Consider the following 41,848-nt stretch of genomic DNA (forward strand, 5'->3'; position numbering starts at 1 on the left):
TCTCCTTCTAAAGGTTGCAGATTGACTTCCAAACCCAATCTTGGCACTTGATGCCGTTACCGGGAAGCGGGAAGTCCCTTCGTATTCGTGGAATATGCGCGAGCAGCTATTAAATTCGCATCAGCTTGGCAGTCAAATACCATCCCAAACCGCTTGCGCTTCCACTACCTCAATGAATCGTTGGGCGCTAAAGCCTTGCGGGTAAAGGCTTTGCGGCTCCGCACTGGCGGCTGAATCTATTTGCGCAAACAGTCCATCCGGGGTGTGCAGCAAATGGCGGTCGTCGTTCAACGCAATCAACAGTTCTTCCAGAGACACTTTCAGGAAGCCGCCAAACCGCTGGTGGTCGCATTCGATATCTGCCTGAGCATACCGGCCCTTGTGCGGGGCCTGGCGACCACTCATGAAGCCAATGATGAGGCAGAAGAGTTTGATTCCGCTCATGCATTGAACTCTACAATGCGCACATTTTCTTTGCAGCAATTAATTTGGGAGTTGAGCCTTTAGTCGCTGGCAATTGCGTCCAACTAGCCACTTGGTCACTGGGCAAAGTGAACTTTCGGAGCACACCATTCGCCCCAGTAATTTCACAAATCGAAACCTGCCAGCGTTCGCCAATTCTAAGCAGAACCGTTGCTTCCTTAAGTAGGCAGCCAACGACTTCGTCATCAGCTTTTTCCGCGCTCAATGACTTCGCAACGGGTATCCCACTAGCCCTAAGCGTTGCACATGCTTCGGGCTTCAGCGCGAGTTGCGCATCCGCCATGCGAACCGAAGTGCGACTCATCAACCAATCATGAAAACTCGGCGTCAATAATATTGCTGGCAACACCATCAAAGCAAGGAGACTGACAAAGATCAAGGTTATCGTCCACGGAGGTTCCTTCTTTTCTTTGGGATTCAACTGTATAGCCAAGTGAAATCCATAGAAGCACCACAGGACCAATCCAGCCAATGCGATGTATGCGAACTGAAGCAAAGGTTTGTCTAGCTCAAGGCCTGCAAATGATGGCCATAAAACGACCGGTAGCAACGCATAAATATTTGCTCCCGACCAAACTATCACACCAAGAATTCGGACACATGGGTCGCGCCATGGATGTTCTGGATCAACGCCGTTGAGAATGTAGCTAAGAATCACCAAAACATCAAAAAGAAATAAGTAGACTAGCCAAGGCGTATCGAACGTCAGCATATAGCTAGGGTCGCTAGCCGTTGAAGCAAAAAGCAACATCAACCAGCTTGCAGAACCAACACTAATCATCAGCGCCAAAACCTTTATCCCGCTGAGGTAGCGATGGTCATCGGTTTTGCTGGTCCCTACCAAGATTTTGAATTTTGTCGAAAGTAGGTTGCGGCGAAGCCACGATCGTTGAAGCAAAGTTGATGCTTCTTTTGGCATTCCCTCTTTATTACCGTCAGGACCAGTGGGGACAAAAAACCATGCTGCAAGTATCTCTTTCACTTCGCCATTCAGGCCCCAGTGGGTAATGCCAAATGGAACTGCAAGTAGTAAGATAAAAAACAACAGAAAAATGGCCGCGGTGAACGCAACGGCGGCGCCTAGGGTTGCGACACTCTGGAGCCCGTCTATCGGCAAGTATCCTATTCGTAGGCAATACAGGAGCGTGACCATCGAGCCAAGGGAAATGCTCACAGGTACTGCAGTCTTGATTGATTTCTTGACGAATTCAAGTGCATTCTTCAAATCACGCAGGCCGTTGGACTCGTTTGCCGGGACCTCAAGTGGTTCACCATTAGTATTCAAGTTCTTCTCACTCATATTTCTATCGTTGGCAATTTTGTTGCGGTATCAAGTTTTCGGAGTAACTTCAAAAATATCGTTGCCGCAGGTATATGCACCACTGACAGCCACCTTTGGTACCCCACTTGTTGAAATACTGGTAGCGCCTATATTGCCAAATACCTGTCAAGGACAGGAGGTGCATCAGAGACCGTACTTCTGCTTCCGGTTTTTGAATGCTGGTTCAGTGCCTTCAAGAATTTCTACCACTCTGGCTTTGATTAAGGGCGCCTCAATGCCCCCTGCGATGTAATTGAAAGTGTTAGTCGCCTTATCGCACGTCGCACAAATGATCTGTTCGGCGTCGCACACCACCGCAAGATTTGGGTTGTGGGTAACCATGATGACTTGGCGGCGTTGTTTGGCAGCCTTGATGCACTTGACGAGCACCTTGAAAATGGTCTGGTTGTCGAGGTTCTCTTCGGGTTGGTCGATGATGAGTGGGATGTCATCTTTGTCAACTAATAGGTAGAAAACAAGCAAGAGCAATCCACGCTCACCTGGGGAAAGTTGGCTAATTTCTTGTTGGTCGTACGTGAGCGAATACCGGGGTAAAAGGTAGCTCATGCCGAAGAGGTAGTCGAAAATCTCCTGTGGTTCGCCACCACGCCGGAGCTGGTCAGCAATCATGGTTTCACGACCGCCTCCGGATTCGCGGCGGTCGAAGTGAAGCATGTCGTCGAGGGTATCGAGAAATTTCAGCGTGGATTCCACATTCACGAAGTTAACTTCTTTCAACAACCCACGCATAAGTTGGTTGCTCTCGTCCACGCCGGAGAAGCTACCGCGAGACTGGCGATTTATGCGCGGGAGAAACTGCTCTTGGAAACCTGCTTCTTCGATGCGGACGTCGAAGTCCAAGGGCAAGTGCATGTCCATCTGGGCGGCGGACTTAACGAATTCCTGAACTGGTTCGTAGAGGCGGCGGTATTCCTCGACAGTCATGACGATTTGCGCGTGGACCTTCTTGACCAACTCCACGCGGCTAAGCCTCAACTCAGTAAGCTTTGCAGGAAGGGTTCCCAGTGATGCGATTTCTGCCTTGAACCATTCAATCGATTGGGTCTTGTCTTTGTTGCCTAAGATGTCTGCCTTGGAGCGTTCCCATTTTGCAACTTGTTCCTTGAAGATGATGAACAAGCGCTCCTTCTCCCCAAGCTTGCTCTTGATGTCGGCCACTGCCGCTTCCGCCGATTCGCGCCTCTTGTTTAGGCTGGAGGGTTCTTGGTTGGAGAGGGCGTTGTCGATGGTAGCAATTGAAGCCTTTGTCGCACTGCTAATTGCCTCGATTTTCGTCGTGTCCATCCTCAAGTCCATCAACTCAACTGCCTTCAAGCCTTCGTCTACCTCGGCCAACATGGGTGCCAACTCGGCAATGAACTGGTCGTAAGTTTTCTTGTGATTGGAAATCGCTTGGGTCACTCGGATGAGGACGGCCTGGCGTTTCACTTCAATAGCCTTCTTGTCTCGGAGCAGCTTTTCGTCGTTGCGCAGCTTTATGAGTTCGTCCTCGAGAGCTTGAATTTTCTCAGTAGCCGCTTTGGACTCTTCGACGGAGGTGTCCGATGCAGTGGGGTCGTCCACCTGAGTCGGCTTCGAACCTTCAAGCGACTTCAGCTCGGCACTTTTGGCGTCGAGCTGTTCTTGTAGGGACTGTTTGAACTTCGGCGTTAGGCGATTTTCGTTGTGCAATATTTCGGCGTTCGTCTTTGAGATCTCCTTTATCAATCGTTCACGCGCGCTGTCTATCTCGGCGACTTTGAAATTGAGTAACTCATCCATGGAGTCGTAGCCCAGTCGGGATTCTTCGGGAACGTGCGTGTAGATGATTTTTCGCAGCTCTGTATCAAACGTCGCGGAACCACCATCACCGAGCTCGTTGCACAGCGTTTCAAGATAGCTCTGTGGTAGATATTTAACACGCTCAACGCTCGTCTCGGTGGGGTCCTGGTCTAGTTGCCGCTCAGTTTCCGTGCTGTCGTGCCAGCCCAGCGCGCCGAGGAAATGCTGCGCGAGCTTGTTCCTGGGGTTTCTGAACCGCCTGTCGTTCAGAAACGAGAAACTCTTGAAATTCTTGGTGTCGCCTGCAAGCGCAGCAATGTCGGCCAGCGCGCTTTTTCCACTTCCTTTGTTGCCGATGATGGCGACTAAATCGTGACTTAGTGGCAGATCCACATCAAACCATGTGTCGGCCAAAGTGCTGCCAGGTTTGCGACTGACCCTAAGTTTCGACACGTATTTGGTACGGTTGCTCTCGACTAACAGTCGCTTTGGCGGCGCGTCGCCGATGAATACCCGGTCTTCGAATTCTGTGAGCGCTTGTAGCAAGCCCTCAAAAGTGGCGTCAGCCTTGATCCAAGTGAAGCAGTTGCCAATGCGGTCTTTGTCCGCCGAGCTGCTCAGTGCATGGGCATCCGAGCAATCGAGCAATGTGTTCTTGACGTTCGATTCAATGAGCCTTTTGCGGGCTGAGTCATAGGCGGCGGGATTTTCTGCGGCGGTGAAAACCAAGTTGGCCTTATTAAGGACATTTTTCTTCTCGGCGATGGATTGGTTGTCCCATTTGAGGTTGTCCCATTCTGTCTTCCCAACTGCGATCAAATACTTGCCTGCGAGGGCATGTTTGTTAAGGGCCTCCATGACCTTTTCCAAGCTTACGCATAAGTTGTTAAAGCCTTCCTCCAACGGAGAGGCGTAATCTGCTTTCTTGTCGGCTGGCACGGAGTCGATAATCATTTGACCAAGCTCTGTCAGACTATTTCGAGTGATGACGCTACTCCACTTTCCCTTCCAATTACTTGAGTCTGGGATCAGGTCGTAGCATGGGGCGAGAGATCCGAGGAACTGCTGGCGAATCACTTCTGGATCAAGCGCGTCGAACACGACATGCAGGTTTATTCGGGTCCAGCCCGATTGCGAATAAGTGCCGTCTTTTTCTTTTTTTACTACCCCTGCAAATTTGTCTAAACGCAGCTCGATCACTGGCAGCAGCAGATCAATGTTTTTGAGCCGCCCGTTTTCAGACTTCTCTTTGCGCACACGCTCATAGCCATCGATGAAAATGTAGTCATTGATACCGATGACTTTGAACTCGGGTGGCAGGGCTTCCAGATCGAGCAAGAATGCTTCCCAAGCTTCTTCATCAGTCCCAGGATAGTTATGAACAACTGATGATGGTGTGTGGACGTGTAGGTCCCATTTTTTCCATGTTGAGCCAGCTTGATCATTTTTCATTTCATCTTCTTTCTCTCAGTATTTTTTCTCATGCCGCAAGCGTCAGTTTGTAGGATTATCAAATCGGGGTTACAGATTTATTGATGAAGGTTTGACTGATGGCGCATTGCAAAAATAACTCAACAGGTCATCACAATTCCCACCCACCCCCATCACCAATCTCTACGTAGCCCTTGTCGCCGCCACATAAAACACCCGCGCCGCTTCCTTCTCGTCCTCCCCCGGCGCAGGCATGTGCCCCACGCCGGGTAGCGCCACCACGGGGAACTCCAGGCCTTTGCGCACATCACTCATCCTCACCCCCCTCCAACAACACCCCCCGCCGCGCAAGCCGTTCTCGCGCTTCGATCAAAGCCTGGTGTAGATGCTGCTCCAGCTCAGCCTTGGGCGGCAGCTCGGTCCAGTATTCGGCCACGGTGATGCCGTCTTTGTGCATTTGCAGCAGCTCCACTTGCTCGCGGCTGGATTCGGCGCACAGAATCAGGCCGATGGGGGACTCTTCACCCGCCTGGCGCTCGTGTTTGTCCAGCCATTTCAAATACAGCTCCATCTGGCCTTTGTGCGCGGCTTTGAAGCGGCCCAGTTTCAGCTCGATGGCTACCAAGCGGCGCAGGCGGCGGTGGTAGAAAAGCAGGTCCAGGTAGAAGTCTTCGCCGTCGATGACCATACGCTTTTGGCGCTCCACAAACGCAAAGCCCCGGCCCAGCTCCAGAATGAAGGCTTCTAGCTGGCGCAGGATGGCGGCTTCTAGGTCGGCCTCGTCGTGGCCTTGGCGCAGGCCCAAAAAGTCTAAGAAATACGGGTCTTTGAAGACTTGGGCGGGGCTGGTGGGGCTGGCCTCAGTAGGCTCAGCATGAACGGGGGCGGGGGCTTGCAGCGATGCGAGTTCGGTGCGCTCAAAGGCTTTGCGTTCGATCTGGTGGTGGAGTTCACGCACGCTCCAGCGTGATTCCACACATTGCTGCGCATAAAACCAGCGTGCCGCCTCGGTTTTGAGGGGAAGAAGTTGCAAAAAATGCGTCCAGCTCAAATGTCGCATCAGTGATGCGACTTTCTCCGTGTCCGGGAAAGCCAGTGCAAACTGCACCATGCGGCGCAAGTTTTTGGCCTCAAAGCCACGACCAAATTCTTGTGCCAATTGATCGCCCACACGCTTGATAAGCTGGTCGCCATACTTGGCGCGGTCAGCACCGCCCAGCACCTCGGTGTGCAGTGGCTTGCCCACACTCCAATACAGCCGTGTCAGCTCCACATTCACCGCACCCGCCAGCCGCTGGCGGCTGCTGGCAATCAGGCTGCGCAGTTCGGCGTGCAGGTTGTCGGCAGGCGTGGGCGATGCCCCTTGCGTGATGTCGTTCATGTGTGCAACCCTTTTGTCAGGTGATCCAAGGGGGTGGCGCTTAGCCGTTGTCCAAACCCGCTGTCGCCGCTGACTGTAACCAGCAGTCGCTGCGTAGCCCTTGTCGCCGCCACATAAAACACCCGCGCCGCTTTCTTCTCGTCCTCACCGGGCCCGGGCATGTGCCCCACGCCGGGTAGCGCCACCACGGGGAACTCCAGGCCTTTGCTGACCTTCATGGTCATCACCTTGATTTTGTTGCTGGTGGGGTCATAGTCGCCCGCGCCCAGGCGGTTCTCCACCGGCATCTTGCGTTGGGCCAGGGTGCGGGCGCAGAGGTCGCGGGTTTTGGCATCTGCACACAGCACCGCCATGTCGCCCCAGGCAAAGCCCTCCGTGTGGGCTTGGGCCAAGTGCTCGGCTATGGCCACGGCTTCGCCCTGCAAGGTGGGTAGTTTGATGATGATGGGTGCTTGCCCCTCGCGCCCGCAGCTCACGGGTTTGATTAGCGGAATGCCGTCGTCATCTTGGTCATCTGCCGTTAGCAGGTCTGCGGCAATCAGGTTGGCGGTTTGGAGAATTTGCCGGGTGTTGCGGTAGTTGATCTTCAAAATGGTAGTGCGGCCCTGCGCCTGAATGCCCACGCTTTTGAAGCTGAACTGTTTGCTTCGCGCCCGCTCGTAAATGCTTTGCGCATCGTCAAACAGCACCAGCAGGCTGTTGGTGGCGGGGTCCACCATTTGGGTCACCAGCTTGAGCCATTCGGGCGCGAAGTCGTGGCCTTCGTCAATCATCACCGCTTGGTATTGGCCGCCGGGTATCTGGTTGCGCTCCACCGCGCGGATGACGCGGTCCACCATGTCAATCATCTTGGTGCCCACAGGCATGTTTTGCTCGGGCAGGGCTTGCCCAAAGGCCGTGAGCTGGCGGTGGCACCAGCTATGAAAATGCCGCACATGCACCCGGTCGCCCAAGCCCTTGGCCTGCATCACGCTGTGAAGCTTCACGCCCAGCGGTTCGTTAAAGCAGAGGATGAGAATGGGTTTGCTGGTGGGCGTGCTGGCCTTGGCCAAGTATTCGGCGCGGTAGCCCAAGATCATGGTCTTGCCTGAGCCCGCCACGCCGTGGATGACGCGGTGGCCGTCGCCCAGGCTGCGCGCCAACTGCTCTTGCTGCAGGTCCATCACGCGCATGATGTCGGGCAGTTCGGCGTCCAGGTCGTTGTCGTCAAACAGCGCGCCCTGCGTCTGCACCCGCACCTCCGGGAACATGATCCAGCGCACGCGGTCCAGTTGCGGCAGGCTCATGACGCCGCCCATCATGTACGGGAACATGCCCCACAGGCGGCTTTGCAGGTCTTCGGCGTCCACCGACTCGGTCATTTCATCGCGGCAGACGACGCGGTTTGGCTCGATCACGCGGTGCAATTCACCATCTATAAACTGCTTGCGCGTGAGGTTGGGAAACACCACGCCGTAGCTCCACGGAAAGGCGAGTTGGCCTTGGTGTTTGCCATCGGCCTGCACCAGCTGCGGGTCGCGCTTGAGGGCGTCGACCACGGTGTGGGCATACTGACGGGCTTGCTCGATGGGACTGGCGACGGTTTTAGGCTGGCCGTGGTCCAGAATCACCCAGTTGAGCTTGTCGGCTTGGCGGATGGTGTCGGGCTTCCAGTCTTTCACTTCCAGAATCAGCAGGCCGCGCCGAGGGTGCATCACGACAAAGTCGGGGTGTGACTGATGGGGGCCCATCGGCACGTCGTACCAGAGCAGGTAGTCGTCGTCGAGCTTTTGTTCCAGCCGTTCGGCCAGGCGTCGCTCGCCTGAGGTCATGCGCGACACGCAGGCGCCAAGCGCCGGTATCAAGGTAGCCATTTTTCTTATCCCGTCCCTGAGATGGTTTGCGGCCCATTATGGGCGCAACCAAAGGGAGCCCCGGCGGGGATCGGGCTGGGTCAAACCCTTAACGCGGAGGGGCTTGCTGTTGGGTGCCGTGCGCTGCCGCACGGTCTTGAAGAATCACAAGTTCGTTGCGCGCACGCTCACGGACGCACGACGATCTCGTTCCTCACGGACTTCACCCCGTTCACACCACGCGCGATGCTCTCGGCCAAGGTTTTTTCCGTGGTGTTCTTGGCAAAGCCCGACAGCAACACGGTACCGTTGAGGGTTTCGACGCTGATGCTGGTCGCGGCGACCTGCGTGTTGTCAGCGTAGCGCGCCTTGATTTGGGTGGTAATCGTGGCGTCGTCAATGTAGGACCCGACGGTCTGCTGGCCACGGCCAACGGCACAGCCCGTGGTGGTGAGTAGCGCGGCGGCAGCAACAACGGCGGCAAGAAGAGTACGAATGATCATGGTGAACCTCCAGTAGAAATTGACACAGGCTTTACCTTGACGGATTGTCTGATGTGTTTTAGACGCCGCCAGCAGAAAAATAGTAAGGCGTGGTAACCCGGCTGGCAAGCCAAAAGCCCCCCGAAAAAATGCGGGGATTTGATGATTCGCAAGCGGTGCGACACCTGCGCAACAGCCGCTGATACATCCGGTTGCGTCTTGGCACCAGGGGGAGGTAGATAATTAAACTTATGGCTACACGAACAGAAAACGCGATGACAGCCTCCAGGCTTGCACCGCCGGCAGCATGAGCACGGCACGACGCACGCTGCTGGCAGTCGTCATCTGCGCGGTGATCATCGGCGCGGCAGTGCTCTGGTGGAACATGTCCCGGCCCGCGCCCCAGGCGCCTGTTGCTGCTGCACCTGCACCCGAACCTGCGGCACTGGCCGTCCCCGAATCGGCTGCGGCGCCCGCAGAGCCGGTGATCCAGTACCCGGTCGAAGCACCACCTGCCCAGGCGCTCCCCCTGAAAGCGGCTGATATGGGCACGGTGTTGACCGAGCTTCTGGGTCGCAAGGCGGTTCTTGAGTTCTTTGCGCTTGATGAATTTCCGCGCCGCTTGGTAGCCACTGTCGATAACCTCGGACGCTCCCACGCGCCGCCCATGCTGTGGCCCATCAAGCCGACGCCTGGCCGGTTCATGGTTGAAGAACGCGCGGATGGCAGCGTCATCAACGCCGACAACAGCCAGCGCTACACGCCGCTGGTGCTGCTGGCCGAATCGGTAGACGCGGGCAAGGCCGTCGATTTGTACATTCGCATGTACCCGTTGCTGCAACAGGCGTATGAAGAATTGGGTTACCCCAAGGCTTACTTCAACGACCGGCTGATTGCGGTGATTGACCAACTGCTCGCCACACCGGCTGCCGTGGAGCCCATCGAGGTTCAGCTGACCGAGGTCAAAGGGTCAATTCCGTCGCTGCAACCCTGGGTGCGCTACGAGTTTGCCAATCCTGCCTTCGAGTCGCTGTCAGCCGGCCAAAAAATCATGCTGCGCGTCGGGTCGGTCAACGAACGCCGGCTGAAGGCGAAACTCACCGCGATCCGCCAGCAACTCATCAAACGCGTGGCGCCCCGTTAGAGAGCGGCCTTGCGCCAGCAGCGTCCGTTATCTGGCGCAGCCGCTTTTCGTTAAAATCAGGCCCGCGACAAGGTCCGCCGGCCCACCGGTGCCGGCTTTGTCACTCTGCCCCCACCCACATTGATCTTTTCCCATGCCCCAACTGACCCTGCCAGCATCCTCCCCAACCGCTGATGCAGCCCTGCTACTTGAAGTTGCTGAACTGGTGGTGAGCGCCTTGAACCTGGACGTTGGCGCCGCAGACATTCAGGCGGACGACCCGTTGTATGGCGACGGCCTGGGGCTGGACTCCATCGATATTCTTGAAATTGCGCTCGTGGTCTCCAAGCGCTACGGCCTGCAACTGCGCGCGGGCCAGGAAGACAACCACGCCATTTTCCTGTCGCTGCGCAGCCTGAGCAACCACATCGCAGCCCAGCGTACCCAGTGAAAGCTGAATGGGCGACACGGCTCAAGCAAGCCGTTCGTTGGGGCGGCCTGCTTGCCCTGGGCATCGCTTATGCGTTGCTGTCCCATCGGGCTGCCGCGTCAACCACACCCGATCTGCAGGGCGCCCTGGTGGCGCTGGCGCCCCTGCTCGCCCTGGCCTTCATGCTGGCGTGGCGCTCGCGCCAACGCGCGCTCATGCTGGCCCTGTGGCTGGCGGCATGCGCGGTGATTTACGGCGTCAAGAGCTGGCTGGTGGCCCATTACAACTGGGTCTTTCTGCTGCAACATGCAGGCACCTATGCGCTCTTGTGTCTGGCCTTCGGCAAGACCCTGCAGCGTGGCGGCACACCCATGATTTCGCGCTTTGCCAGCATCGTGCACGGCAGCCTGACGCCGGCGCTCACCCGCTACACGCGCGCGGCCACCTGGAGCTGGACTATCTATTTCGGCGCCACCGCCGCGCTGTCGCTGCTGCTGTTCTGGCTCGCGCCGGCTGCCATTTGGTCCACTTTTGCCAACCTGCTGGGCATGCCGCTGCTGGGCTTGATGTTTGTGGGTGAGTATGCAGCGCGCTGCTATGCCTTGCCCGCTGCTGAGCGCGCCGGACCGCTGGCGGCGATTCGCGCATACCGGCAAGCGAGCGCACAAGACCAGGCGCGCCGACCATGAGCAGCTTGCCGCTGGTCACGCACCCGCACGCTCAGGACATCCTGGCTTACGGCCATGGCGGGCCCATCACCGTGGCGCAGTTTCTGGCCGATGTCAGGCAGTTGGCTGCAGATTTACCGCCGGGCCAGCACGTTCTCAATGTTTGCGTCGACCGCTACCGCTTTGCCGTCGGCGTGGCAGCGGCCTTGCTGGCCGACAAGATCAGCCTGCTGCCCCCCACGCTCACGGCAGAGATGATGCGCCAGGTCAAGCACTTCGCGCCCGACGTGTTTTGCCTGGTCGACCAGCCGCAGGCCATTGACCTGCCCCAATTTGCGTGGGCTGGCGCGCTGGCCGTTGATGCAGCAGCGGATGCAGCCAGCGCCACTTATGACGTTCCCGAAATTCCGGCCGCGCGGACGGCGGCCATTGTGTTCACGTCCGGCTCGACCGGCACGCCGGTGGCCCACCGGAAAAGCTGGGGTGGCCTGGTTCGCAGCGTCCGGGCCGAAGCCGCCCGCCTGGGCCTGTTGGACGGCAGACGCCACAGCATTGTGGCCACGGTGCCACCGCAACACATGTTTGGCTTTGAGTCCTCCGTGCTGCTAGCGCTGCAAAGCGGCTCAGCCTTGAGTGCCGCGCACCCCTTCTACCCGGCCGACATCTGCGCGGTGCTCGCGCAATCGCCGCGCCCATGCCTGCTGGTCACCACGCCGCTGCACTTGAAGGTCTTGCTGGCGGCGGGGCTGGACATTCCCGCCCCCGATCTGGTGCTGTCGGCCACGGCACCGATGCCGCCGCAGCTGGCGCTGGCCGTCGAGGCACGCCTGCAAGCGCCCTTGGTTGAAATCTACGGCTCCACCGAGACCGGCCAGATTGCGACCCGGCGCACCACCGAGTCCGCCCAATGGACGCTGTTGCCCGAGCTCACGCTCAGCGTGTCGCAGCAGCGCACCTGGGTCTCGGGCGGGCATGTTGATCCGCCGATGCCCATGGCGGACGAACTCGAGCTTTTGAATGGTGGGCGGTTCCTGCTGCATGGCCGCACCGCCGACCTCATCAACATCGCGGGCAAACGCAGCTCGCTCGACTACCTGAACCATCAGCTCAATGCCATCCCGGGCGTGATCGACGGCGCGTTTTTTATGCCCGCTGAGCATGACGACGCCAGCGTGACGCGATTGATGGCTTTTGCCGTCGCGCCCGGCCTGAGAGCCGCCGCGCTGCTGGCGGCGCTGCGCGAACGCATCGACGCGGTGTTCATCCCCAGGCCGCTGGTGCTGCTGGCGTCGCTGCCTCGCAACAGCACCGGCAAATTGCCGCGCGACGCATTGCAGGCACTGGCTTCCCGGCATCAGCGCAAAGGCACGCCCCATGCAGCTTGAGACCACGCTTTTCATCGCGCCGGATCACCCGGCTTTTGCCGGCCATTTTCCGGGGACGCCGATTGTGCCGGGCGTGGTCTTGCTGGATGCCGTCGTTCATGCCGTGCTGCAAACACAGCGCCCCAGGGCATCCGGGGATGGCTTTGATACGACGCCGCTGTGCCAGATCAGCGCCGCCAAATTTCTGAGCCCGGTCGGCCCCGGCGAGACCCTGACGCTTTTGCTCACCCCGGGCGCCTCGGGCAGCACCCGTTTCGATATCTCCAGCGGCCAGCGCAAAGTCGCCACCGGCACACTGGTGTTGCCAGCGTCTGCGCCATGACAACGCAGCAGCAGGCCACGCCACCCGGCGGCGCTGAATGGCAACAACGCCCCGAGCGCAGCAGCCTGTTCATGCTGCGCCTGATGACCTGGCTTTCACTGCGGCTGGGCCGGGGCGCGAGCCGCGTGGTGCTTTACGCCATTGCGGCCTATTTCCTGGCGTTTGCGCCGACCGCGCGTCGCATGTCACGCGACTATTTGCGCCGGGTGCTGCAACTGCCGACGCCCGCAGCAGTCGGCTGGCGCCACTTGTTTCGGCATTTTTTGAGTTTCGCGTCGGTGACCCATGACCGGCTTTATCTGGTCAACGGGCGCTTTGATCTGTTCGATATCCGTGTTCACAACCAAGAACTCGTCGACCAGGCGCTGGCTGACGGCCAAGGCGCCTTTTTGCTCGGCGCGCATCTGGGGAGTTTTGAGGTGCTGCGCGCCATCGGCCGCCAACAGCCCGGCCTGCGCGTGGTAATGGCGATGTATGAAGAGAACGCACACAAGATCAACGCAGCGCTGGGCGCCATCAACCCGCAAGCGCAACAGGACATCGTGGCACTGGGCCACATCGATTCGATGATTCAGGTGCATGAGTTGCTGGGCCAGGGCACGGTCGTGGGCATGCTGGGCGACCGGTCGCTGGGTCTGGACGACACCCGCGCGTTTGACTTTCTGGGCGATCCGGCCGAGCTGCCGCTGGGTCCATTCAGGATGGCGGCGATATTGAAACGCCCGGTCTTGTTCATGACCGGGCTGTACCGCGGCGGCAACCGCTACGACATCCATTTCGAGGCCCTGGCCGACTTCTCAAGCTTGCCGCCACGCGGGCGCACGCTGGCGGTGCAGGCGGCCATGACGCGCTATGCTGCGCTGTTGGCGCAGTACTGCCGCAGCGCGCCCTACAACTGGTTCAACTTTTTTAATTTCTGGCGCGCTCCCGTGCCGCGACCCAGCCGTTCTCCTGAGAAAAATCAACCCACGCCATGATGCACCCCGTTCGACTATTTAGACTGGCGTCACTCGCGCTGGGCCTGCTACTTGCCACGGCCAGCCCGGCCGTCTTGGCGGCCTGGGACATCCAGCAACTGATGGACGCCCTGGCACAGAACCGGTCCAGCCAGGCCAGCTTTGTCGAGAAAAAGACCATTGCCATGCTGGAGCGACCGGTCGAGTCGTCCGGGGAGCTGTTCTACACCGCGCCGAACCACCTGGAAAAGCGCACGCTCAAGCCCAAGCCCGAATCCATGGTGATCGACGGCGGCGACCTGTTGATCGAGCGCGGCCGACAAAAACACCGTCTGCAGTTGCAGGCTTACCCTGAACTCGCGGCCTTTATCGACAGCATTCGCGGCACATTGGCAGGCGACCGCCAGGCGCTGGAGCGCAACTATCAACTAAGCCTGGAGGGCACGCCGGAGCGCTGGGCCCTGCAACTACTGCCACGGGACGACAAGATGCTGGCCGTGGTGCAGCGCATCCGCATCGCCGGTGCCCGTGACCAGGTGCGCAGCATTGAGATCACCCAGGCCGATGGCGACAGCTCCTTGATGAGTATTGAAAAATTGGTGATGCCGTGAGGCCTGATAAACGCCGCCGTGGCGGCCTGGCCGTCGCGCTGTGGCTGGCGTTTTTGCTGCTCTGCGCTGGCGTGATCAGCCGCACCAGCTTCACCACCGACTTGTCGGCCTTCATGCCGCGCAACCCCACGCCGGAGCAGCAACTGCTCATGGACCAGCTGCGTGAGGGCCTGGCCTCGCGCCTGATCCTGGTCGGCATTGAAGGCGCTGATGCGCCCCGCCGCGCCCGGCTCTCAAAACACATCGCCCAGCGTCTGCGCGCCGATGCGGCCTTTGTCACTGTCAACAACGGCGAACCCGTCAACACCGAGCGTGACCAGGCCTTTCTGTTCAACAACCGTTACCTCTTGAGCCCGGCGGTGACGCCTGAGCGCTTCAGCGCGGAAGGATTACATGCCGCCTTGGGCGAGAGCATTGACCTGCTGGCCTCGCCTGCCGGGCTGCTGGTGAAGTCCATGTTGCCACGCGATCCGACCGGTGAAATGGTGCAATTGCTCGAACAACTGAGCAGCGGCACGCAGCCCAAAATGATGGGGGGCGCGTGGGCCTCGCGCGACGGCGCGCGCGCGCTGCTGCTGATGCAAACGCGCGCCGCGGGCTCCGACACCGATGCGCAGGAACACGCCATGACGGCGATCCGCCACGCCTTCGAGGCCGCACCGGAGCGACACGCCGACGCGCAGCTGCTCATGAGCGGCCCCGGTGTGTTCTCGGTGACATCGCGCGACACCATCAAGAGCCAGGTCACCTTGCTGTCGCTCATCAGCTTCGGGCTCGTCGCGGCGCTGCTGCTGCTGGTTTATCGCTCATTCACAGCGCTCGCCTTGGGGCTTTTGCCGGTCATCAGCGGCGTGCTGGCCGGTATTGCAGCGGTCAGCCTGGGCTTTGGTTCGGTGCATGGCATCACGCTGGGCTTTGGCACGGCGCTGATTGGCGAGGCGGTGGATTATTCGATCTACCTGTTTGTGCAGTCCGAACAAGGCGAAGCCGACCCGCAGCACTGGATCAAGCGCTTCTGGCCCACGATCCGGCTTGGCGTGCTGACGTCGATTGCCGGCTTTGCCGCCTTGCTGCTGTCGGGTTTTCCGGGCCTGGCGCAGCTTGGCCTGTATGCGATTGCCGGGCTGGTTGTCGCCGCTGCCGTGACCCGTTTTGTATTGCCGCAGTTGCTGCCCGCGAATTTTCGCGTCCATGACGTGACAAAGGTCGGACGGGTTTTGTCGCGTCTTGTGGACCGCGCTACTGCATTGCGTTGGCCGGCCGCGCTGCTGTTGCTGCTGGCCTGCGCCGTTCTCATCAACAGCCGCAGCAGTTTGCTCAATGACAAGATTGCCTCCTTGAGCCCGGTCTCGCAGGCCGATGTGGCGCTTGATACGAGCCTGCGTGCTGACATGGGCGCGCCCGATGTGCGTTACGTGGTGGTCGTCTCCGCCGCCAGCCAGGAAGAGGTGCTGCGCTCTGCCGAGCAGGTTTCAACGCTGCTGCAGGTGCAGGTCGATCAGGGCGAACTGGCCGGCTTTCAAAGCCCCAGCCGTTATCTGCCCAGCACAGCGACGCAGAGGGCCCGCCAAGCCAGCTTGCCCGCTGCCGCACCGTTGGCGGCCAACCTGGCCCAAGCCGTCCAGGGTTTGCCCGTGCGTGCGCAACTGTTGACGCCGTTTTTGGCCGATGTTGAAGCCGCGCGCAACCAGGCCCTGCTCGTGCCCAAAGACCTGGCGCAGACGTCGATGGCGATGGCGCTCGATGCCTTGCTGCTGGCGCAAGAAAACCGCTGGACCGCCCTGTTGCCACTCACCGCGCCAGAGGGTGTGGGCATCCAGGCCGACAAGATTCGCACGGCCTTGACGCGCGCGGGCTTGAACAATGTGCTGTTCGTGGACATGAAAGCGGAGTCCGATCACCTGTACGGCGGCTATCTGCATGAAGCCACGCTGCTGTCGCTGGGTGGACTGGTCGCCATTGTGGGATTGCTGCTGCTGGTTTTTCGCTCGCCGACGCGCGTGCTGCGCCTGATTGCGCCGCTGGCAGCGGCTGTCATCACCGTCACGGCCGCTCTGGCGCTGTTGGGCCAGCAGTTGATCATTCTGCATTTGGTGGGTTTGCTGCTGGTGGTGGCCGTGGGCTCCAACTACGCCTTGTTTTTTGACCGACTTGATGCGCGCACGCCGATCTCGCCGCGCACCCTGGCCTCCATGCTGTTTGCCAACCTCACCACCGTGGCCGGCTTTGGCGTGCTGGCGTTTTCCAAGGTCTCTCTGTTGCAGGCCATGGGCGTCACGGTAGCGCCAGGCGTCATTCTGGCACTGGTCTATGCGGCGATTTTTGCCAGGAAGTCCCATGCGTAACGCACACTGGCGGCGGCGCCTGCTGCTTGGCGCCAGCGCCGTGCTGCATCTGCTGGCCTTTGGCGCTATCTTGTTCCAAGCCGCGCTTTGGCCCTGGGCGCTGGCTGGCGTGCTTCTCAACCACCTGCTGATTGCCGCCCTTGGCCTGTGGCCGCGCAGCCATTGGCTCGGGCCGAACTGGACACGTTTGCCCGCCGCTGCTGCGGCGCGCCATGAAATTGCCTTGACCATCGACGATGGGCCCGATCCGGTCGTGACCCCACTGGTGCTCGATCTGCTGGAGCGTTACGCGGTTCGAGCCACTTTTTTTGTCATTGGCGAGAAAGCGCTGCGCTACCCGGCGCTGTGCCGCGACATCGTGCGCCGTGGCCACGCGGTGGAAAACCACAGCCAGCAGCACCGCCATTATTTTTCGCTGCTGGGGCCGCGCGCCATGGCGCGTGAATTGCAGGCGGCCCAAGACACCCTTACGACGATTACCGGCCAGCGCCCTTTGTTTTTCCGTGCCCCGGCTGGCTTGTGCAATCCTTTTCTCGACCCGATCCTGACCCGGCTCGGGCTCAGACTGGCCACTTGGTCCGTACGCGCTTTCGACACCCGCGTCAAAGACGCTGCGCGCGTTCAGAGCCAACTGCTCGGTGGCTTGCACGCGGGCGCCATTTTGCTGCTGCATGACGGCCATGCCGCCCGCACAAAGCAGGGCACGCCGGTGCTGCTTGAGGTGTTGCCGGCCGTGCTGACCAGTGCCACCGGCGCCGGTCTGCGTTTTGTGACCTTGCGGCAAGCGCTATCGCCGTGAACGACCAGCCATGAACGACGCTCACGAACAAACCCTTTGGTACCGCCAATTGGCGGCGGTCATTGCCCAGCACGCGGTGCTGAAAAGCTTGGGCACCATGCTGTTCATCGCCGTGTTTTTTGGCGCCTATTTCTTTCTGCTCAAAAACCCCGCCAGTGCCGTCACCGTGATGCCGCTGACCTGGGCGGATCGACTGATAGGCTTTGAACCCCGGGCCATGGCGCTTTATGTCTCCCTGTGGGTTTATGTGTCCCTGCCCCCGGCCTTGCTGGCCACGCCGCAAGCGCTTTTTGCGTATGCGAGGGCCATGGCGGGCACTTGCATGATCGGTCTCGTCATCTTCTACCTCTGGCCGACCGCCGTCCCGGTTGCCGATATCGACTGGGCTTTGTATCCGGGTGTCGATTTCCTCAAAACCCTGGACGCCGGCGGCAATGCATTCCCGTCTCTGCATGTGGCCACCGCCGTTTTTTCGGGCGTGTGGCTGCAAGGCCTGCTGCGCCGCTTTGACGCGCCGCGCTGGACGCGCTGGCTCAACGGGCTGTGGTGCGTGGGCATCGTCTATTCGACGTTGGCCACGCGCCAGCATGTGGCGGTGGATGTGGCGGCCGGCCTGCTGCTGGGCGCGCTGGCAGCGGCCTGGTCGCTGCGCCATCTCTTGCCCCTGAAAAGCAGGCCGATCAAGCCCGCTGCCCTGTGACTTTGCTAGACTCTGGCCCACTTTTTTAGATCGGCTTGGTTTCCCCTGAACTCGCTCTGGCTCTCCCACTTCACCGCCACCAGCTGCCTCGGTCGCGGGCTGGGTCCCACCCTGTCCGCACTGCGCCAGCAGCAAGGCGGGCTGGCGCCATGCACATTCGACACGGTTGAGCTGCCAACCTTTGTGGGCGAGGTTGCGGGGGTGGACGCGCTGCAGTTGCCGCACGAACTGGCGTCTTTTGACTGCCGCAACAACCGGCTCGCGCTGCTGGGGCTGATGCAGGATGGCTTTGCCCAGGCCGTCGCCCGGGCCAGCAAAAAGTACGGCGCGCAGCGCGTTGGCGTCTTCATCGGCACCAGCACCTCCGGCATTTTGCAGACCGAGCTGGCCTATAGGCGGCGCGATCCAGCCAGCGGCGCTTTGCCTGCCGATTTTTCCTACGCCACCACGCACAACACCTTTTCGGTGGCCGATTTCACCCGTCGCTACCTGGGCTTGAGCGGCCCGGCCTTTGTGGTGTCATCGGCGTGCTCGTCGAGCGCCAAGGTATTTGCCTCGGCCCGGCGCATGATCGCCACCGGGCTGATCGATGCGGCGGTGGTGGGCGGCGTCGATTCGCTGTGCCTGACGACCCTGTATGGTTTCAATTCCCTGGGTCTGATGTCGACACGGGCCTGTCGCCCATTCGACCTTGAGCGCGACGGCATTTCCATCGGCGAGGCGGCGGCCTTTGCGCTGCTGGAGCCGGTACCCGAAAAGTTGGACGTTGACGCCGTGCTGCTGCTGGGAGTCGGTGAATCCAGCGATGCCCATCACATGTCCTCTCCCCACCCCGAGGGCTTGGGCGCGCGCATGGCGATGCAGCAGGCTCTGGCGATGGCCGAGCTTGCCGCGGCGGATATTGATTACATCAACCTGCATGGCACCGCCACGCCAAGCAACGATGCGGCCGAAGCCAAGGCGGTGTCTGCGCTGTTCGGATCGACTACGCCCTGCAGTTCCACCAAAGGCGCGACCGGCCACACGCTGGGTGCGGCCGGCGCGCTCGAAGCCACCATTTGCGCACTGGTGCTGCAACAAGGCTTGCTGCCGGGTGGACTCAACACGCAGCAGCCTGATCCGGCGCTGGCGCTCAATTACCTGGTCAACAACCGCGAACAGCCCGTGGCCCGCGTGCTGAGCAACTCTTTTGGTTTTGGCGGCACCAATTGCAGCCTGATTTTTGGCCGTGCCAGTTAAAGCAATATCCATGACACAAGCCTCGGCCGTTGCCGCACCGCCCCTCACCGTCTTTATCGAAGGCATCGGCCTGCTGGGGCCGGGCATGAGCGACTGGATGCAAAGTCGTGGCGTGCTGGCGGGCAGCGCAACGTACCAGCCAGCGCGCTGCGTCGTGCCGTTGCCGATGGCGCTGCCAGCGGCGGAGCGGCGCCGCGCAGGCACGGTGGTCAAGGTAGCGCTGGCGGTTGGCCAGGAGGCGGTGGCGATGTCTGGCCTGGCGGCGAACGCTCTGCCTTCGGTGTTCAGTTCGTCCAGCGGTGACGCGATCAATTGCCATGAGATTTGCAGCGCGCTGGCGTCCAGCGACCGGCTGATTTCGCCCACGCGCTTTCATAATTCGGTGCACAACGCAGCGTCGGGTTACTGGAGCATCTCCAGCGGCGCCATGGCCAGTTCGTCGGTGCTGTGCGCCCATGACGGCAGTTTCGCCGCCGGCCTGCTTGAAGCGATGGCGCAGGTGATGCTTGAACAAACGCCGGTGTTGCTGGTGGCCTATGACACCGACTACCCTGAGCCGCTGCGCAGCGTACGGCCTTTGCCGGACACCTTTGGCGTGGCCCTGGTGCTGGCGCCCCGGCGCAGCCAGCGCAGCCTGGCGCAGTGGCAGCTGGCGCCTGGCGCCTACTTGAGCGACGCGCCGACGCAGCGTGTGGAAAACGAGGCGCTCGAACTGCTGCGCAGCCGCATTCCTGCCGCACGCTGCCTGCCGCTGCTGTGCAGCGTGGCGGCGCAAAGCCAGGGCGAGGTGCTGCTGGACTACCTGCCCGGGCGTCAACTGGCTGTGCAGGTGGCGCCTTGCTTTTGACGCAAGCCCCCGCCACCCTGCAGCACGCCGATATTGCGCGGCGCATTCCGCACCAGGGCAGCATGTGCCTGTTAGAGCGCGTGAGCGCCTGGGACACGCGTCATATCCGCTGCGAAGCCAATAGCCACCGGGACAGCGCCAACCCCTTGCGCGCGCATGGCCGACTCGGCGCGGCTTGCGGCATTGAATATGCGGCGCAGGCGATGGCAGTGCATGGTGCCTTGCTGGCGGAAACCGACTCTGCGGCCACCAGCCAGCGCCCCGCCATGGGTTACCTGGTCAGCGTGCGTGGAGTGACGCTGCACGTCGATCGGCTGGATGACTTGAGCGCTGCGCTCAGCATCCACGCCGAACGTTCTGGCGGCGACAGCGGCACGGTTCTCTACAGTTTCACGCTGCATGCCGGGCCCAGGCTGCTGCTGGGCGGGCGCGCGGCGGTCATCCTCGACGCGCACGGCCTGGCGCTGCCGCAGCGCAGCGCAACAACTCCCCCGAAATCATGAACACAACACCTGAGCGCAAACGCGCGCTCGTCACCGGCGGCAGTGGCGGCATCGGCGCGGCGATCTGCCGGCAATTGGCCGCCGACGGCTTTGATGTCATCGTGCACGCCAACCGCCACCTGGAGACCGCCCAAGCCGTGGTCGATGCCATCCACGCCGCAGGCGGTCAGGCGCAGGCGCTGGCCTTTGACATCACCGATGCAGTGGCAACCGCCACGGCGCTGGAGGCGCTGCTGGTGAACGGGCCGATCCAGGTGCTGGTGAACAACGCCGGCATTCACGACGACGCGATCTTTCCGGGCATGCAGCTCAAGCAGTGGCAGCAAGTCATCGACGTGTCGCTCAATGGTTTCTTTCATGTCACCCAGCCTTTGATGATGCCGATGATCCGTACCCGCTGGGGCCGCATCATCAGCATCACCTCGGTCGCCGCCGTGGCGGGCAACCGCGGCCAGGTCAACTACGCGGCCGCCAAGGGCGCGCTGCATTCGGCCACCAAGTCGCTCGCACTGGAGGTGGCCAGCCGTGGCATCACCGTCAATGCCGTGGCACCGGGCATCATCGCCACGTCCATGAGCCAGGCCAGCTTTGATGCGCCGACCATTGCCAAACTGGTGCCGATGCAGCGCGCCGGGCGGCCCGAGGAAGTGGCAGACCTCGTCAGTTTTCTAGCCTCAGAGCGGGCGGCTTACATCAGCGGACAAGTTATCTCCATCAACGGCGGCATGATTTGATTCCAATCCCAAATCATCCCTGTCGTTGTTGTCTCGCCTTGCCGTGAATGGTTTGGAAGTGGAATAGTTTTTAGGCGCCTCGAAGGCGCCGCGCCAGCAGCAGCGGCAGGCGCAGGATGAAACCCAGCAGCAGACGCGTGTGCATCCAAGTCAGCAACAGGTTGTCGCGCAGGTAGTTGAAGTGTGAAACGCCGCCTTCATCGGCGCGAAAGTAGCGCACCGTGGCAGGCAGATTCACGGGTTTGACGCCCTGCCAGCACATGCGCACGGCGGCCTCGGGGTCAAAGTCAAAGCGGCGCATCCAGCGCTGGCCCTGCATCACGCGCCGCAGCGGCTCAATCGGGTAGACGCGAAAGCCAAACAGCGAATCACCAATGCCCGCCCACAGCGTCTCCAGATTGGCCCACGCGTTCGAGACCTTGCGCCCGTTGACGCGCAGACGCGGCGCGTCGGCCGCGAACACCGGCACCCCCAGCACCATGGCGGCCGGCTGGGCGATGGACGCCGCCATGAAGTCGGGGATCAACGGCGCCGGGTGCTGGCCATCGGAGTCCATGGTCAGCACATGCGTGAAGCCTTGCGCCGCCGCCAGGTCCAGCCCGTGCAGCACAGCCGCGCCCTTGCCGACGTTGCGCGACAGCACGATCACCTGCAAGTTATTGTCCTGCGCGGCCATGGCCTGCAGGCCTTGCGCACTGGCATCGGTACTGCCGTCCACCACCACCCAGACAGGCGACCACTGGGCGCGCGCCGAACGCACGGTCTCGAACACCTTGGTGCCGGGGTTGTAGCTGGGAATCAGCACCAAGTGGGTGCGCGACGCGCGGGGCGGAATATTCATCGGCGACAAGCAACAGGGAAAGTGATGCCCTGCCCTCAGGCTGGGGGCGCTTCGATGGAGAAGTCGGGCAACAGGGCGTGGGCCAGCTCGGACTGAAAATACTGCTCGAGCTGCCGGGCAAAGTCCGCCGTGTGCTGGGGCGGGTCAAAGCGCTTGCCGAGCCGGATGCGGTAGGTGACGGGTAATTTGGGTGTCCACAGCACCGACCAGCCTTTGCCCAGAAAGCCTGAGTCGGTTTCAATGAAGACCGTCTGGACCGCGACGCCGGCCTTTTTGGCGATCAGCCCGGCCGTGCCCTGCATCGCGTTCACCGGAAACCGGGTGGTGCGCGTGCCCTCGGGAAACAGCAGCAGGTGGCTGCCCTGACCTAAATCGTCCACGGCGCCTTGCACCATGGCGCGCAGCGGCGTGTTACGGATGTAGCCCGCCAAGCGGGCACCCGCGCCAAAAAAAACACTGTTGACAAGGTCGGCCTTCAGGATACAGACGGCATTGGGCAGCCGCGACAAGACCATGACCGCGTCGAGCAGCGAGGGATGGTTGGGCGCAATCACAAGGGCCGGCCCCCCCCTGAGCGCATCCAGTTCGGTCAAATCAAAGCGACACGCCCCCAGAAACTCCAGAGAGCGCAAGTAGAAACGAAACACCAGGGCGATCAACTGCCGCCCCGTTCGTTTGCTCAACGCCCGTGGCAAGACCGCGCGCAAGGGCAGCGCCAGCAGCGTCACCGCGAGGCAGATCAGGCCCAGCAGCAAGAAGCCCAGGTGCATCCTGATGGTTTCATGCAGGGCGCGTTGGGGTTGAGGTAAGGCGTGCTCGTTCATGACGACATCGGGGTAAGTTTCATTCAGTAGGGGTGAGCGGTGAATTTAGCCCGGTCATGCGGGCATTAAATCACTTCTTGCCGACCGCCAGATCAATTCAGGGCCGACGCGTCACGATGGGCGCCATGCGCTACTGCGGCTGCTCAGGAGCTGGCGCTCAAGCCACTGCGTCAAGACAGCCGCCAAGCGCTCGGGCCCGATCAGGCCGCCCGCCATCTCTTGCGCGTCAACGGTGCCGTGCCGCAGCAAGGGCTCGTGCTGGGGGTGTCCCATGGCGTCACAGAGCAACGCCCAGTCAACCGGGCCCACCAGGGTGCCGGCCACCAGCAGCACGCCTGTCCTGCACCTTCTCTGCGCCAGACCCACCAGCTTGCGGCCCTCGGCATTCACCAGTTCCCAGGGTGACAGGCCGCCAAAGCAGGCCCAGTTCACACTGCTGACGGCGCTTGCCTCATGCGCACGGGCCAGTTCCTGCGGTGGCAGGGCACGCGCGACCACGCCGAATTCCTTGAGTGCTGCCACATGCAACTGCCCCAAGTGCCGATAGCTGTCGATCAGACCGTTGCAGACCCAAGGGTGCTGCGGCGGCACAACGACCGAGACGCTGACCAGCCAAGGGCCAGTCAGAACAGCACCGCCGCCTGACTCACGCACCGTCACTTCGGCCCGTCCGTGGAGGCGGCGCTCAATGTCATCGCGCAGGGCGCGTTGCGAACAGCCCAGCACAATGGCCGGTGCGGCGTAGGTCCAGACACGAAAACGCGGGCCGGCCCCGGCCAGCGCAAGCTCACTGAGATTCCACGCCTGCTCTTCAAGGGCCGGGTTTACGTCAACTCCTTCAACATGGCAATCGGTTTGCCCTGCGCGAAAGTCTCTCCGGCGGGCACCAGGATTTTCTCGACACGGCCATCGCCGGGCGCCACGATGTCCTGATTCGCCTTGACCAGAACGACATTGGCCAAGGGCTGCCCGGCGCGCACGGTATCACCCTCGGCCACCAGCCATTTGTCCACCAGCGCCTCGGTGGCCGGGTCGATGTCTTTCCAGGCGTCGGGGCTCAGCGTGATCCCGGTCATGCGGCGATGCCTTCCGCCATGCGCGCCTGCATCAGCTTTTGACTGGCCTCCACAATGCCTTTGACCTGCGGTATGACAAACTGCTCCAGCGGGCGGCTGTAGGGGATCGGCACATTGGGCAGCGCGAGCCGCTTGATGGGCGCTTTCAGGACCACCGTGTCCAGGTTTTCCGCCACGATGGCAGAGATTTCGCCGGTCAGGCCAAAGCCCAGGTAGTCCTCGTCGGCAATCAGGAGTCGGCCGGTTTTGGCCACAGATTTAAGAACGGCATTGCGGTCCAGCGGCACCAGCGTGCGCAGATCAATGACTTCGGCGTTGATGCCTTGAGCAGCCAGTTCGTCCGCTGCGAGCAGCGCCTTCTGCACCATCTGGCTGATCGTAATGATCGTGAGGTCTTGCCCTTCACGCACCACCTTGGCTTGCCCGAACGGGATGGTGTAGGCCGCTTCCGGCACCTCGTTGCTGCTGCCCTCGAAATACGCCATCCACGGCAACCCCATGATGCCCTTGTGGTACATGAACATGACCGGGTTGTCATCGCGGATAGCCTGGGTCATCAGGCCTTTGGCGTCATAGGCATTCGACGGCACCACCACCTTGATGCCCGGCATGTGGGCAAAGGTCGCGTACAGGCACTGCGAGTGCTGGGCGGCATCGTTGTAGCCACCGCCAATGGCAGTGGTCAGCACCACCGGCAGCTTGATGTTGCCGCCGGCCATGTAGGTATTTTTGGCCAGGTGGTTGTAGATCTGGTCCATGCAGACGCCGAAGAAATCGACAAACATCAGCTCAACGATCGGCCGCAGGCCGGCGGCGGCGGCACCGGTGGCGGTGCCGATGAACGCCGTTTCGGAGATCGGCGTGTCCATGATGCGGTCCTTGCCGAACTTGTCGAGCAAGCCACCGGTGGCGCCAAAGATGCCGCCGTAGGCGCCAATGTCTTCGCCCATGACGAACACATTGGAGTCGCGTGTCATTTCCTGGGCGATGGCCTCGGAGATTGCCTGGGCCATTGTGAGTTTGCGGGTTGTGCTCATGTTGTGCTCCTGGTAGTTAGGCTTGCCGGTTCAGGCAAAGACATCATTGAGCGCATCCTGCGCTGGCGGATAGGCACTCTTGCGGGCGAAGTCAAAAGCATCGGCGACCCGCTGTTTGGCTCGGGCCACGATGACGCCTTCTTCGGCGTCGGTCATCAGGCTGCGGCCTTTCAGCAGGGCCGCCAGCTTCGGGATCGGATCGTTCTTGCGCAGATTGCTGACCTCGTCCTTGGGTCGATAGACCTCCGGGTCGCCCTGGAAGTGGCCCAGGTAACGGTCGGTCTTCACCTCGATCAGACTCGGTCCCTCGCCAAGACGGGCGCGCTCGATCGCTGGCGCCACTGCCTCGTACACTTCCAGCGCGTCATTGTTCGCGACCTTGATGCCGGGTATGCCGTAAGCCGATGCGCGGTCGGCCACCCACTCGATGCTGGTTGCGTTTTCCTTGGGTACCGAGATCGCCCACTTGTTGTCTTCGCAGACAAAGATCACTGGCAGTTTCCAAAGTGCTGCCAGGTTCAGTGACTCATGGAACGAGCCCTGGTTGGCAGCACCTTCGCCAAAAAACGCAATGGCAAGCCAGTCCTTGCCCATCTTTTTGGCGGCAAGAGCGGCGCCGCAGGCTGGCGGCAAACTGGCGCCGATGATGCCGCTGCAACTGAACTTGTGCTCAGGGTCAAACAGATGCATGTGGCCGCCCTTGCCCTTGCCCAGCCCCGTGACCTTGCCAAACATCTCGGCCGTCATCGGGTCCAGCGGCACGCCTTTGGCAATTGCAAAGTGATGCGGCCGGTGGGTGCCCACCACCGTGTCTTCTTTCTTCAGATGGGCGCAAACGCCGACTGCGACCGGCTCCTGACCGGCAGCGAGATGCATCTCACCGGGCACGGGGCCGGAGCCAATATCGAATGCCAGCCCTTTTTGAATCTGGGGCGGCAACTTGCCCTCCAGGTAGACGTTGGCCATGGTCTCTTCGTAGTTCCGGATTTCGACCATGGTCTCGTACATCCAGAGCAGTGTTTCCGGGCTGGCTTGCATGCTCATCTCCTTGAAGTTGCGGTTGGCCCAATACTGGAAATATGTCGTGCGCCATGCTCAGCATCAGGAGGGAAAACGCTCAGCATAGGCCTGCAAGCATTCCATTTTTTGATTTTTATCAACCGCCCAGCAGGCAGGCCGGCGAACTCATCGCCCGGTGCAGCGCGGCCAGGCAAGCCCTGCGCCCGCTACCATGACGGCATGAAGAAAAACCTGCACCCGGCCCGCGCGGCCTGCCCTTGCGGCAGCGGCGAAACCTATGGCGAATGCTGCGGCCCCTGGCACGCCGGTTTGGCCGAAGGTCTGTACGCGCCCACGCCCGAGGCGCTGATGCGCTCGCGCTACAGCGCCTATGGGCTGGGGCTGATCGACTATTTGCTGGCCACCTGGCACCCGTCCACTTCGCCCGGCGAGCTGGAGTTGCCGCCGCTCAAGTGGCTGGGCCTGGAGCTGCGCCACGCGCTGACCACAGGCGACGCCGGGGTGGTGGAATTTGTCGCGCGCTACCGCGACAGCGGGCGCGGCGGGCGCATGCACGAGACCAGCCGCTTTGTGCGCGAAGACGGGCGCTGGTACTACATCGACGGCGTGATGGCGCAGGACGACACCCAAGCCTGAAGAACGCTCACGGTTGCGAGCGTGACCGCGCCAGGGCCACATACCAGTCCAGGCAGCCCGGGTTGGCCATCGCGTCAATGTTGAGCACCTTGTCCAGCGGCTGCCCCAGCAGCAGCTTCTTGATCGGCAGCTCCTGCTTCTTGCCCGACAGGGTGCGCGGAATCTCCGCCACATGAAATATTTCATCGGGCACAAAGCGAGGCGACAAGGCGGTCTTGATCGCGTTCGCCAGCTTGGCCCGCAGCGCGTCGTCCAGCAGCAGGCCCTGGCGCAGCACCACAAACAGCGGCATGTAACTCTCGCGCCCCAGGTATTCGAGATCGACCACCAGCGAGTCCAGCACTTCGGGCAGCGCTTCCACCGCGCTGTAGAGCTCGCTGGTGCCCATGCGCAGGCCGTGGCGGTTGATGGTCGCATCTGAGCGGCCATAGATCACGCAGCCGCCCTTGCCCCCGATCTTGAGCCAGTCGCCATGACGCCAGACGCCGGGGTAGGTGTCGAAGTAGCTGGCCAGGTAGCGTTGCTTGCCCACATCGCCCCATAAATACAGCGGCATGCTCGGGATCGGCTGGGTGCAGACCAGCTCGCCGACCTCGTCAAGCACCGGCTCGCCCTGCTCGTTCCAGGCTTCGACCGCGCAGCCGAGCAGGCGGCACTGCATTTCACCGGGCACCAGCGGCAACTCACGGTTGCCGCCGATGAAAGCGCCGCAAAAATCGGTGCCGCCCGAGATGTTGCACCACCAGATGTCAGGCGTTCCGATATTTTCAAATTGTTGCGTCCCCCAGGCTTGGGTTTCGGGGCTCAGGGGTGAGCCGGTGCTGCCCAGCGCGCGGATGTTCGTGAGGTCGCCGCAGTCGCCCAGCTCCACACCAGCCTTCTGGCAGTTGGCATAAAAGGCGGCGCCGGCACCAAAAAAGGTGACTTTCATCTCGGCCGCAAAGCGCCACAGGGTGGTCCAGTCAGGCGCCACCTTGTTGCCCGCCGCATCAAGGCTGCGCCCGCCCGGGCTGCCATCAAACAGGCAGCAGGTGGTGCCGCTGAGCAGGCCGCTCATCTGCGCGTTCCACATCACCCAGCCGGTGGTGCTGTACCAGTGGTAGCGCTCGCCGAGCGTGTTGGGGTCGTAGCTGCAGCCAATGTCGTTGTGCAGGTTTTTCAGCGCCAGCGCCACCAGTATCGTGCCGCCGTGGCCGTGCACGATCGGTTTGGGCAGACCCGTGGTGCCGCTCGAATAGACCACCCAGAGCGGATGATCGAAGGGTAGCCACAAGGGCTCAAATGCCACTGTTTTTGAATCATTTTGGCTTGTAGCCCCCGTGAAATATGCCTGAGTAGCTATTGTTTTAATAGATTCTGTGGGCCGCCCCAGGCTGCTCTGCACAATCAGATGTCGCACCGTGGGCAAGGCGGCGCAGAGTTCGACCAGCACCGCGCGGCGGTCCAGCGCGCGACCGCCATAGGTGACACCGTCGCAGGCGATCAGCACCTTGGGTTCGATTTGCTGGAAGCGGTCCAGCACCGCGTGCGTGCCCATGTCTGGCGCGCAAATGCTCCACACGCCGCCGATGCTCACCGTGGCCAGAAAAGCCACCATGGCCTGCGGACTGTTGGGCAGGTAGGCGGCGACGCGGTCGCCCGGCTCCACCCCGTGCGCCTGCAAGTGCAGCGCCAGCGAGGCCACCTGGCGGCGCAGCTCGGGCCAGCTCATTTCCCGCGCGGGTGCGCTGCCCAGCGTCTCTTCATTGTGGCTGAGGATCGCCGGCAAGCCGCCCGCATCGGCCGCGGCCACATGGCGCAACACCTGCTGGGCATAGTTGACCCGCGCGCCGACAAACCAGCGTGTGTCCGGCATCGGCGCGCCATCGCAAACGACACTGTGCGGCGTTGGCGACTGCAACTCAAAGTAGTCCCAGATGCTTTGCCAGTAAGTGTCCAGATCGGTCACCGACCAGCGCCACAAAGCGTCGTACGAATCAAACGACAGGCCGCGGTGCTCGCGCAGCCAGTTTTGGTACAGGCGAATTTGGGGCACGCAGGGCGGCGCTAGGGATGGGGTCATGGGCTGAGGGTAATCCGGTTTTGACAAAAAAAACAAAAGCGACTGACGCCTGTTTGACACCGGCAGGTCTGCGTTCGGGCTTTTCGTGAGCACCGCAAAGGACGCAAACAGGGATTTGTCGCAGCGGCAGTTAGCTATAATATATATAGCTGCTCAGTCAATAGACACGGTGGCTAGAGCCCTATTTTTCATATAAAACAGGGGCTCGTCCGGTCGCTTATTTGGCCTTCGGCCGGCCGTACCTGGCCGTGAAGCTGGCTTGGCCCAGGCTGTTGCCGTGGATCATGTAGCCAGTCAGCGCAGCGGTGGCGTCAGCCGGCACTTCAAGCTTGTCTTTCAGGGCATACACGGTAAAGATGTAGCGGTGCGGTTTGTCGCCCGCTGGCGGGCAAACGCCACCCCAGCCCGCCACGCCGAAGTCGATGCGCGCCTGGCTGGCGCCTGGGGGCAGGTTGGCCCCACCCACCGCCCCGGCGTCGGCCGCGAGTGCGCTCACATCGGCCGGGAGGTTGATCACCATCCAGTGCCACCAGCCCGAGCCGGTGGGTGCGTCCGGGTCGTACATGGTGACGGCAAACGCCTTGGTCGCCTTGGGCGCGCCGCTCCATTTGAGCGCCGGTGATTTGTTGTCGCCGGCGCAGCCGAAGCCGTTGAACTCGAAGCTTTTGGCGATCATGCCGCCCGCCTTGATGTCGGGGCTGCTGAGGGTAAAACCGGCCGCTTGGGCCAGGCTGGCGCCGCCGATCAGGGTGGCGGCCAACACGGTGTGTTTAAGGGTCTGCTTCAGGACATGTTTCATGGCGTGCGCTCCAAAATTTTTATGATAGGAGCGTGCCGCCCGGGCTGCATCAGGGTATTCCCAGCCCAGGCCGCATCACGCCAGATGCTGGCCGAGCACGGCCAGCATCTGGCATCGGCATTGATGATGCGCTTGTCAGCCAAAGACATGCATCGAAAGGAGCGAGCCATTGATGAACAAGCTTCTGCTGGCCCAGCGCGCTGAGCTGATCCTAGTCCTCGGCCCCGAAAGATGCCTGTGCGTGGCGCACAAGTCATAGCGTTCCCATGACCCGCAACCTGAGTGAAGTGCAGCGCACTGCCTTGTCGCCAGCGCGATGCTTCACGCCCATGTGATCCCATTTTCGTCAAAAACGCCGCAATTGCGCGCTTGTCAGGCCAGGCAGCAGCCCACCGTCACCTTGGCCGATGATGGATCATCTAAAATTCCACTAAATGACCCTTAGGAGTTTGTGTGATTTCAAATCGTTTGGTTTTGGCTCTTTTCCTGAGCCTGTGCAGTCTGACGGTGTTCGCGGCCGAGCCCCCAGCGCGGGCGCGGGCGTCGGCCAAGGTCGATTTGCAGGGGCGGCTCAAGGAAGCACTGAACAACCCCAAACTGTATGAACCCCTCCTGAAGACCGGCGGTCAAGTGGCGGCCGTCTGCGACAGATGCCACGGCGTGGGGGGCAACAGCCCGACGCCGGACGTCCCCAATCTCGCCGGACAAAACACCGTTTACGTGCTTGAGCAGGCCCGTCAGTTTGCCGACGGCGAACGCCACCACGAATTTATGAGACGCATGATCAAGGTGATGACAAGCGATGAGAAAATCGGATTCTCATTGTTTTATGGCAATCAGAAAGTCAAACCCGCCCCGGCGACGAACCTTGCCCTGGCCGCCAAAGGCCGGGTGCTGTACACCAAAGATTGTGAATCCTGCCACGAAGACCACGGTCGCGGAGACGAACATCTGGCCCGTGTCGCCGGGCAGCAGCCCGTCTACCTGACGGTGGCCCTGAAACGGTCTCGGGCGGGCAGCGGAGCACGCGTGGATCGGGATATGGCGAAAACCCTCAGCACGTATGCGGACGGCGACATTGATGCGGTCGTCGCCTACATGATGTCCATGCCATAACGTTGCGCGGCTGACAAGTCCCGGACTGGGTCTGTCGGCAATGCGACGAGGAGTTCAACTACCCCGGCTACGCAGCCCCAGCCAGCGCGCGCAAACGCTGATGCGCGGCGTCTGCAAGGTCCGGCGGCACGGACTGCCTGGAATTCAAGTAATGGTTGCTGAAGACCTCCAGATAGGTCTCCAGCACCTCGGCCGCCTGCGGCTCGCCAGCCAAGTCCAGGCACACCGCGGCCACCTCGGAGGTGCACAGGTGGTCATCGCGGGTCGAGCGACGCAGGCGGTAGCGCGAGAGTTGTTCGGGCTGCAGGCTGAGCACCGGCAAGTGGTTCAGGTAGGGGCTTTTGCGAAACATCTTGCGCGCCTCTGACCAGGTGGCGTCCAGCAGGACAAACAGCGGGCGTTTGCCGGGCAGCACCGGCACCTCGGTCACGACGCGCTCAGGGGCGACATACTCGCCGGGAAACACCAGATAAGGCGCCCATTGCGGGTCGGCCAGCAGGGCCAGCAAGGCGGGGTCCACTTGCGTGCGCGACCAGCCAAAAGCGGCGGTGTCCTGCACCACGTCGGCGATCAACCAGCCGGTATTGCTGGGTTTGAGCGGCTCCATGTCGCACATGATCAGGCACATGCCAGCGCGGGTCGTCACCTGGGGGCGCAAGGCACACAGGCAGTGGCTGAAGATCACCCGGCAAGCGGGGCAGCGCGGCGCGTGCGAACCGCGGGGAACAAAGGGCTTGCCAAGGCCGGCCAGGCTCGCTAGTCGCTCCTCGCGCAGGCGGGCGACCGCATGATTCATGGCGCTACCCTTAGATCCTTATTTCATGCCTCATGCCAGGTGTTTGCCGACAATGCCGGCCAGCTCGAACATCGTCACCTGCGGCTTGCCGAACACGGCCAGCAATTTGGCGTCGGCATTGATGTTGCGCTTGTTGACGGCATCCTGCAGGTTGTTGGCCTTGATGTAGTCCCACAGCTTCTTGATGACCTGCGGGCGCGCCACCGGTTCCGCGCCAATCACGGCGGCCAGGGCAGCGCTGGGCTGCAGGCCGGCGGCTGGGCTGGCGACTTTCTTGACCGCTGCCTTGCGCGGCGTTTTGGCGTTGGCCTGGGCCGCGGCTTTGGGACTGGCGACTTTTTTAGCAGCTTTTTTGGCTGCAGCCCCCGTGCTTGCTGCGCGAGCAGCTCCTGTTTTAGAAGCTACCGCCGCTTTGGTCAAGGGCGTGGCGGCGGTCTTGCGTGGCGGGAATTTGCTCGGGGCAAACTCGAAATTCACCTTGCCGGCCTCGGCGTCCCAGGCCAGCATGGCTTTGAAGCCGCGCCGGGTGCGCATCGAGACAAACTTGTCAAGCAAATCGGTCTTGCCAGTGGCGAGCAGCTTGCGCATCTGCTCGCGCTCAATCGGCTGCTGCAGGATGATCTGGCCGGTCTTGAAGTCGCAGCTGGGCGTGGCTTGGGCCATCGTGGGCACGGATTTCTCGCAGACGTAGTTCTTGCCGTTCTCAAACACTGCACCGGCGCACTTGGGACAGGCGCCCAGCGATTCCTGGCCGCTGAAATCGATCAGTTCACCGCTGTCCTCGCCTTTTTTATCGTCGCCAAAGTCGAATTCGAGCTTGTAGTTCTTGGTTTCTTCATCGAACTTGATCACCATCTCGGCCGTGAAGGGCCAGCCCGCCTTGGAGCGAAAACCGTCGAGCGGGCCGATCTTCTTGTCGTGCAGGAACCTCTCCACTTCGGCCACTTCAAAGGTGCGCCCGGCCGGGGTCTTGCCAAAGGAGAAACCGCAGCCTTCTTCCGTGCCGGTCTTGCCGGTGCAGGTGTAGCGGCGGTAGTTTTCCTTGATGATGCCGCCGCAGTTCGGGCAGGGAGCGCTCAAGGTGGCGTAGTCGCCGGGGACGGTGTCGCGGTCGTATTCCTTGGCTTTTTTCACCATGCGCGCGGTCATCGCGGCTATGTCGGCCATGAAGGAGTCGCGGCTGAGCTTGCCCTGCTCCATCTGGGTGAGCTTGTATTCCCATTCGCCGGTGAGCTCGGCCTTGGTCAGTTCTTCGACCTCCAAGCCACGCAACAGCGTCATCAGCTGGAACGCCTTGGCGGTGGGGATCAGCTCGCGACCCTCGCGCAGCATGTATTTTTCGGCGATCAGCCCTTCAATGATGCTGGAACGGGTCGCGGGCGTGCCCAGGCCTTTTTCCTGCATCGCCTCGCGCAGCTCGTCGTCCTCGACGGTTTTGCCAGCGCCTTCCATGGCGCCCAGCAGCGTGGCTTCCGAGTAGCGCGCCGGTGGGCGGGTCTTCAGGGCCTTGGGGTCGACCGATTGGGCGTTGACGAGTTCGCCCGGCTTCACCGGCACCAGGTTACCGGCGCTCTTGTCGTCACCATCCTTGACCTCTTCGGCCGCTTCCTTGCCGTAAATGGCCAGCCAGCCCGGCTTGACCAGCACCTTGCCCTCAGTCTTGAAGCTGTGGCTGACGCCTGCCGCAGCGCCAAGCGTGGGGGTCACAGTACTTATGCGTGTGGTGATCTGGTATTCAGCGCTCGGGAAGAACACCGCCATGAAGCGGCGCACCACCAGGTCGTAAATCTTCTGTTCCGTCTCGGACAGGCCGCTGGGCGCCTGCAGCGTCGGGATGATGGCAAAGTGATCGCTGACCTTGGCGTTGTCAAAAATGCGCTTGCTCGGGCGAATGTAGTTGCCGTTCAGGGCCGTGAGCGCGTGCGGCGCCAGGTGCTTCATGCCGCTGGTGGAGAGCATCTCGAAAGTCTGCTTGACCACCGGCACGTAATCCTCGGGCAGGGCGCGCGAGTCGGTCCGCGGGTAGGTCAGGGCCTTGTGGCGCTCGTACAGGGATTGCGCGATCGACAGCGTGGTCTTGGCGGAAAAGCCGAACTTGCCGTTGGCCTCGCGCTGCAAGCTGGTCAGGTCGAACAGCAGGGGCGAGGCTTGCGTGGTGGGCTTGCTTTCTTCGGTCACGCTCGCCTGCTGGCCGCGCACGGCATCGGCAATGGCCTGGGCTTCACGTGCGCTCCAGAGGCGGTCGGCCTTGAGCTCGGCATCCGGTTCTTCGTTGCCGGCCGCGGCGTTGGCGGCTGCTTTTTTCCATTTCGGGTCAAACCATTTCGCGGGGTAGTCGCCAGCCTGCGCGGCAAAGGTGGCGTGCACCTCCCAGTAGTCGCGGCTGATGAATTTGCGGATTTTTTCCTCGCGCTCCACCACCACGCTCAAAGTGGGCGTCTGCACCCGGCCCACCGTGGTCAGGAAGAAGCCGCCGTCGCGTGAATTGAACGCCGTCATGGCGCGCGTGCCATTGATGCCGACCAGCCAGTCGGCCTCGCTGCGGCAGCGCGCCGCGTCCGCCAGCGGCAGCATCTGTTCGTTCGAGCGCAGCGCGTTGAAACCATCGCGAATGGCTTGCGGCGTCATGGACTGCAGCCACAAACGGCGCACCGATTTACCCAGCGGCTTGGCGCCACCGGCATATTGCTCGATCAGCCGGAAGATCAGCTCGCCCTCGCGGCCCGCATCGCAGGCGTTGATAAGTTGGTCCACGTCCTTGCGCTTGGCCTGTTTGACGATGGCATTGAGCCGCGTCTTGGTCTTGTCCATCGGCTTCAGGTCGAAATACGGCGGAATCACCGGCAGGTGCGCAAAACTCCATTTGCCGCGTTTGACGTCAAATTCCTCAGGGGCCTGGATTTCGACCAGGTGACCGACGGCACTGGTGACGACGTATTTTTCGCTCTCAAAATGCTCGTCGTGCTTGTCGAACTTGCCCGCCACCGGCGTGAGGGCCCGCACGATGTCTTGGGCGACTGACGGCTTTTCGGCAATGATCAATGTTTTCATCTGACTACAATCCAGTTTCTCGCGGGCGCCCAGGCGCTCGCACATGCACGTGGGCACGCACACACGCGCCCATACGAGTTCACGATACCAAATTTTTGGACCCACCCTCAAGTGAGCAAAAAAACCACCCCTGCAGGCTCGCGCCGCATCCAGACCCATAGCTCCGCAATCCACGGCAAAGGGGTGTTTGCCGTGCAGGACATTGCCGAGGGCGAAACCTTGATCGAGTACATCGGCGAAATCATCAGCTGGCCCGAGGCGCAGGCGCGCCATCCCCATGACCCGAGCAACCCCAACCACACGTTTTATTTTCATGTCGATGAAGACCATGTGATTGACGCGCTGTACGGTGGCAACTCGTCGCGCTGGATCAACCATGCGTGCGACCCGAACTGCGAGGCTGAGGAGCAAAACGGCCGCATCTTCATCAAGGCGCTGCGCAATATCGCGGCCGGTGAAGAACTCAACTACGACTACGGCCTGATCATCGACGAGCGTTACACGCCCAAGCTCAAGGCCCAATACCCGTGCTGGTGCGGCTCGGCCAAATGCCGCGGCACGCTGCTGGCACCCAAGCGCGGTCGCCGCTGACCCCGCCATGGTCGCCTCTGTCATGGAGCTGATCCGGCAGGCGGTGCTGCCGGACTTGCCAGGCTTTCGCGTCGAATGGTTGGCGCAGATTGATTCCACCAACAGCGAGTTGATGCGCCGCGCCCGCGCCGGACGGCTGGAGCCGGTGCTGCTGGTGGCCGGGCAGCAAACCGCCGGGCGCGGTCGCCTGGGGCGGCAGTGGTTCAGTGACGCAGGCGCGGACACCAACCAGGCCAGTGACGGCTCCCTGACTTTTTCGCTTGGCCTGCCATTGGCGCCGCTGGATTGGTCTGGCCTGTCCCTGGCCGTGGGCGTCAGCGTGGTGCAGAACCTGCATCCCGATCTGCGCCTGAAATGGCCGAATGACGTGTGGCTGCGGGACCGCAAGCTGGCGGGCATTCTGATTGAAACCGCCAATCTGACTGACACCCCTGAGGCTCGCTATGCCGTGGTGGGCATCGGCATCAATATGAAACCGCGCGCTGCCACTGGCTTGAGCACACCGCCGGCGTGGCTGGGCGAGGTGTTGCCCGGCGTCAAAGCGCCCGAGGCCTTGCTGCGCATTGCCGCGCCCTTGGTGCGCGCGCTCAAGGTGTTCGAGGCCAACGGATTTTCAACTTTCCAGGCCGGATTCAATGACCGCGACGCGTTGGGTGGCCTGGCCGTGACCCTCAGCGACGGCACGACGGGTGTCGCGCAAGGTGTCGATCGCATGGGTGCTCTGCTGGTGCAAACTGTGCAGGGCCTGAAAAAAATCACCAGTTCCGAAGTGAGTCTGCGGCCCCTGAACCCGCCGCCTTACGAAAACCTCTAGCCCTCCCCAGCGAAGACCGCTTACCGGCACTCTACCGACCATGTTGCGTTTTTTTGTTTTGGCCCTGCTCTTGCTCAATGGCGTTTACTTCGCCTGGTCACAAGGCTTTTTGCGGTCTTATGGGTTGGCGCCCGCTCAGCAGTCTGAACCGCAGCGCCTGGCCCAGCAGATCAAACCCGAGGCACTGCAAGTGCTCACGTTGCAGGAGCTGAACGTGAAGGAGGCGCCGCCCGCACCACCCAAGCCAACGACCTGTTGGCAGGCGGGCGTGTTTGATGAGGCGCAAGGTAGGTTGCTGCGCGAGGCACTGGTGGCGGCAGACTTGCCCGCAGGGGCCTGGTCGCTGGACCCGGTGGTGGCGCCGGGGCGCTGGATCGTCTACATGGGCAAGTTCGCCAATGCACAGGCACTGGCCAAGAAAAGTGCCGAACTGGCCGCGTTACAGCTGAAAATTGAGCCCCCGAAAGATCCGGCGCTGCGCCCGGGTCTGTCACTGGGCGGGTTCGAGACCGAGGCGGCCGCTAATGCCGCACTGGCTACCCTGGTCGAGCGCGGGGTGCGCACGGCGCGGGTGCTGCCAGAGCGCGCCGAGGTGCGCGGCGTGCTGCTGCGGCTGCCGGCGGCGGATGATGCGCTGCGCGGCAAGATGGAGGACTTGAAGCCGGTGTTGGCGGACAAGGCCCTGATTCCGTGCCCCTGAACCTGAGCTTGAACGTCAGGCCGACGTCGCCTCCGAGCGGCTGACCCAAAAGCGCACGCTGAAACGGGCGCCGGGGCGCGCCTGCCCGGGGTGGGTGTCTTCCAGGCTGACAGTGGCGTTGTGTTGGTTGGCGATTTCCATCACGATGGGCAGGCCCAAGCCGGTGCCGTCGGCCTCGGTCCCCAGGGCGCGGTAAAAGGGCTGAAAGATCAGCTCGCGCTCGGCCTGCGGCACACCGGGCCCGGAGTCCTCCACCTGCAACATCAGCGTCTTGCCGAACGGGTCGGTCAGCACGCGCGCCGTGATGACGCCCGGGTGGCTAGGGCTGGACGGCGTGTAATTGAGGGCGTTGTCCACCAGGTTGCGAATGAGCTCCTTGATCAGCGTCGGGTTGGCCGCCAACTGGCCCGCTGGTGCACCCGGTTGCGTGCCTTCATAGCCCAGATCAATCTGCTTTTCAATGGCCCGCGGCACGCAGTCGCGCACCACCGCCATGGTCAGCTCGGCCAGATCGCAGACCTGGCGCGGCATCGCCTGGCCGCTGCTCTCAGCCCGTGCCAGCGCCAGCAGCTGGTTGACGCTGTGGGTCGCCCGGATGCTGGCGCGGCCGATCTGGCGCAGCGACTGCTTCAATTCCTGGGCGCTGGCCCCCTCGCGCTGTGCCAGCTCTGCCTGCATGCGCAGCCCCGCCAGCGGTGTCTTGAGTTGATGGGCCGCATCAGCCAGAAAACGCTTTTGCGTCGCAATCGAATCCTTCAGGCGTAAGAGCAGGTCGTTGACCGAATGCACCAGCGGTGCCACCTCCAGCGGCACGGCCTGCGCCTCAATCGGGCTCAAGTCATCGGGTTTGCGCGCCCGAATGCGCTCCTCCAACTGATGCAGCGGCTTGATGGCCTGTACCAGCGCCAGCCACACCAGCAGCACCGCCATCGGCAGGATGGCGAACTGCGGCAGCATCACGCCCTTGACAATTTCGGTCGCCAGCAAGGATCGCTTTTCCAGGGTTTCAGCCACCTGCACCAGCGCCGGTTTGGCGCCGGCCAGCGGCAACTTGACCCAGGTGTAGGCGACCTTGACTTCATCGCCACGCACCACATCGCTGCGAATGAGAACCTCACCCGGCTCAATGACCTCGTCTTTGGGCGGCAGCGGCATCTCACGCTCGCCGCTCAGGTACTCGCTGCGCGTGCCCAGCACCTGGTAGTAAACCGTGTCAGAGTCATCGGCACGCAGCAGTTCGCGCGCTGGCAGTGGCAGGTTAAATTGCGCCCGCGTGTCGCTGACGGTGATCAGCTGCGCCAGCGCGCGCACGTTGTACTCCAGTGCCCGGTCAAACGGCTTGTCCGCGATGTTTTGAGCGACCAGCCAGGTCAACACCAGACTGACTGGCCACAGCAACAGCAGGGGCGTGAGCATCCAGTCCAGGATTTCACCGAACAGGGAGCGCTGTTCGCGCTGGGACGTCGTCATGGTGCTGCGCGCCGGGGCGACCTCATGGGATCACTTGGGAATTTTTTCCAGGCAGTAGCCCAGGCCACGTACCGTGGCAATGCGGATCGGCCCTTTTTCAATTTTTTTGCGCAGACGATGGATGTAGACCTCGATGGCGTTGTTGCTCACCTCTTCACCCCATTCACAGAGCCTCTCCACCAGCTGGTCTTTGCTCACCAGGCGGCCCACGCGCAGCAGCATCACTTCAAGCAGCCCAAGCTCGCGCGCCGACAGCTCCACCATGACGCCGTCGATGGTGGCGACCCGGCCCGACTGGTCGTATACCAAGGGGCCGTGCTTGATGGTGCTGCTGGCCGAGCCCATGCCGCGGCGGCTGAGCGCGCGCACCCGGGCTTCCAGTTCATGCAGGCTAAAGGGTTTGGCCATGTAATCATCGGCCCCCAGGTCCAGCCCTTTGACGCGCTCTTCCACGCCGTCGGCGGCGGTCAGGATCAGCACCGGCAGCGCGGAGCCGCGGGCGCGGAGTTTCTTCAGGACTTCGAGCCCGTGCAATTTGGGCAGGCCCAGGTCCAGAATCAACAAATCGAATTCAGTGTTGGTCATCAGCGCGGCGTCGGCTTCCGTTCCGCTGGCGACGTGGTCGACGGCGGCGCCCGAACTGCGCAGCGTGCGCAGCAGGCCGTCAGCCAGTACCTGGTCATCTTCGGCAATCAGAATTCGCATCATTGACTCCTCGTTGGGGTGGTGCCTGAGACCTTGTCAGGCGCTTGTCAGCTGATTCTAGGCGTCCCTGCCGGGGCACGGTTGCTCATCCAACGAGGCTGTCATTCACGCGGCATATGCCTCCAGGCCAAGCGCCATCACAGTGGCCACTTCCGCGCCGACCGCCGTGCGCAACTCGGCCTGCGCCTGCACGATGGCTTGGCGGTACGCCTGCAGCCAGTTCAAGCCCACGGGCGTAAACACAATGCGCCGCGCCCGGGCATCGTGTGCGTCCGGCTCGCGCAAGACCAGACCCCAGGCTTCGCATTGGTCCACCAGCTTGCCCATCGCCTGCTTCGTCATGCCCGCGCGCTGTGCCAGCTCGGTCAGGCGGGCGCCGCCCTGCGCCAGGTGCCGCGTAATGTGGATGTGGGAGGCACTCAAACGACCGCGCGCCGCCAGGTTCGACAGTGCCAGCGGCACGTCGTCATTGCGCGCCATCAGCGCCAGCACGCGGGCATCAAATTTTTGCAACGCCTGGCTCAGCCAGTGGCCCACGTGCGCCTCGTGCCAGCCGTCCAGCAGGACCGCTTGCGCTGCGGGCGTCGTCTCCTGCGGCTGTGGGGCGAGGGCGCCAGGCCGGGCCAAGTCGGGTCGTTCAAACATGGCTTTAATAGTAAGCCAAATTGACTAAAAAATGTGTTTACAGATTCGAACAACACCAGATAAACTACTGTTCAAGCATCCAGCCTGTCATTAAAGCCAGAGGATGCGGCAGATTTGCCCAGATTCAACCGGTTCCTATTTTCAAGGAGATTTTCATGGATGCACCCGTCGTCGCTCTCAAGGCCCCCACGCCCGCCCCTACCCCCGTCAACAGCGAAAAAGCCAAAGCCCTGCAGGTGGCGCTGGCCCAGATCGAGAAGCAGTTTGGCAAGGGCACCATCATGCGTTTGGGCGAGGGCGAGGTGATCGAAGACATCCAGGTGGTGTCCACCGGCTCTCTGGGGCTGGACATTGCCTTGGGCGTTGGCGGTTTGCCGCGCGGCCGGGTGGTCGAGATCTACGGCCCGGAATCCTCTGGCAAGACCACGCTCACGCTGCAGGTGATTGCCGAAATGCAAAAGACCGGCGGCCAGTGCGCGTTCATCGACGCCGAGCATGCGCTCGACATCCAGTACGCGCAAAACCTGGGCGTCAATTTGCAGGACCTACTGATCAGCCAGCCTGACACCGGCGAGCAGGCACTGGAAATTGTGGACAGCCTGGTGCGCTCGGGCGCGGTCGACCTGATCGTGGTCGATTCGGTCGCGGCGCTCACGCCCAAGGCCGAACTGGAAGGCGAAATGGGTGACTCTTTGCCCGGCCTGCAAGCCCGCTTGATGAGCCAGGCGCTGCGCAAACTCACCGCCCACATCAAGAAAACCAACTGCATGGTGATCTTCATCAACCAGATCCGCATGAAGATCGGCGTCATGTTTGGCAGCCCCGAGACCACCACCGGCGGCAACGCGCTCAAGTTCTACGCCTCGGTGCGCCTGGACATCCGGCGCACCGGCACCATTAAAAAAGGCGACGTGGCCATTGGCAACGAAACCAAGGTCAAGGTGGTCAAGAACAAAGTGGCGCCGCCGTTCAAGACCGCAGAGTTCGACATCCTGTTCGGAGAGGGCATCAGCCGCCAGGGCGAGGTCATCGACATGGGCGTGAACGCCAACATTCTCGACAAGTCGGGCGCCTGGTACGCCTACAACGGCGAAAAGATCGGTCAGGGTCGCGACAATGCGCGCGACTTCCTGCGCGAGAACCCGGCGCTGTCGCAGGAGATCGAAAACAAGGTGCGCGCCTCGCTCGGCATTCCCTTGCTGCCAGGCGCACCGGAGCCCGACAGCAAAGCCAAGGCTTCCGGCAAAAAAGCGGCCTAGCCAACGTGGGCTATGCGCAGACAGCTATCTTAAACATAGTCAATGCGCCTGGCCCGCTGCGCGCGCCAGCGTCGCCGACCCGAGCCCGTCATGTCATTTGACACACCGTCCCTCAAAGGCCGCGCCTTGCGCCTGCTCAGTGGCCGCGAGCATTCGCGCGCCGAGCTGACGCAAAAGCTGCAGCGCTTTGAAGAAGAGCCCGGCAGCTTGGCCCAGGCCCTGGACGAACTGCAGGCCAAGGGTTTTATCAACGAGCAGCGGGTGATCGAGTCGGTGCTGTACCGGCGCGCGGCCAAGCTGGGTACGGCGCGCATCAAACACGAGCTGCAGGGCAAAGGCCTGGCGCCGGAGGCGGTTAGCGCGGCGCTGGCCGATCTGCAGGCCTCGGAACACGAGCGGGCACGGGCGCTCTGGCAGAAGAAGTTCGGCGTGCTGCCGGCCGATGCGCCGGCAGCGGCCAAGCAAATGCGATTTCTGGCGGCACGCGGTTTTAGCGCTGACGCGATCCGTCGGGCGGGCGGCGGGCGGTCGGACGATTGACTCGGATTTTGACCGAATTTATAGGTCAAATCTGGCTCTATCCCGCGTGCCATATGCGTTATAAGCTATTGAATTTGTATCTCATTTGGCCAGCTACAGGCCCAGCATCAACTTCAGGTTCTGCACCGCAGCGCCGCTGGCGCCCTTGCCCAGGTTGTCCAGGCGCGCCACCAGCACGGCGTGGCGGAAATCATCGCGCGCGCCTTGGTTGGCGAACACGCGCAACTCCATCCGGTTGGTGTCCACGAGTGCGAGCGGGTCGAGCTTGTTGTCTGGCGTGGCCGGCAGTACGTTGATCAAATCGCTGTCCGCGTAATGCTGCGCCAGTGCATCGTGCAGGTCCTGCGCGGTCACGCGTCCCGGCAGCAAATCCAGATGCAGCGGCACCTGCACCAGCATGCCCTGCCTGAAGTTGCCGACTGAGGGGATGAACAAGGGACGGCGCAGCAGCCCGGTGTATTTCATGATCTCGGGAATGTGCTTGTGCTTCAA

The 41,848-nt window shown here is 61.8% G+C and carries 40 protein-coding genes and 2 pseudogenes; 21 read left to right on the top strand and 21 right to left on the bottom strand.

Going from position 1 to position 41,848, the window contains the following annotated elements; translation table 11 throughout:
• Positions 1–132: 132 nt before the first annotated feature.
• The 7 genes from GZ093_RS07935 to GZ093_RS07965 all read right to left on the bottom strand — a co-directional run bounded on the left by GZ093_RS07935 (position 133) and on the right by GZ093_RS07965 (position 8,733).
• The gene (locus GZ093_RS07935) at positions 133–444 is read right to left on the bottom strand and encodes a hypothetical protein (protein WP_296484508.1); all 312 of its coding nucleotides are present in this window, start codon (positions 442–444) and stop codon (positions 133–135) included.
• Positions 445–454: 10 nt separating this feature from the next.
• Positions 455–1,783 (bottom strand): hypothetical protein, encoded by a 1,329-nt coding sequence (locus tag GZ093_RS07940; protein ID WP_296484513.1) that lies wholly within the window; start codon positions 1,781–1,783, stop codon positions 455–457.
• Positions 1,784–1,948: 165 nt separating this feature from the next.
• Complete coding sequence (locus GZ093_RS07945; RefSeq protein WP_296484514.1) at positions 1,949–5,038, bottom strand: TrlF family AAA-like ATPase; 3,090 nt, start codon at positions 5,036–5,038, stop codon at positions 1,949–1,951.
• Between the two features lie 162 nt (positions 5,039–5,200).
• Positions 5,201–5,332 carry a 3'-5' exonuclease gene (locus tag GZ093_RS07950; RefSeq protein ID WP_296484517.1) on the bottom strand — a complete coding sequence of 44 codons (132 nt, stop codon included), beginning with the start codon at positions 5,330–5,332 and terminating at the stop codon, positions 5,201–5,203.
• On the bottom strand, positions 5,325–6,398 hold the full coding sequence (locus GZ093_RS07955) for a PDDEXK nuclease domain-containing protein (RefSeq protein ID WP_296484520.1): 1,074 nt from the start codon (positions 6,396–6,398) through the stop codon (positions 5,325–5,327). The genes GZ093_RS07950 and GZ093_RS07955 overlap by 8 nt, the downstream gene beginning before the upstream one ends.
• Entirely contained in the window at positions 6,395–8,251 is a 1,857-nt protein-coding gene (locus GZ093_RS07960; RefSeq protein WP_296484523.1) for a 3'-5' exonuclease, read from the bottom strand. The genes GZ093_RS07955 and GZ093_RS07960 overlap by 4 nt, the downstream gene beginning before the upstream one ends.
• Positions 8,252–8,418: 167 nt before the next feature.
• On the bottom strand, positions 8,419–8,733 hold the full coding sequence (locus GZ093_RS07965; protein WP_296484525.1) for a BON domain-containing protein: 315 nt from the start codon (positions 8,731–8,733) through the stop codon (positions 8,419–8,421).
• 286 nt (positions 8,734–9,019) lie between these two features.
• On the opposite strand from GZ093_RS07965, the gene GZ093_RS07970 reads away from it, so the two are divergent.
• The 14 genes from GZ093_RS07970 to fabG all read left to right on the top strand — a co-directional run bounded on the left by GZ093_RS07970 (position 9,020) and on the right by fabG (position 21,374).
• Entirely contained in the window at positions 9,020–9,856 is an 837-nt protein-coding gene (locus GZ093_RS07970) for a DUF3014 domain-containing protein (protein ID WP_296484527.1), read from the top strand.
• A gap of 133 nt (positions 9,857–9,989) precedes the next feature.
• The gene (locus tag GZ093_RS07975) at positions 9,990–10,286 is read left to right on the top strand and encodes a phosphopantetheine-binding protein (protein ID WP_296484529.1); all 297 of its coding nucleotides are present in this window, start codon (positions 9,990–9,992) and stop codon (positions 10,284–10,286) included.
• Positions 10,283–10,954: a hypothetical protein gene (locus GZ093_RS07980; protein WP_296484532.1), complete on the top strand. Its 672-nt coding sequence runs from the start codon at positions 10,283–10,285 to the stop codon at positions 10,952–10,954. The genes GZ093_RS07975 and GZ093_RS07980 overlap by 4 nt, the downstream gene beginning before the upstream one ends.
• Positions 10,951–12,318, top strand: coding sequence for an AMP-binding protein (locus tag GZ093_RS07985; protein ID WP_363260421.1), 1,368 nt, complete (start codon positions 10,951–10,953; stop codon positions 12,316–12,318). The genes GZ093_RS07980 and GZ093_RS07985 overlap by 4 nt, the downstream gene beginning before the upstream one ends.
• The gene (locus GZ093_RS20830; RefSeq protein ID WP_363260423.1) at positions 12,308–12,640 is read left to right on the top strand and encodes a 3-hydroxyacyl-ACP dehydratase; all 333 of its coding nucleotides are present in this window, start codon (positions 12,308–12,310) and stop codon (positions 12,638–12,640) included. Before GZ093_RS07985 ends, GZ093_RS20830 begins: the two co-directional genes overlap by 11 nt.
• Positions 12,637–13,617, top strand: coding sequence for an acyl-CoA synthetase (locus GZ093_RS07990; RefSeq protein WP_296484536.1), 981 nt, complete (start codon positions 12,637–12,639; stop codon positions 13,615–13,617). Before GZ093_RS20830 ends, GZ093_RS07990 begins: the two co-directional genes overlap by 4 nt.
• Positions 13,614–14,207: a LolA-related protein gene (locus GZ093_RS07995; protein ID WP_296484538.1), complete on the top strand. Its 594-nt coding sequence runs from the start codon at positions 13,614–13,616 to the stop codon at positions 14,205–14,207. Before GZ093_RS07990 ends, GZ093_RS07995 begins: the two co-directional genes overlap by 4 nt.
• The gene (locus GZ093_RS08000) at positions 14,204–16,552 is read left to right on the top strand and encodes an MMPL family transporter (RefSeq protein ID WP_296484541.1); all 2,349 of its coding nucleotides are present in this window, start codon (positions 14,204–14,206) and stop codon (positions 16,550–16,552) included. The genes GZ093_RS07995 and GZ093_RS08000 overlap by 4 nt, the downstream gene beginning before the upstream one ends.
• Complete coding sequence (locus tag GZ093_RS08005) at positions 16,545–17,351, top strand: polysaccharide deacetylase family protein (RefSeq protein ID WP_296484544.1); 807 nt, start codon at positions 16,545–16,547, stop codon at positions 17,349–17,351. Before GZ093_RS08000 ends, GZ093_RS08005 begins: the two co-directional genes overlap by 8 nt.
• 10 nt (positions 17,352–17,361) lie before the next feature.
• Complete coding sequence (locus GZ093_RS08010; protein WP_296484547.1) at positions 17,362–18,051, top strand: phosphatase PAP2 family protein; 690 nt, start codon at positions 17,362–17,364, stop codon at positions 18,049–18,051.
• Between the two features lie 45 nt (positions 18,052–18,096).
• The gene (locus GZ093_RS08015; protein ID WP_296484617.1) at positions 18,097–19,290 is read left to right on the top strand and encodes a beta-ketoacyl-[acyl-carrier-protein] synthase family protein; all 1,194 of its coding nucleotides are present in this window, start codon (positions 18,097–18,099) and stop codon (positions 19,288–19,290) included.
• Between the two features lie 10 nt (positions 19,291–19,300).
• Positions 19,301–20,137, top strand: coding sequence for a beta-ketoacyl synthase chain length factor (locus tag GZ093_RS08020; RefSeq protein ID WP_296484548.1), 837 nt, complete (start codon positions 19,301–19,303; stop codon positions 20,135–20,137).
• Positions 20,138–20,199: 62 nt separating this feature from the next.
• A complete protein-coding gene (locus tag GZ093_RS08025; protein WP_363260432.1) occupies positions 20,200–20,640 on the top strand; it encodes a 3-hydroxylacyl-ACP dehydratase in 441 nt (146 codons plus the stop codon).
• Complete coding sequence (gene fabG, locus GZ093_RS08030; RefSeq protein WP_296484554.1) at positions 20,637–21,374, top strand: 3-oxoacyl-ACP reductase FabG; 738 nt, start codon at positions 20,637–20,639, stop codon at positions 21,372–21,374. Before GZ093_RS08025 ends, fabG begins: the two co-directional genes overlap by 4 nt.
• A gap of 70 nt (positions 21,375–21,444) precedes the next feature.
• On the opposite strand, the gene GZ093_RS08035 is transcribed toward fabG, so the two are convergent.
• The 6 genes from GZ093_RS08035 to GZ093_RS08060 form a co-directional block, all read right to left on the bottom strand.
• Entirely contained in the window at positions 21,445–22,215 is a 771-nt protein-coding gene (locus tag GZ093_RS08035; protein WP_296484558.1) for a glycosyltransferase family 2 protein, read from the bottom strand.
• A gap of 35 nt (positions 22,216–22,250) precedes the next feature.
• Positions 22,251–23,039 carry a lysophospholipid acyltransferase family protein gene (locus GZ093_RS08040; protein WP_296484561.1) on the bottom strand — a complete coding sequence of 263 codons (789 nt, stop codon included), beginning with the start codon at positions 23,037–23,039 and terminating at the stop codon, positions 22,251–22,253.
• 111 nt (positions 23,040–23,150) lie between these two features.
• The gene (locus GZ093_RS08045; RefSeq protein ID WP_296484564.1) at positions 23,151–23,765 is read right to left on the bottom strand and encodes a ligase; all 615 of its coding nucleotides are present in this window, start codon (positions 23,763–23,765) and stop codon (positions 23,151–23,153) included.
• 98 nt (positions 23,766–23,863) lie between these two features.
• Positions 23,864–24,115 (bottom strand): lipoyl domain-containing protein, encoded by a 252-nt coding sequence (locus tag GZ093_RS08050; protein ID WP_296484568.1) that lies wholly within the window; start codon positions 24,113–24,115, stop codon positions 23,864–23,866.
• Positions 24,112–25,152 carry an alpha-ketoacid dehydrogenase subunit beta gene (locus GZ093_RS08055; protein ID WP_296484572.1) on the bottom strand — a complete coding sequence of 347 codons (1,041 nt, stop codon included), beginning with the start codon at positions 25,150–25,152 and terminating at the stop codon, positions 24,112–24,114. Before GZ093_RS08055 ends, GZ093_RS08050 begins: the two co-directional genes overlap by 4 nt.
• Positions 25,153–25,182: 30 nt before the next feature.
• Positions 25,183–26,190 (bottom strand): thiamine pyrophosphate-dependent dehydrogenase E1 component subunit alpha, encoded by a 1,008-nt coding sequence (locus GZ093_RS08060; RefSeq protein ID WP_296484575.1) that lies wholly within the window; start codon positions 26,188–26,190, stop codon positions 25,183–25,185.
• Between the two features lie 201 nt (positions 26,191–26,391).
• Between GZ093_RS08060 and GZ093_RS08065 the strand changes: the two genes are divergently transcribed.
• Complete coding sequence (locus tag GZ093_RS08065) at positions 26,392–26,808, top strand: YchJ family protein (protein WP_296484578.1); 417 nt, start codon at positions 26,392–26,394, stop codon at positions 26,806–26,808.
• Positions 26,809–26,815: 7 nt separating this feature from the next.
• Here GZ093_RS08065 and GZ093_RS08070 read toward each other — a convergent pair whose 3' ends face one another.
• Entirely contained in the window at positions 26,816–28,870 is a 2,055-nt protein-coding gene (locus tag GZ093_RS08070; protein ID WP_296484579.1) for an acetoacetate--CoA ligase, read from the bottom strand.
• Between the two features lie 217 nt (positions 28,871–29,087).
• On the bottom strand, positions 29,088–29,546 hold the full coding sequence (locus tag GZ093_RS08075; protein WP_296484620.1) for a YbhB/YbcL family Raf kinase inhibitor-like protein: 459 nt from the start codon (positions 29,544–29,546) through the stop codon (positions 29,088–29,090).
• 576 nt (positions 29,547–30,122) lie between these two features.
• On the opposite strand from GZ093_RS08075, the gene GZ093_RS08080 reads away from it, so the two are divergent.
• Positions 30,123–30,785: a c-type cytochrome gene (locus GZ093_RS08080; RefSeq protein WP_296484580.1), complete on the top strand. Its 663-nt coding sequence runs from the start codon at positions 30,123–30,125 to the stop codon at positions 30,783–30,785.
• 67 nt (positions 30,786–30,852) lie between these two features.
• Here GZ093_RS08080 and GZ093_RS08085 read toward each other — a convergent pair whose 3' ends face one another.
• Complete coding sequence (locus GZ093_RS08085; protein WP_296484585.1) at positions 30,853–31,581, bottom strand: tRNA-uridine aminocarboxypropyltransferase; 729 nt, start codon at positions 31,579–31,581, stop codon at positions 30,853–30,855.
• 30 nt (positions 31,582–31,611) lie between these two features.
• Complete coding sequence (locus GZ093_RS08090; RefSeq protein WP_296484588.1) at positions 31,612–34,632, bottom strand: DNA topoisomerase III; 3,021 nt, start codon at positions 34,630–34,632, stop codon at positions 31,612–31,614.
• Positions 34,633–34,716: 84 nt separating this feature from the next.
• Between GZ093_RS08090 and GZ093_RS08095 the strand changes: the two are divergent.
• From GZ093_RS08095 to GZ093_RS08105, 3 genes and pseudogenes are all read left to right on the top strand, one after another.
• Positions 34,717–35,214: pseudogene (locus GZ093_RS08095) on the top strand (SET domain-containing protein-lysine N-methyltransferase); the annotation flags it as partial.
• 16 nt (positions 35,215–35,230) lie between these two features.
• Positions 35,231–36,037 (top strand): biotin--[acetyl-CoA-carboxylase] ligase, encoded by an 807-nt coding sequence (locus GZ093_RS08100; protein WP_296484594.1) that lies wholly within the window; start codon positions 35,231–35,233, stop codon positions 36,035–36,037.
• Positions 36,038–36,077: 40 nt separating this feature from the next.
• Positions 36,078–36,737, top strand: a complete 660-nt coding sequence (locus tag GZ093_RS08105; protein WP_296484599.1) for an SPOR domain-containing protein — start codon at positions 36,078–36,080, stop codon at positions 36,735–36,737.
• Positions 36,738–36,752: 15 nt separating this feature from the next.
• Here GZ093_RS08105 and GZ093_RS08110 read toward each other — a convergent pair whose 3' ends face one another.
• The 3 genes from GZ093_RS08110 to GZ093_RS08120 form a co-directional block, all read right to left on the bottom strand.
• On the bottom strand, positions 36,753–38,207 hold the full coding sequence (locus tag GZ093_RS08110; RefSeq protein WP_296484602.1) for a sensor histidine kinase: 1,455 nt from the start codon (positions 38,205–38,207) through the stop codon (positions 36,753–36,755).
• A 30-nt stretch (positions 38,208–38,237) separates the two neighbouring features.
• Positions 38,238–38,912 carry a response regulator transcription factor gene (locus GZ093_RS08115; protein WP_296484605.1) on the bottom strand — a complete coding sequence of 225 codons (675 nt, stop codon included), beginning with the start codon at positions 38,910–38,912 and terminating at the stop codon, positions 38,238–38,240.
• A 105-nt stretch (positions 38,913–39,017) separates the two neighbouring features.
• On the bottom strand, positions 39,018–39,557 hold the full coding sequence (locus GZ093_RS08120; RefSeq protein ID WP_296484609.1) for a helix-turn-helix domain-containing protein: 540 nt from the start codon (positions 39,555–39,557) through the stop codon (positions 39,018–39,020).
• 155 nt (positions 39,558–39,712) lie between these two features.
• Here GZ093_RS08120 and recA point away from each other — a divergent pair, with 155 nt between their 5' ends.
• The gene (gene recA, locus GZ093_RS08125; protein ID WP_296484612.1) at positions 39,713–40,816 is read left to right on the top strand and encodes a recombinase RecA; all 1,104 of its coding nucleotides are present in this window, start codon (positions 39,713–39,715) and stop codon (positions 40,814–40,816) included.
• A gap of 90 nt (positions 40,817–40,906) precedes the next feature.
• Positions 40,907–41,356 (top strand): recombination regulator RecX, encoded by a 450-nt coding sequence (gene recX / locus GZ093_RS08130; RefSeq protein ID WP_296484615.1) that lies wholly within the window; start codon positions 40,907–40,909, stop codon positions 41,354–41,356.
• Positions 41,357–41,449: 93 nt separating this feature from the next.
• Here the strand turns inward: recX and GZ093_RS08135 are convergent.
• Positions 41,450–41,848, bottom strand: a pseudogene (locus GZ093_RS08135) (N-acetyl-gamma-glutamyl-phosphate reductase); the annotation flags it as partial.

Source organism: Rhodoferax sp. (assembly GCF_010365055.1).
GTDB lineage: Bacteria > Pseudomonadota > Gammaproteobacteria > Burkholderiales > Burkholderiaceae_C > Rhodoferax.

What these genes read in the sequence shown, in the direction of transcription:
- GZ093_RS08010 (WP_296484547.1), top strand. Translation starts at nt 17,362, where the DNA reads ATGAACGACGCTCACGAACAAACCCTTTGGTACCGCCAATTGGCGGCG.
- GZ093_RS07935 (WP_296484508.1), bottom strand. Translation starts at nt 444, where the DNA reads ATGAGCGGAATCAAACTCTTCTGCCTCATCATTGGCTTCATGAGTGGT.
- GZ093_RS08110 (WP_296484602.1), bottom strand. Translation starts at nt 38,207, where the DNA reads ATGACGACGTCCCAGCGCGAACAGCGCTCCCTGTTCGGTGAAATCCTG.
- GZ093_RS07970 (WP_296484527.1), top strand. Translation starts at nt 9,020, where the DNA reads ATGAGCACGGCACGACGCACGCTGCTGGCAGTCGTCATCTGCGCGGTG.
- GZ093_RS07950 (WP_296484517.1), bottom strand. Translation starts at nt 5,332, where the DNA reads ATGAGTGATGTGCGCAAAGGCCTGGAGTTCCCCGTGGTGGCGCTACCC.
- GZ093_RS08105 (WP_296484599.1), top strand. Translation starts at nt 36,078, where the DNA reads ATGTTGCGTTTTTTTGTTTTGGCCCTGCTCTTGCTCAATGGCGTTTAC.
- GZ093_RS07940 (WP_296484513.1), bottom strand. Translation starts at nt 1,783, where the DNA reads ATGAGTGAGAAGAACTTGAATACTAATGGTGAACCACTTGAGGTCCCG.
- GZ093_RS07955 (WP_296484520.1), bottom strand. Translation starts at nt 6,398, where the DNA reads ATGAACGACATCACGCAAGGGGCATCGCCCACGCCTGCCGACAACCTG.
- GZ093_RS08100 (WP_296484594.1), top strand. Translation starts at nt 35,231, where the DNA reads ATGGTCGCCTCTGTCATGGAGCTGATCCGGCAGGCGGTGCTGCCGGAC.
- GZ093_RS08025 (WP_363260432.1), top strand. Translation starts at nt 20,200, where the DNA reads ATGTGCCTGTTAGAGCGCGTGAGCGCCTGGGACACGCGTCATATCCGC.
- GZ093_RS07990 (WP_296484536.1), top strand. Translation starts at nt 12,637, where the DNA reads ATGACAACGCAGCAGCAGGCCACGCCACCCGGCGGCGCTGAATGGCAA.
- GZ093_RS08055 (WP_296484572.1), bottom strand. Translation starts at nt 25,152, where the DNA reads ATGAGCACAACCCGCAAACTCACAATGGCCCAGGCAATCTCCGAGGCC.
- recX (WP_296484615.1), top strand. Translation starts at nt 40,907, where the DNA reads ATGTCATTTGACACACCGTCCCTCAAAGGCCGCGCCTTGCGCCTGCTC.
- recA (WP_296484612.1), top strand. Translation starts at nt 39,713, where the DNA reads ATGGATGCACCCGTCGTCGCTCTCAAGGCCCCCACGCCCGCCCCTACC.
- GZ093_RS08005 (WP_296484544.1), top strand. Translation starts at nt 16,545, where the DNA reads ATGCGTAACGCACACTGGCGGCGGCGCCTGCTGCTTGGCGCCAGCGCC.
- GZ093_RS08050 (WP_296484568.1), bottom strand. Translation starts at nt 24,115, where the DNA reads ATGACCGGGATCACGCTGAGCCCCGACGCCTGGAAAGACATCGACCCG.
- GZ093_RS07960 (WP_296484523.1), bottom strand. Translation starts at nt 8,251, where the DNA reads ATGGCTACCTTGATACCGGCGCTTGGCGCCTGCGTGTCGCGCATGACC.
- GZ093_RS08065 (WP_296484578.1), top strand. Translation starts at nt 26,392, where the DNA reads ATGAAGAAAAACCTGCACCCGGCCCGCGCGGCCTGCCCTTGCGGCAGC.
- GZ093_RS07985 (WP_363260421.1), top strand. Translation starts at nt 10,951, where the DNA reads ATGAGCAGCTTGCCGCTGGTCACGCACCCGCACGCTCAGGACATCCTG.
- GZ093_RS07995 (WP_296484538.1), top strand. Translation starts at nt 13,614, where the DNA reads ATGATGCACCCCGTTCGACTATTTAGACTGGCGTCACTCGCGCTGGGC.
- GZ093_RS07965 (WP_296484525.1), bottom strand. Translation starts at nt 8,733, where the DNA reads ATGATCATTCGTACTCTTCTTGCCGCCGTTGTTGCTGCCGCCGCGCTA.
- GZ093_RS07975 (WP_296484529.1), top strand. Translation starts at nt 9,990, where the DNA reads ATGCCCCAACTGACCCTGCCAGCATCCTCCCCAACCGCTGATGCAGCC.
- fabG (WP_296484554.1), top strand. Translation starts at nt 20,637, where the DNA reads ATGAACACAACACCTGAGCGCAAACGCGCGCTCGTCACCGGCGGCAGT.
- GZ093_RS20830 (WP_363260423.1), top strand. Translation starts at nt 12,308, where the DNA reads ATGCAGCTTGAGACCACGCTTTTCATCGCGCCGGATCACCCGGCTTTT.
- GZ093_RS08040 (WP_296484561.1), bottom strand. Translation starts at nt 23,039, where the DNA reads ATGAACGAGCACGCCTTACCTCAACCCCAACGCGCCCTGCATGAAACC.
- GZ093_RS08020 (WP_296484548.1), top strand. Translation starts at nt 19,301, where the DNA reads ATGACACAAGCCTCGGCCGTTGCCGCACCGCCCCTCACCGTCTTTATC.
- GZ093_RS07945 (WP_296484514.1), bottom strand. Translation starts at nt 5,038, where the DNA reads ATGAAAAATGATCAAGCTGGCTCAACATGGAAAAAATGGGACCTACAC.
- GZ093_RS08115 (WP_296484605.1), bottom strand. Translation starts at nt 38,912, where the DNA reads ATGCGAATTCTGATTGCCGAAGATGACCAGGTACTGGCTGACGGCCTG.
- GZ093_RS08035 (WP_296484558.1), bottom strand. Translation starts at nt 22,215, where the DNA reads ATGAATATTCCGCCCCGCGCGTCGCGCACCCACTTGGTGCTGATTCCC.
- GZ093_RS08070 (WP_296484579.1), bottom strand. Translation starts at nt 28,870, where the DNA reads ATGACCCCATCCCTAGCGCCGCCCTGCGTGCCCCAAATTCGCCTGTAC.
- GZ093_RS08085 (WP_296484585.1), bottom strand. Translation starts at nt 31,581, where the DNA reads ATGAATCATGCGGTCGCCCGCCTGCGCGAGGAGCGACTAGCGAGCCTG.
- GZ093_RS08075 (WP_296484620.1), bottom strand. Translation starts at nt 29,546, where the DNA reads ATGATCGCCAAAAGCTTCGAGTTCAACGGCTTCGGCTGCGCCGGCGAC.
- GZ093_RS08120 (WP_296484609.1), bottom strand. Translation starts at nt 39,557, where the DNA reads ATGTTTGAACGACCCGACTTGGCCCGGCCTGGCGCCCTCGCCCCACAG.
- GZ093_RS08060 (WP_296484575.1), bottom strand. Translation starts at nt 26,190, where the DNA reads ATGCAAGCCAGCCCGGAAACACTGCTCTGGATGTACGAGACCATGGTC.
- GZ093_RS08090 (WP_296484588.1), bottom strand. Translation starts at nt 34,632, where the DNA reads ATGAAAACATTGATCATTGCCGAAAAGCCGTCAGTCGCCCAAGACATC.